The following is a 56,948-nucleotide window of genomic DNA, read 5'->3' on the forward strand; positions in this document are numbered from 1 at the left end:
ACCGTGCTCGCGGTCCTCGATCCTTCCGTTTTCTCCTGGCTCGTAGCGGCGTGGCTGTGGTTCACGCTGTTGTTCGCCAACCTTGCCGAGTCCGTGGCCGAGGGCCGAGGCAAGGCCCAGGCCGCGAGCCTGCGTGCCGTCAAGCGAGACACGGTCGCGCGCCGTCGGACATCGAACGGGACCATCGAAGAGGTTCCCGGCACCGAATTGAAGGTCGGTGACGAGGTCGTCGTCTCGGCCGGCGAGATCATTCCGGGAGACGGCGATGTCATCGAAGGCATTGCGAGCGTGGACGAGTCGGCCATCACCGGCGAATCTGCGCCGGTCGTCCGCGAATCGGGCGGTGACCGTTCCGCAGTGACCGGCGGCACCGGAGTGCTCTCCGACGAGATCGTCGTACGGATCACAGCGGCCCAGGGCCAGACTTTCGTCGACCGCATGATTGCCCTCGTCGAGGGTGCATCGCGCCAGAAGACCCCGAACGAGATCGCGCTGAACATCCTGCTGGCTTCGCTGACGATCATCTTCATGCTGGCCGTCGTTGCGATCGGACCGATGGGCGCATACGGCGGCGAGCAGCAAGACCCGATCAAGCTGATCGCACTGCTGGTATGTCTGATTCCGACCACCATCGGAGCGTTGTTGTCCGCCATCGGAATTGCCGGCATGGACCGACTGGTTCAGCGCAACGTCCTGGCGATGTCCGGCCGCGCCGTCGAGGCAGCGGGCGACATCGACACGCTCTTGATGGACAAGACCGGCACGATCACATTCGGCAACCGTCGCGCCACCGGGCTTCATCCCGCACCCGGCACGACGGCAGGCGAACTCGCCGCAGCAGCACGGTTGTCCTCACTCGCCGACGGCACACCAGAAGGTCGCAGCATCGTCGATCTGTGCGGACTGGAATACTCGTTGCCCCTGCACGCCACGGACACCGAGAAGACCGGCGAGTTCGTCGCCTTCACCGCCCAAACCCGCATGAGCGGAATCGATCTCGACGGCACCCAGGTCCGCAAGGGTGCATCCGATTCGGTGCTGGCATGGGTGCGCAGCAACGGCGGTCCCTCGATCGCCGTCGAGATAGACGACATCTCGAACAGCATCGCCGAGATGGGCGGGACACCCCTGGTGGTCGCCACTGCACCCCAGGGCGGTCCTGCCCGCGCACTGGGTGTCATCGAACTCTCCGATGTCGTCAAGCCCCACATCGCGGAGCGATTCGCTCAGTTGCGGGCCATGGGCATCAGGACCGTCATGGTCACGGGTGACAATCCGCGGACCGCGAAAGCCATTGCAGCCGAGGCAGGTGTCGACGACTTCCTCGCCGAGGCCACACCCGAGGACAAGCTCGCATTGATCCGCAAGGAGCAGGAAGGCGGCCGGCTGGTCGCGATGACGGGCGACGGCACCAACGACGCCCCCGCTCTGGCGCAGGCCGACGTGGGTGTCGCGATGAACACCGGAACGTCGGCAGCAAAGGAGGCCGGCAACATGGTTGATCTCGATTCCGATCCGACCAAGTTGATCGAGGTCGTCGAGATCGGTAAGCAGTTGCTGATCACCCGCGGAGCATTGACGACGTTCTCCCTCGCCAACGACCTCGCGAAGTACTTCGCGATTCTGCCGGCGATGTTCAGCGTCGTCTACCCACAACTCGACGGCCTCAACATCATGCGGCTCGCCACCCCCGAATCGGCGATCCTGTCCGCGGTCATCTTCAACGCTCTGGTGATCATCGGGCTGATTCCGCTGGCGCTCAAGGGTGTTCGTTACGTCCCGTCGAGCGCTTCGACACTGCTGCGCCGCAATCTGCTGCTCTACGGAGTGGGCGGCGTCATCACCCCGTTCATCGGGATCTGGCTCATCGACCTCGTCGTTCGTTTCATCCCAGGGATAGGCTGACATGCGTTTCGTACAGAGATTTCTCGGTCAGATCGTGGCAGGACTGTCGGTGCTGCTGGCGCTGACGGTCATCGTCGGTATCGGGTATCCGGCGGCGGTATGGGCGGTGAGCCGCATCGGATCCAGCTCTGCCGAGGGGTCGCCGCTGCGTGACGCGAACGGGTGCATCGTCGGCAGCAGCCTGATCGGGGTCGACCCGCAGGTCGAAGAGGGAGCGCCGGATCCGTTCTTCCACAACCGAGTTACCGGATCCATCTCCGACGACAATGCCTTTGCCGTGAGCGACCCGGCTGCGTCGTTGCCGACCAACCAGGGCCCCAGTAGCGAAGCACTGGCGGCATTCATCGAGGAACGTCGTGCCGTCATCGCCGAGCGTGAAGGCGTCGACCCGGCCGCTGTGCCGGTGGACGCGGTCACCGGATCCGGCTCGGGTATCGATCCCGATATCAGCCCCGCCTACGCCGCGATTCAGATCCCACGCGTCGCGCAGGTCAACGACATGAGCGTCGACGCGGTGACGGCTCTGGTCGCCGAACACACCGACGGCAGGCAGCTCGGGTTCCTCGGCAACGAGACGGTGAACGTGCCGGAGCTCAATGTCGCTCTGGGACTGACGGCACCGGGGTGCGGAACGAGCTGAACCTCGACGGTCCAGGGCAGCAGGTAGACGACATGGGAAAAAAGGCCGGCAAGCGGGGGTCTGGAGGACTCGATCGCGGTGAATTGCGCATCTATCTCGGGGCGGCGCCGGGGGTCGGTAAGACCTTCGCGATGCTCGGTGAAGCGCACCGCAGGCAAGAACGTGGGTGCGATGTGGTCGCGGGCGTGGTGGAAACCCACGGCCGCGCCCGCACCGCTGCATTACTGGACGGCATCGAACTGGTTCCTCCGCGGATAGTTCACTACCGCGGATCGATCGCTCAGGAACTCGATGTCGCAGCGATCATCGAGCGTGAACCTTCGCTGGTTCTTGTCGACGAACTCGCCCACACCAACACCCCGGGTAGCGCCCACGAGAAGCGTTGGCAGGACGTCGAGGAATTGCTGGCAGCGGGAATCGACGTGGTCTCGACCCTGAATGTGCAGCATCTGGAAAGCCTCAACGATGTCGTCGAGCAGATCACCGGTGTGCCGCAGCGAGAAACCGTCCCGGATTCGGTGGTCCGGGCAGCGGAACAGATCGAATTGGTCGACGTGGCTCCAGAAGCGCTGCGCCGCCGGCTCTCCCACGGAAACATCTACGCAGCCGAGAAGGTCGACGCAGCGCTGAGCAACTATTTCCGTCAGGGCAATCTGACTGCCCTACGCGAACTGTCGTTGTTGTGGATCGCCGATCAGGTCGACGCTGCGTTGGCGAAATACCGCAGTACACACGACATCACCGACACGTGGGAGGCACGCGAGCGTGTTGTCGTCTCGGTGACCGGTGGACCGGAGTCCGAGACCCTGCTGCGTCGCGCAAGTCGGATCGCCTCGCGGTCCAGCGCGGAACTGATGGTGCTCCACGTCATCCGCGGTGACGGCCTCACCGGCGTCTCGGCACCGCAGATGGGGAAAGTCCGCGTACTCGCAGCGAGTCTCGGCGCGAGTATGCACAGTGTCGTCGGTGACGACGTGCCGACCACGCTGCTCGACTTCGCACGGGGGGCCAACGCGACCCAGCTCGTCATCGGAACCTCGCGTCGGTCTCGCTGGGCCCGAATACTGGACGAGGGCATCGGCGCTGCGGTCATTCAGAACTCGGGCAAGATCGACGTGCACATGGTCACCCACAACCAGATCAGTCGAGGTTTTCGGCTCGGGCGGCTGATCCCGCCCAACCCGAAGCACCGACGAATTCTGTCCTGGGTTGCCGCCGTTGTCGTACCCGTCGTCTCGGCCATGGCGATGCTGTTGGTGGATCCATATCTCGATCTCGGCGGCGAGAGTGCCCTGTTCTTCATGGTCGTACTCGCCGTTGCGCTCCTGGGCGGCGTTGCGCCCGCGGCACTGTCGGCGTTGATCGCAGGATTGTTGCTCAACTACTTCTTCGCCGACCCGCGGTACAGCTTCACCATCGCCGAACCCGACAATTTCGTCACCACCGTGGTGCTGCTCATCATGGCAGTGGCAGTGGCATTTCTCGTCGACGCGGCCGCCCGACGCACCCGCGAAGCTCGGCGAGCGTCACAGGAAGCCGAGCTCCTGACACTGTTCGCCGGAACGGTGCTGCGCGGCGGCGACATTCGAACGCTGTTGGAGCGAGTGCGAGAGACGTACTCCCAACGCGCGGTCTCGATCATCAGAGGTGCTGGTGTCATCGTCGAATCTGTCGGTGACTCTCCACCCGCCGTGCCCGATGACGCCGACACCGCAATCGACACCCCCGACGGTTCCTTCACGTTGCTCCTGTCCGGTACCAAAACCGGTGCCCACGATCGACGTGTGCTCAGCGCAGTGGCCAACCAGGCAATGGGTCTGATCAGGCAGACCGAACTCGCTCAGGAGGCCAGCACCGCCGCAGGCCTGAAGGAAGTCGACCGTCTTCGGCGGGCGCTGCTGTCCGCGGTCAGCCACGACCTACGAACACCACTCGCCGCGGTCAAGGCTGCGGTGTCGAGTCTGCGCGCGACCGATGTGGAATTCTCTGCTGAGGACACCGCTGAACTGTTGGCGACCATCGAGGAATCGACCGACCAGCTGACGGGTCTGGTGGGCAACCTGCTCGATTCGTCACGGCTCGCCGCAGGGGTCATTCAGCCGAGTCGGTCCATCGTGTACGTCGAGGACGCCGTGGACGCAGCGCTCGTCGGGACGCACACGGGTCGCGAGCTCGTCGTCGTCGATGTGGACGACGTCGCTGTCTCGGCCGACGCGGGTCTGCTCGAGCGCGTGTTGGCGAATCTGATCGACAATGCGCTGCGACACGCACCCGGATCGCCGGTGCGGGTCGGGGCCGCCTACATCGGCGACCGAGCGGTGATCACCGTTGCCGACAGCGGCCCTGGGATCGCGCCCGGAAGCGAAGAGGCTGTGTTCGAGTCCTTCCAACGATCGGGCGACCGCGACAACACCACGGGCGTCGGGCTCGGACTCTCCGTGGTGCGTGGGTTCGTCGAGGCCATGGGAGGCTCGGTGACGGTGTCCGATACTGCCGGTGGCGGGGTGACCATGACCGTCGAATTGGCCCGAGCGGAATCGACTGCCAGAGGCGACTTCTCCGAGCAGACCCATGGGTGAATCCCGTTCCGCGATCAAGGTTCTGGTTGTCGACGACGAGCCGCAGATCGTGCGCGCATTGCGCATCAACCTCGCCGCCCGCGGTTACAACGTCGTCACCGCGGCCACCGGGACCGGCGCGCTACGCGCCATTGCGTCCGAGCACCCCGATGTCGTCATTCTCGACCTCGGACTGCCCGATATCGGCGGCCTGGACGTGCTCGCCGGTGTGCGAGGATGGAGCGAGATTCCGGTGATCGTGCTGTCCGCGCGCACCGACAGCGGTGACAAGATCGACGCTCTCGACGCCGGTGCCGACGACTACATCACCAAACCGTTCGGGATGGACGAATTCCTGGCCCGGCTACGCGTCGCTGTCCGCAGACGAGCCATCACGACGTCCCCTACGGACCCGCTGGTGACCACCTCGTCCTTCACCGTCGATCTGGCCTCCAAGAGGGTGACCAGGGACGGCGAGATCGTGCATCTCACGCGTACCGAATGGGGAGTCCTCGAGATGTTGGCCCGCAATGCAGGCAAGCTGGTGGGGCAGAAAGAACTACTCAGAACTGTCTGGGGTCCCGGGCACGATCACGGCTCCAACTATCTGAGGATCTACATGTCTCAACTTCGACGCAAGCTCGAAGCCGACCCGGGCAAGCCTCGGCATCTCATCACCGAGACGGGTATGGGGTATCGACTCGTGGAGTGAAGAGGGCCGGAGCAGGCATCTCGGGGAGCAGATCCAGATGGTGGGCTTGTCCGTCGGACAGTGTCAGGACGCTCGGGCAGTCTCCGGGACCGTCGGCGATCGCGAGCACGTCACCGACCCGAACATCTGCCGGGAGCGACACTGCCGAGTCGATCACGCACCGACGCAGAGGGTCACTGCCATCGGCGAGTACGAACACTTCCTCGCCGCCCAGGCTGTGGCGGTTGGCGATGACCGCCGCGGCCGGACCGGCAGGGGCGCAACCGGTTCCACCGTCCACCACCACGACGACTCTGTGTGAATCTGTCCGGTCGATCGACCGGACACGGCACACCGTCACCATGGACGCGTCGGTGATCGACTCCCCGGTCTCGACGGCGAGCTGCGGACGCGGAAAGCGATGCCGGATGCAACCTTCGTCGATGGCGTCTTCGACGACGTCGGACAGGAGCGCAGTATCGAGTCCCGTCGGAGAATCGATCCGTAGATGCAGTCGATTACCGAGCACACCGTGATCTCGGTAGGCCTGAGCCATCACCCCGAGAGACTCAACGATCCGTGCGAACACGCCGTCGAGGGTGGCCGCGCTGCATTCGACACCGTCGAATACCGTTGCAGGGCAATCGACAACCTGAGCGATGACGTTTTCCGCATAATCACGATTGCCGTCGGTGCTGACCAGAGTCGACTGGGCGACGGCTACGGCACGGTCCGCATCCGAAATCCGGTGAAGACCTGCGGCGACGACGATTCGGCCCACTCGCTCACCCACCGGAAGTGACAGAAGCAGATCTGCAGCCTGTGCGCTGTGCGCTCGGCCGACGATGTGGGAGGGATCGACACCGAGCTGCCGGGCGGACGACAACGCTGCCATCGACTCGACGATCAGCGTCAAGTGCTGCTCCCCTATCCAGCGCGCGACAACCGGAGCCAGCACACTGCCTGGCCTGTAGAGCATTTCGGCTGTGAACGACCCGAGCGCGATGCGATTGCACCTACCGCGCAGGCTGGTCTCGTCGATCACGCACACCGGCGTCGAGTAACGATCGGCAATGTCGTCGAGAAACATTCCTGCCACCGTCACTCGACCGTGTCGATAGTGCGTCGTACTCGGCCACACGGCATGATCCAACCGCGACGACAGAGCACCTCTGAGCGACGCAGATAATCCAACAACGTCATCGAACACATCTCCTCGTCGACACCGGACCGAGTGCGGTCCTCCAGTCGATCATCGCCCCGATTGGAGCCGAACAGCCCTGCCTTGACGGGAAATTGACGCTGCGGACGATGACCTTGACACCGCGGTAACAGATGCGCCTCGACCCATCTGCACCCCGTAAGAATCTCGGTACGTCGCGTCAAAACTTCGTCAACGAACCTCCCGAACGGTTCGCGCGGGCGTATATCTGAGTGCATGACACTCTCGCTCGAAGCGCCCGATCACTCGACACAACTACACAATTCGATCCACCTCATGCGTCGGGTCATTCCAGGGGTCGGTTTCGGTGTCCGCGCGAACGCGCTCGGCGATCACGGTCTCGCCACCTGGGTACGGAACTCCGGTGTCACCGTCCTCGCGCACGATGACGACGAGCTCGATCGTGTGCAGCTCAGCGGGATTCGGCCGAACCACATAGTGTTTCGATGCGGAGCCGGCACCGACGGCATCCGCAGTGCCGTGCACCGAGGGGTGTTCCGTTTTGTCGTCGGTTCGGATTCGCAGATCGCTCGATTGACACAGTGCGCGCAACGGACCAAATACGTCTACCTCGACAACGATGCGCCGGCAGCACTCTGCGGTCACCGAGTGCAGGTGGTCGGTCTCCACAACGACGTCGACAACTCCGGTGACCCGGCTGAATGGGCCTCGGCCGCCGAGAAAGCGCTGCGCCGCACGTCCGTGTCCACGACGGGCGAGTCGCCGGTGCACCGCATCATTCTGAGCGGAGGATCGACCGAGGAGTGGATGAACTATTCCGTCCCGTACCTGACGTCCGTCGTGCGCTCTGTGGACGCTGCACTGGATGAGGGGTGCACCCGATGGAATCTGCCACGGCCTGCCGTCTCGGTGATACCGGCGCAGGCGGCGGCCCACTGATGCTCCGGGAGGCGTATACCGTCGAGTGGACAGAACGTCCGTCCCGAGAAGGAGCGTCCACTCGATGGCCGATATCGACTTCTATTTCGATCCGGTGTGCCCGTTCGCCTGGATGACCAGCAAGTGGGTTCGCAAGGTCCAGGCCCAGCGTGACTACACCGTCGACTGGCGGTTCATCTCACTGCGACTGCTCAACTCGCACATCGACTACGACGCGCACTTCCCACCCGAGTACGAGGCCGGGCACACCGCGGGCCTGCGACTGTTGCGGGCCGCTGCCTCTGTTCGTCGTGAGCATGGGTCGGACGCTGTCGGGCCGCTGTATCAGGCCCTCGGAACCCACATCTTCGACACCGAGGTGGTGCCCGACAACGCTGCGAGCCACGGCCATCGTGGTACCGCAGCATTCCTCGGGCCGATCCTCGAAGAACTCGGGTTGCCCACCCATCACACTGCAGCACTGGATGATTCGACGATCGACGACGAGATCCAGGCCGAGACCGATCATGCTCTCTCGCTGACCGGCAAGGATGTCGGCACGCCCATCATCGCCTTCGAGCCGCCGGACGGCGTCGCCTTCTTCGGGCCGGTGATCAGCCGGCTCCCCAGCGACGAAGAGGCAGTAGCGCTGTGGGACAACGTGATCGCACTCGCTCGCTTCCCCGGCTTCGCCGAGATGAAGCGCAGTCTGCGTGAGCTCCCCCAACTGAAGGCCCTTGGGGTCCAAGAGGACGAAGCGGGCGTGCAACAGGACTGGCATGCCGGGAGTCGACGCCAGAAGAAGTGATCGTCTCGGCCGAATCAGCCGCCCTGCACGTCGTCCATGCTGCCGGTTCCCGGGGTTCCGGCATCGAGGCCGTAACGCAGGTAGACGGCGCCTCTGTCACCGACGGCCGGTGGCTCGAGCAACGTCAGGTTGCTGGGTACCGTGCCGTCGGCGAACACTCTCTTTCCCACTCCGAGAAGGATGGGATGCACCCACAGATCGAGTCGATCGAAGAGCTTCTCGCGCAACAGAGTCTGCACCAGGTCGAGGCTTCCGACCACTTTGATGTGGTCGTGTCGATCTCGGATCTCACGCACCGCGCCGACCAGGTCCGGTCCGAGTTGGGTCGAACCGTCCCACCGAAGATCGGGTGTGCCGCGCGAGGCCACGTATTTCGGTATGGCGTTGAACAGCGTTGCGAACGGGCCGTTCTGGCTCGGCCAGTACGCAGCAAAGATGTCGTAGGTGCGCCGCCCGAGCAGGAGCGCGTCCGTGCCCTCGTATGCAGCGTCGACTTGCGCCCCGGAGACCTCGTCGAGCAGAGGAACCTGCCAGCCACCGTAGGGGAAGTTCTCGGGATCTTCCTCAGGGCTTCCGGGCGATTGTGCGACGAGGTCGAGGGTGGCGAACAGCTCCAACGTGATGAGGCCCATGATGTCTCCTGGTTCGGTGGGGTCTTCTTCGGGGCAAACCTTGTTCAGCCCAATACTTTTCGCAGACTCTCGGCAAATTCGGTCGGCTTTCCGGTCTGACCGAATTCGCCGCCGAGGAATCCCGAGTGGCCGCCGGGAAAGACGATCGGCTCCGATCCGAGGAGCGCCGCAGTCGAATACGCTGCGCGAGCCGCGATGTGACCGTCCTCGGGGCCGCCGGATTCTTCCCCTACTCCGATCACCACTGTGGTGGGAGCAGCACGCAATGCATCGACATCCGGCGCGAAATCGACGCCTCCCCCGCGCATGTTGGACATCAAGGCATCGTCGCGGGTCCCGTCGTCCTCGGTCGTGAGGCCGAACTGCGCCGGGTCCGGTGCCGGGCGAGCGAAGAACGCGTCGTCGATGGGGCCTGCATGCATCAGCAGCGACATGAATTCGGCCATTGCCGGGCCGCGGCCGTGCGCGTCGTATGTGGCCACCATGTGTGCGCACACCGTCGCAATGTTCTCGCGGTCAGGAAGCGTGCCTCCGGCGGGTGGTTCGTGGGCCACCAACGTCCGGATGTCGGACGGGTGCTTGCTGACGAGCACCAGCGCATTGACCGCACCCCCGCTCGAGGCGAACACATCCACCGGACCATGACCGACGGCGGTGAGCACTGCATGCAGGTCGTCGGCATGTTCGCCGAAGGTGACTGCGGCGGTCGCGTCGTCTCGTCGACTACGTCCGACATTTCTCGGGTCGTACGTGACGACCACCCGGTCGCGGAAGTGCGATGCCAACGTCACGAACCCGCTCGCATCCATCGGTGAGCCGATGAGCACCAAGGGGGTGGCCCCTGGCTCGAGCTCACCGATCACGTCGTAGGTCAGGGTCGCACCGGGAACGGAAACTGCCTGTGTCGTCATGGTCGTGTGGACCTCGCCGCGAGCGAAAACTCACCGGGAACGCTCGCCCGGTCGTCACGAAGGCGAGCGTCGGCTACGAACTCGGCTCTGCTGGGCGCGAGACGACAGTCCCGACGCGGACCTGGATGTGGCCGCCGCGGACGGAGCGAGTCGACAGATCGCGCAGCAGTGGCGTCATCGCCGTCCACGGATGAGCCTCGATGTCCGCCCCTCCGAGTCGGCACGCAAGTTTCGCCAGCGGGGTCCACACCGCCGCACGTCCGACGGGCCGCTGCATGTCGACGACGGACACGACGCCGCCCACTCGCGTCGCCGCGATCATTGCCTCGAGGGCCGCCCGCCACGGCGTCATCAGCGAGAGTGCGTAGGTGCTCAGGGCCGCATCGAACGGGGCGCGCTTGCCCAGGTCCGCGCGGGTGAGGGCGGTGGCGTCGGCTGCGACGAGCGTGACGTTGTCCCAACCGGCCCGGTCGGCTCGCCGTCGGGCCTGTTCGAGCATCTGCGGGCTGGCGTCGACTCCGGTGATCGACCCGGTCGGTCCGATCATCCGCTGCAGCCCCGCGAAGTTCAGCCCTGTCCCGCAGCCGAGGTCCAGAACATGGCGTCCGGCAGGCAGATTCAGCAACTCGAACGCAGCCTCCCGTCCCGCGCGGTACACCGGCCTCTCGAAGGAGATCAGGTCGTACAGGCGCGCCGACGTCGTGTACTTGGTCGGTCGTCTCATCTCGGGTCTCTCCAGGGCGCGGGCATAGTGGGAGGTATGGGAATCCGTCGTTCGTCTTCGAGTGTGCCCGAGAACCGCGCCGACGTGGTTGTGGTGGGCGGTGGCACCGCCGGCATCGTGGCCGCGAAGACCGCGGCCGGCTTCGGCATTCGCGTCGTATTGATCGAGCGGGACCGCACCGGCGGCGACTGCCTGTGGACCGGATGCGTTCCGTCCAAAGCACTGCTCGCGGCGGCGTCGGTGGCACAGACGGTTCGATCCGCGTCCCGGTTCGGCATCGTCACCCAGCCGCCGAGCGTCGATTTCGGGCGCGTGATGCAGCACGTGCACGGGTCGATCGCCGAGATCGCGCCGATCGATTCGCCGGAGGCCCTGACCGAGGCCGGAGTATGTGTGATCCACGGCGACGCAGTCTTCACCGGGCCGAACACCGTGAGCGTCGGTACGCGGATACTGCATTTCGGTCAGGCGATCGTGACCACCGGTGCGCATCCCACGGTGCCGGCGATCGACGGCATCGAGCACGTGGACTACCTGACCAGCGACACCCTGTGGGATCTGATGGATTTGCCGCAGCGACTGCTGATCGTCGGGGCCGGGTCGGTGGGTTGTGAAATGGCGCAGGCATTTTCGCGCCTCGGATCGGACGTGACTCTGGTTGGGCGGTCGGCGACGATCCTGCCTCGGGAGCACCCTGAGGCCTCGTCGATCATGGCGCAGGCGTTGACCGGCGAGGGTGTGCGCGTCCTGAACTCCACCGCCGTCGTGCGCATCGAGGACGGCTCGGCCGTGACCGATACGGGTGTCGAGATCCAATTCGATCGAGTGCTCATCGCCACCGGACGGACTCCGCGCACCGCGTCCCTCGGCTTGGATACGGCCGGTGTGGAAGTGGACGACAACGGATTCGTTCAGGTCGACGAGCATCTGCGGACCACCAATCCCCGCATCTGGGCAGCAGGAGATCTCACCGGTCACCCTCAGTTCACGCACACCGCCGGTGTGCACGGCAGTCTGGCCGCGAGCAATGCGGCACTCGGCCTGAACCGAACAGTGAGTACGACGGGGACGCCGCGGGTGACGTTCACCGATCCCGAGATCGCCTCGGCCGGAATCGATGTGCGGACCGCGCGGCAGCGTGGATTGCGGCTGCAGACTCTCGACCACCATCACGTCGACCGTGCCGTCACCGAGAATGCAACGAACGGATCGACGACGCTCGTGCTCGACGCCAAGCGTCGCATCGTCGGGGCCTGCGTGGTGGGACCGCGAGCGGGCGAGACGATCGGCGAACTGATTCTGGCCATCGAGCAGGGACTGCGTACCCGCGACCTCGCCGGAGCCACCCACCCGTATCCGACGTACAACGACGGGCCCTGGAACGCGGCGATAGCAGACGTGAAGGCGCAGTTGGGTTCTCCGGTGATCTCCCGAGCGACGGCCGCACTGGCGAAGGTGCGCGGCACGTGGATCAGGAGAGCGCGCGATACCCGGCGATGATTCGTTGGGTGGAGCTCACCGCGACCACCGCTGCCCAGACCACCGCGATCTGCCACGAGATACCGGGCAACAGTAGCCAGAGACTGTGCACCGCAATGGTTTCGGCTCCCTCGGCCAACCCTCCGAGGAACGACAGCGAACGGCCGTCGTCGATGGTGCGACCGGTGCGTTCGGCGATCGAGGAGAACGCAAGAAACGCGGTGCCGTTGATGTAGTACGCCAACAGCACCAGCAGGAACGGCCACCAGGGGGCGTCGTATGCGGCCGAGGCACCCACCGCGACGCCCACCACCGTCGTGCCGTAGACCACAAAATCGGCGGTGATGTCGAAGAATGCGCCTGCCCCGGCTGTTGTCGCCCGCCTGCGCGCCAGAGGCCCGTCCAGGCCGTCGGCGATCCGGGAGACGATCCACAAGAACAAAGCGAGCAACCAGAACTGCAGGCCCGCGGCCAGTGCGCTACCGAGGCCCAGCACCAGTCCCGCGGCAGTGATCCGGTCGGGTGTGATCGCGGGACGGTCGAGGGCGCGGGCACAGCGATCGAGCGGGCTTTCGAGGTGGCGGCGCAGAAAGCTGTCGATCATTCGGCTGCACCGGTGAGTCCCAGGCGGCGGGCCAACAGGGCCGAACCGGCCGCGATCGCCAGCACAGCGAGCAATGCGATGGCGAACGGCCACGACAGCGGCGAGGTCCCGTACGCACCGAGCGCGGTGTAGGCGACGGTCGCGGGCACGATGCCGATCATGGTGCCCACCACGTAGTCACGTTGCCCCACGGCACTGACTCCGGCCGCGTAGTTCACCAAGGAGAACGGCAGCGGCACCAGTCGCACGAGCAGCACCGACAGCAATCCGCGGCGTCCGAGCATGGCGTCGAGCCGGCGGAGCCTGTCCCACTCGGTGCGGGCCACCTGGCCGCGTCCCAGCGCCCGCGCCCCCCAGTACCCGAGATACGCCCCCATCGTGGCGGCGAACACCACGACGGTTGCGCCCACCGCCAATCCGAACAGCAGTCCCGACGCGATGGTCAACGTGCTGGCGGGGAACGGGGTGGCCGACAGGACGGCATAGAGCACGACGAACAGCGCGATGCCCCAGGGCCCGGCCGACGCCACTCGGTCACGGATGAACGACGGATCGGGCAGGTCGACGGTGCCGAGCACGATCACCAGAGCGACGACGACCACGGCAGCCGCGAGCAATTTCAGGGTCGTGCCGCGGCGACTACGCGTCGGGCGGTCCTGCGTCACGGTGTGTGCCTCTCGTCCGGCGGTCAGGATCCATTGTGCACACGACCGGTGTGCCCGCGTGTTCAGCGGTTGTCTCATTCGACCGATTACGGTGGTGAGGGCAGCGTCGACGACGGCTGCTTCGGTTGATCTGGAGGGCCCACGGTGATTCGTTCAGTACGGCGCGCAGTGACGATTGCGGCGAGCGCAGGGCTGCTGCTCACCGCATGCGCGGCACCATCATCGGAGGCTCCGCGCGCCGAGGACTTGTCCTGGAGCGAGATCCAGGAGCAGGCGCAAGGACAGACGGTATCGCTGTGGATGTACGGCGGCGACGAGCAGGGCAATGCCTACGTCGACGACGTGCTCACGCCCGCGGCCGCCGAAGAGGGCGTCACACTGCGGCGCGTGCCGGTGGAATCGACCACCGATGCCGTCAACCGCATCCTGTCCGAGCGGCAGGCCGGGGTCACCGACGGCGAAGTGGATCTGGTGTGGGTCAACGGCGCGAACTTCGGCACCGGTAAGCAGGCCGGCGCGTGGCTGTGCGGGTGGACGCAGAATCTGCCGAACATGGAACTGACCGATCCCGAGGATCCGCTGCTGCTCAACGACTTCGGTACTCCGGTCGAGAACTGCGAATCACCCTGGCACAAAGCTCAATTCACACTGGTCTACAACGCAGCAGCCATCCCCGATCCGCCGACGACATTCGACGGCGTGCTCGACTGGGCCCGCGCGAACCCGGGCCGCTTCACCTACCCCGCTCCCCCGGACTTCACCGGCTCGGTGTTCGTGCGTGAGGCGTTGATCAATGCCTCCGGCGGTGTCGACGAGGTTCCCGCTCAGTTCGATCAGGACTCCTACGATCGCCTGGCCCCGGCACTGTTCGATCGATTGAACGAGCTCGCCCCGTCACTGTGGCGCGAGGGAACGACGTATCCGCAGTCCTCCTCCGAGCTCGACGCCCTCTACGCCGGTGGCCAGGTCGACATGACCATGACGTACGGCCCCGCGACCCTCCCGAAACTCGTCGCCGACGGCACCTTCCCGCCGGAGACCCGCGTCCTGACTCTCGACGAGGGAACCGTCGGGAATGCGAGTTTCCTTGCCATTCCGTCGACATCGGGGAAGTCGGCCGCGGCGCAGGTGGTTGCCAATCTCGCGTTGTCGCCCGAGCAGCAACTTGAGAAGGCGACTCCGGACGTGTGGGGGCAGTTCACCGTGCTCGATATCGACCGATTGCCCGATGACGCCCGCGCCCGGTTCGAGGCGTTGCCGAGTTCGACGGTTCTGCCGTCCTACGAAGAGCTCTCGGCCAATGCGCATCCCGAACTCTCGGCGGAGTGGGTCACCCCGCTCGACGAGGGATGGCGTCGAAGCGTGCTCGCCGGTCAGTGAGCGCGTCCACGAGGAGCTTTCGCGGCACGGCGGCGGTACTGCCTGCCGTCGTGCTGGTCGTTCTCGTCGTCGGCGGCGGTCTCGGAACCGTGGTGCTGCAGAGCCTGGGTCTGATGCCGTTGGTCGGAACCCCCGAACTGTCGGTCGACGCATACTCCGCGCTGGGCGGTGGCCTGTGGCGCTCGGTGTCGTTGACGCTGTCGATCGCCGTCGTCTCGACCGCCTTGGCCACGGTGATCGGGCTTGCCGCGGCGCTGACGGCGTTGTCGGGTGGACGCGCCGCGTTGGTCGCCGCCGGATTGACGGTCACGGTGCCGCACCTGATCGGGGCAGCCGCGATGGCCCTGTTGCTGGCGGATTCGGGAATGCTGCCCCGCATCCTGGGCATGACCGACGTCGGCTGGCCGGAGTTGGTCGGCGGGCGGTGGTGGATTGCCGTTGTCGCCGAATACGCCTGGAAGGAATCGGCTTTCGTGGCCGTCGTCGTGGCCGGGACTCTCGCTACCCGAGTAGCCGCATTCGACGAGACAGCGGCGACTTTGGGCGCAGGCCGGTGGGCTCGGCTGCGACTGGTCACGCTGCCGTTGGCTCGGCCCGCGCTGATCGCGTCGGCGGCCATCGCGTTCGCCTACACGGTCGGATCGTACGAGGTGGCCCGTATTCTGGGTCGCCCGTATCCGGAGCCGCTGTCGGTGATGGCAATTCGCCTGTTCACCTCGATCGATCTTCAGACGCGTCCGCAGGCAGCCGCTGCCGCGACGATCGCCACCGCGCTGACGGTGGTCGTGGCCGCGGTGGCACTGCACTATCTGCGCAGATCGGCAGCGTGGAAATGAACAAGGTTGCTCCCGCTGTCGGCAGGTCCGTTCTGGTCCTGTGGTTCCTGCTGCCGCTGATTCCGGTTGTCTTGTGGGCCATCAGCAATCGATGGTCGTTTCCCGGATCGGTTCCGCAGGAATGGGGATTCGACGGCGTTCGCAGTGCTCTCGACGCCGGGGGCGTCGATGCGTTCGTGCGCTCGACCCTGCTCGCTCTCGCCGTCGCCGCCATCGCAACACCATTGGGCGCGTTGGCTGCTCGCGCCCTGGTGAACGGCACCGTGCGTTTCCCCGCTTTCGTGGCCGGGGTTCTCTTCGCACCACTTGCCCTGCCCCCGTTCGCCGTGGCATTGGGACTCGATGTGCTGGTGCTGCGCTCGCGCATTCCGAGCACGGTGGCGGTGATCGCGCTGCTGACCGTTGCGGCCATTCCGTACACGACGTATCTGATGCGAGTGGCATTCGGCGCGTACGACATCGGTTACGAGGAGGAGGCGCGCACTCTCGGTGCGTCGAGTGCCATGGTGCTGCGGCGGATTCGCATTCCACTGCTGGCTCCGGCGTTGGCGGGGGCGGCGTTACTCGCGTTCCTCGTGGCGTGGAGCGACTACGTGATCACGCTGTTGATCGGTGGAGGCAGACTGGTCACCGTGCCCATTCTCGTCGCCTCGTTCGCTGCAGGCACCGGTAACGATTCGGTGGTGGCTGCGCTATCGGTCGCTGCGGTGGTTCCGCCGTTGTTGCTGGTGCTCATGCTGGCCCGGTTGCGTCGTAGGAGTGCCCGATGAGCGTCGAACTGTCCGTACACGGACTCACCAAAGTCCATGCCGGTCAATCGGTTGCGGCGCTGCATTCGTTGGATCTCACCGTGCCACCGGGTTCGTGCACGGCGATTCTCGGACCGTCGGGCTCAGGCAAGAGCACTGCACTGCGGCTCATCGCGGGACTGGATTCACCCACCGCCGGCACAGTGCGCATCGACAGCCGTGAGGTGAACGGTGTTGCGGCCGAGAACCGCGGAGTCGGGATGGTGTTCCAGCGTCCGATGTTGTTCCCGCACATGTCGGTACTCGACAACATCGGTTTCGCCTACCGCGCGGCCGGGGAGAGTCGCAAGCGGGCGCGCGAACGTGCCCGGGAGTACCTCGACCTGGTGCATCTCGGCGACATCGGGGACCGAGCAGTGTCCGAGGTGTCGGGCGGGCAGGCCCAGCGGGTGGCGTTGGCGCGTTCCCTCGCCGGATCCCCGCAAGTGTTGTTGTTGGACGAGCCCTTCAGTGCTCTGGACCCGGTGTTGCGCACCGAGATGCACGACCTCGTCCGGGAATTGCGCTCGACGTTGGATCAGACTCTGCTGCTCGTCACCCACGATCAGCAGGAAGCGGCGGTACTGGCCGATTCGGTGGCGGTGCTCATCGACGGTCGATTGGAGCATCAATCCGATATCGCGACGGCCTACACGCGGCCGAGCACCCTGGCGGTGTCGCGACTGATGGGTGGGTTGAACGAAATCGAGGGGCAGTGGGATGGGGTTGGGGTGCATCGCTCCGAGCTCGGGGAGTTGGAGGTCGACGGGGTTTCACTTCCCGCTGGACCTGCCGTGTTGCTGGTGCGGCATGAGCTGATCACGCTGAATGACAACGGAATTCGAGGGGTTGTTTCGGGTCTTCGGCCTACCGGATTCCGAAGTATCGCCGATGTGACCGTGGGCTCGACGGTTGTAAAGGTGGAGCTGGCGGCGGGATCTGCGGTCAAGATGGGGGATGCGGTGGGGTTAAAGATTCCGGGTTTGGCGAGATTTGTTGTCATGGTTTGAGGTCGAAGATGTGGCTGTTCGCAATCCCCGTGCTCTGGGATCCGTCGCTAGTGACTAACACCCAAACAACGAAATCCCAGTTACCGCACCGTAATGACACCTTGACGGCGTTGATATCCACGCCTCCCGGCGTATGGAGGAAAATCGCGATAGTCGGACTGTCACCAGGTTTGCCGTTGCAGCACGCGCATACCGACTCGGACTGGCGGCCTTAATAGATACTCCCAGAACGGATTCGGGCTACCAGGTTTTTGGGACCAGTAGAGCTGGGCGAGGTATGAGGTAGCTAGTGCGGAGGTATGGTTGTGCAGCAGGTTCATATCCGCGCGAAAAGCCTCGGTGGCGTCCACTTCAAAAATTGGTGAAGCAGGCCCATGGGCGTCGCGAAATTGCTGGGCGTCGGCGAGGCTGGCTGTCGCGAATATCGACTGCATACGCGAGGGTGCGTCAATGAAGTGCGCCCGTCGTGCATTGTCCCATATCAGCTCGATCGCGGGGCTTGTAACACTAGCGGTTGAGTTCGCACTGACGAAATACTTCTCGCCGTGCATGGTCACCCCATCTGGGAAGAGTCGTCGAGATGCGCTTGCAGTTCTGGCGGTTGAACGTCGTCATACCGAACCAGCCCGATGACTACCCCTTCAGAGAGAGCCGATTGGCGGTCAACCGTGTAGTACCGTGCCATCCAGATCCTCCCGTTGATCCGCTTGCACCCTCGAACCTCTTACCGACAAGCGGCCCGTCCTTCTATTACAGCAGGTACTTATCGGGATCGCACCAACCAGTCCGTGCGCCGAAACACAAATATAGAAGGACTGCGGCGGACAAGGGCTATTTCAGCCAAAGTCGGTATTGGCGGCAAGCAGGTGCGTGACCTGTGGCCAAGACACCAGCCCTTCAGCACCATAACGGGTCCATGGGGGAAGTCCTTCTTAGGCAGGGGACCTCATCGACAAGTCGAACTCCCGCTCGGAAGCGGGTTGTGGTCTAGCCAGCGTCGGAGCATTTCGTCACCGATGTCTTTCTGCTGCCGTTTGGTCATTCCCAGTTCGGTGAGCCTTAGTTTGACCTGGTCGATGAGATCGATTTCGGCCGTCCATGGGATGTTCTGCGACGACGGAGCAGGGCTGCGCGCCGGGGGCTTCAACAGCTCTGACCTCGGGAACATTGTTCTCAGCTCAATCATTCTCTCGGTCGTCAAACCGATGAGCCCATCGTCGGTAGCCCAGTTCAGCACGACGTTGCTAGAGCTGCTTTTGACTCGAGACTTGTTGTGAATGACATCATTTCGAATTTTATTCAGCTCGCCCATGAACGAGCTTTTGATGTCGTTCTTGAGATAGTCCACTCCTAACCTCGTAGAGTAGGCGGCGGCGAGACGTGGCCGGTACCACTCGTCCCAGATCGCGTGGATGTAGGCGAACCACTGACCGTAGCTCATGATTTGTATCGGTGGGAATCTGTCGTAAGACACCATTCCACGTTTCATGCTGATGGAACTAACACCACTATCCATGGCGCTATTGAGGTCGGCGACGTGCACGGTGGCAGGGTCGGGATTTCGAACGAAGACATACCGGCCTACATCAAAATACTCTCCGTCGGCAGACTTTCGGGCCGCTAAGGTGCGTGCGAGTGTGGAGTGCGCCGAAAGGGTCATCGCCAGCGTAGCGAGATAACGTGTCTCAAACTCTTCGATCACCTGCTCGACGTTCTCGCCGTCCGTCATGGAGTCGATAGAGATCTTTGCTTGTCTCGCGAGCTGTGCGATTTTGTCGAGCCCCTCGATGAAGTTCTGAGTGGATGTCATCGCAGAGCCGAGGAAGACCTGAACGGCGTCCAAGACTGGAGTGACGATCAGACGAAGGTGCGCACTGTAGATGGCTTTGCGCTCGTGTTCCTCCAATAGATGATGAAAGACCCCGTCCCGCAGACCTTCTTTCACAGATCGTTCGGCCACGCCCCGCGAGTTGGGCGCGGCTGAAGAGTTGTCCTGTGCCACTTCGACGAAGAAGAGCAGTTGGCTGAAGTTGTGTCGCCACAGTTCAGTCTCGTCGGTCATCATGTTGTCCTTTGCACTACGGATGGCAACTGTTGGCGGTGACCAGCGACTAAACCAGCTAGCGACTAGGGCCACATCTGGTCGGGCACCCCAATGGTTGAGACTATTGGCAAGATCGCTGTATTCGCGCGACCAAGTGTTCTCTGTCGGTCAAGATGTCGAGCAGATAGATCATGGGGACGAGGACGATGTCGGCGGGAAGGGCACCGTTGTGTTCGGCCAGGACCGAAGCGTCAAGGTTGAAGCCGTGTGTTGTATTGCGCCGAGCATTCCAAAGATGCTGAAGACGAGTTGTTTCTGTTGAATTGGGGTCAGGACTCGGAACGAAGAATCCGTTCAACACTTGCTCTGCTGCGCGGAGGCCGCGGTAGGCGGGAGCCATGATTAGCGGTCTGATTCGCGCGGGGACGTGTGTTTCAATGGCGGCGATGCGTTTGCGCAGTCGCTTCGGCGTCATGAGCTGCCCAATGCCGTTGCTACCTGTAAACCGATCCCCGAGCAGGTCCATGGCAGGAAACATGAGCATGAGTTGGGCAGCTTGGTCTCGTGGGTGCCGCGCAATCGCGCTGATGCGCCCCAACAATTGTTCGAAGTTGAGCATCCACCCTTGGTGTGTGGCGGGATCGTATCGTCCAGCGGCGTCGATGTAGGTCATTGGGGAGAATATGTCTAGGAGAGTGTCGTTTAGGCGTCCAGCCCACCAGTCGACTGCTTCTGAGAACGCCGCCTTGTGGAGTTCATCCGGATCGCACGAAATACTGTCAAAGTCTTGGGACGGGTTGTTGTGAGACAGGATTCGCAGTGTGTCGAGCGAATCTCTGCTGGCTCCGTGTCCGAGCCCCGGGAGTTGCCGTCCCAGGGTGTAGAGGATCAGTTGGCCATATCTGGGTGCGGCGAAGCCCCACATCGTGGGAGTAAGATTTCCCAGCAAGGGCGCGAAGTAGATGCCACCGAAGACCGTTCCTTCGAGAAGTCCGCTGGATGCTTGAAATGCAAGACTGTGTGGATCGAGCGCAGATTCGGCGATGATCTCCTCGGCTGTGTTGTATCGCAGTCTCGAAAATATTTGAGGCAGTTTTGACCATCGGTACAAGATTTCGTTGATGCGAATGTCATGGACGGAGTGGCGCGGGAAAAGAGGTTCTCTGCCGCCGTCGGTACTGGTGAGTGGCACAGCCGCCAAAACCTCGCTCCCCCACTGCGTGGTCGCAGGAACCTGTTGGTCCGGGACTGCAATCAGGGTCGCGGTTATTCGGTCAAACAGTGCCGGGAGGGTCTGGGCTTCGTCGAGTGTTTTGACCAGGTCCTCAAATTCTGCGGACAGTTCGGGGCCCATTCCACCGGGTGGGTTCGGTGTGGGAGGGGTGGATACATCGAACCTGCTGCGGGTCAGCGCGGGGCCGTGAAGGACTTGCGACTTAATTACGGTCATCGGCTTCCCGGAAACCTGCCAGGTATCCTGACCAGGGGTTGGACGTTTTTCGATCTGAAGGCCGAAGTGGCTGAGCAGCCCAGCGGGCTGGCGTCCAAACATCTGCGAGGGAAGGCTAATTTTCACTTCGCAGTACGTCCGGCGGCGTTCAGGGACGGATGGCAGATGTTGACGTCGTGGACCACAAGGACACCATACGGTTTGCTACCGACATGGTGACTGGCGGAGTGTCGATATTCAAAGTTGCAGTGTTCGGAAACGGTGACACTTCCTCCCCGGTTTGGCTGTTACAACAGTTTAGGCACCGCTCGCCCAGCCTGGTGACGTCGAGCCGAGGTGGACGCCCCCGTAGCCCAAGCATCTTCAGATCTGCCCGCCGTCTGTCAGCGGGCGCGAAACCGTTCCGTACGAGCCCGTCCATTCGCACCGTCACGTCAATCGGAGGCTCGTTTGCGGCGGTGGACGTGATCGAAGGCGGATGTTGAACCGGCTAGCCATACCGTATTGTGATACGGTATGGCTATGAGCGAAGCCGCAGTGCGCAACCGACGAGCAGGTGGCCCCAAGCGTCTCCTCGTGCTCGATCAGGTGATATCGACTATGGCGGTCCGCGGATACAGCGGCACCAGGTACGCAGATATCTCCGAGGCCTCCGGTATCGCAGTAAGCACCTTGCAGGGCTACTTCGGATCTCGCGAGGACATGTTGATCGAAGCTTTCCAACGCGCCACTTCCGTTGCCGTTGAAGCCATGCGCGAATTCACGGCGCAATTCGATGACCCATGGAAACAACTGGTGGCGATGGTGGACCGTGGCCTTGCAACGGATGTTCCGACCTGGCGGATGCTCATGGAATTCTGGACGGCAGCCGCCCACGACACCGAACTCCGGCAGCACGCCACAGCATTGGCGACCCAGTACCGAGAACCCTTCGCGGACGCTGTTCGTCGAGGAGTGGAGAGCGGTCAATTCGACCCGCGCTTCGATGTCGAGTCCATCGTCGAAGTCGCAGTGGCAAACATCGTCGGCGTGCTGTACCCAACGGTACTCGGCCACCTGCCTCTTCCTGCAACGAATTACCGCGACGTAGTCATCTCCCAGTTGGCGTACGTCCTCCAAGTCGATACCCACGAAACTTCCGGCAACCCGCCGGCGCTCGGCGAACAAGAAGGGTGACACCCATGTCCCACTCAGTCATCAACCCCAGTGAGCTCCACGACCCAATTCCCTACGGCTACAGTCACACTGCGGCAGTGCCAGCCGGTACTGGCCTAGTGTTCGTCTCCGGTCAGTACGGATCCGGAAAGGACGGCATGGTCGTCTCTGCCGACTTCGCCGGCCAAGTGAAACAAGCATTCGCCAACCTCGGCGTGGCCCTGGCTTCGCACGGGCTCGACCACAGCAACATCGTCCAACTCAGAACCTACGTCGTCGGCCCGGATTTCGAGAAGCTCGGAATCATCGGAAGTGTTGTCCATGACAGCTGCGGGGAGCTGCCACCGACACAGACCGTAATCGGTGTGTCGGGTTTGGCCATGCCCGACATCCTGTTCGAGGTCGAAGCAGTCGCTTCCTACCCAAGCGCCGAATCGTAGACGCAACCCCATTTGGGGGCCACCGGCGACGTAACCTGCCCACTCGTCGGTGTATCCGAAAACTGGGACAGGTAGTCGAGACCCGATGCCCGGATCGAACCTGGTCGAAATGCTCGATGGTAGGACCTTGAATGTGTTGTGTAAGTGCACATTCACTGTTTCAGCTTGGCGTTCATGATTCGTCTTGTTGCTCTTCGGAACGAGCGAGCAGGTAGTCGGCCCAGTCTCGTCGTGTTCGACTGGACCATTTGGTGGCTGTAGATATGTTGACGCCGAGTAGGTCAGCGGCGATCGGGGCAGGGATGTCGCGGGCCCAGGCCGAGCGAGCCGAGTGGCGGGCAGGAAGCGGTTCGATCCCGTGGTGGCGGAGTTTGCGTGCGAGGACAGCAGACGCCATTGGCCTGCCCGGGGACCTTCCCGGAAACAGAAATCGGGTTGCGAGTTCGGTCTGGTAGAAGGTTTCGCGACCGACTCTGTTGTCTCGCAGGGTGGTCAGGAGTGCGGCCAGTGCAGGTGGCACCAAGGCGGGGCCTTCGTCGAAACGCAGGTAGGTCTCCTGGTCGACGACGTCGATGCGGCCACAGGTCAGCGTAGCGATGCTGGTGGTTGTGCGGCCGTAAAGCAGGACGAGCGCACCCGTGACTCGGACGTCGAGAGGCAGTTCGTCGTCGTGAAGACACCTGTCGAGCATGTCCCACCGGTCTTCTTCGGTGAGCAAGTTCGACGGGCCGGCGCTCGGCCTTTGGGGCACCGTCAGGTCGGAGCATAGCTTCCTTCCTTTCGACCATTCTATGAATGTGGTTACGAAGTAACGGTATTCGCTGCCACCGTCGAGCCAAACATCGATGTCGGCTTGATCGGTCGTGGGCAGTGTCTTGCCGCGTTCATCGAGCCAGGTCAGGAATTCGAGACTGATTGCGATTTGGCTCCGAACGTAAGTGGCAGCGCTGACCGTGACGGGCCGTCGGTTGGATCGTCGGCGAGCACGCCGCAGAACGTGCCAGGTGGCGAATGGTCGCACGAGTGCGATGTGATGAGCGGGCCGTTCACCGAGGGCATGCTCGAGCCACTGTTCGATTCGCTCGAGCAACTCGTCGCGCTCCGCGAGAATTCCCGCGTGGACGAGCAGATCACGCAGTCGGTGCAAAGCATAGCTCGGCGGGCACTGGTCGAGCAGTTCATGGCTCAGGGACTCGTGGTGGGCTCGTTGAGCGAGCTCGTGAAGCAACTTCGCACCGCCGGCGCGTCGATGAAGCCAGCGCATCGTCGAAGACGGATTGGGGACGTGGGCGAAGACGGCAACTAACGGAACGAGTTGCTCGGCAATGCCGTGTTCCGGGTGACTGAGGACGATGCGGAGCTTTGCCTCGAGTGCGTCGTGGGCGGTTTCGTGTTGTCGCCGGCGTACTCGTGTCGGGGATTCGGTGAGCTGGGGTTCGAGGACATGGCCGTCGTCGCGGCAGCGAAGACATACCGGTTGTTGGGCATCCGGATGTGCTGGATGCGCCGCACCGCAGATCACGCATGGGTGTCGTGGTCGGGTGAGGCAGCGGTTGCAGAGATCAGGTTCGGTGCCTCGGGCGGTGCGGTCGATTCCCCTGACTTCGCCGCACCCACCGCAGCGGCGCTTGGGCCGGGTGTAGCAGCTTTTGCAGATCGGGCCGTCGTCGGTGTGGGCGTATGTGGGCGCGTCCTCCCCGCACCGGATGCAGGTGCAGTGCGGAGTGCGGTAGCAATTCGGACACAATGCGGCGCCGTCGCTCCGCCGCGCCTTGATCGCCAACACTCGCCCACATTGTCCGCATGGCCCCCTCTTGCGGGGGACGCATGAGCTGCACAGTGGTCTGCCGTGGTCGTCGCGTTTGGCGATCGACCGATCCTTGCCGCAGCGACTGCACGGCGCGCAGTGGAAATATCGTCGGCAGTTGTCGCAGACACGACCTCCGTCGACTATGTGGTGCAGGATCTTTGGGGCCTTGCATCGTAGGCAACTGGGAATCGTGACCGTGGTGTGTCCGGCCGCGACGAGTAGCGCGGCCAGTCGCTGCACTGCCACTGGGGTGTTCGATGATCCCGACGTCAGCGCATCGGGATGCCGCGCAAGGTGCGCTTCCAACGGTCTCAGTGTTGAGTCGACTACCGCTTCGGCAACGAATTCCATTGCGGCGCAGAGACTGAGGTCAGGAACACTGTCTCTGACGTGATGGGCGGCTCGCTCGAGCACGATCTGGCGTGGCTCGACTCCCGGCCGTCGGCTCATGTCGTCTCTGGTCGGCGGATGGTGGTGCGTCGTGCCCGTGGCGGGGCTGGGTGCTCACCCGTACTGCCGTTGCTCGTCTTCTTGATAGCAGTGTTGACGACGTCGATCTCGATGAGGTCGTTCGGTGTGCACCCGAGGATGTCGCACAACGCGGCGAGGGTGTCCATCGATAACCGTTGCGGCGGTGCGGTGACGAGCCGGTAGACCTGTTCGCGGGAGAGGTGAATCCCGCGCTCGGCGAGCAGCGGGCCCAGCTCGGTGGTCTGGAACATCTCATGGTCGGCCATCAGGCGTCGCAGGTTCCAGCGGTAGCCCATCTTCTTGATCATGGCGCTCCCTTCCATAAAGTGTCGCGGCTCTGCAGCGCTCGGCGTATTAGTCGGGTTCGGTACTCGTCGGATACACCGGTATAGATCGCGGTCGTCGAGGCGTATCGGTGACCGACCTGTTCGGAGACGAACCGTTCTGGGTAGTCGAACTCCACCAGATGCGTGACGTACGAATGCCGCAGACAGTGCAGGTCGAGTTCGACCGGCAACCCCGCCGCCTGACGCACTTGCTCGAAGGCATCGTTGATGCTGCGCAGTGACATTCGACCGGCGCGCTCGCTGACCCAGAGCGCGGTCAGCGCGCCCGGCTTCATCAATGGCCGAACCTCCTCGACCCAGTGGTCGAGCACATCGACGATCCAATCCATCTCCGGAACCGTCAACACGGTGCGCCGCTTCGGCGGGCTTCCCTTCGATGCCTTCCCCCACCGCACGAACCAAGCACCGTACTGGCCGTACTGCGCTGCTTTCGGTGCGCGGCGTCGGTCGGAGAGATCTAACCCGCGGGCCTCTCGACGGCGCAGTCCGTAGGCGTAGACGGTCTTGAGCAGGGCGGCGTCGCGTAACGCTGTCAACGAACCTTTGCGGCCCAGCTTGCGGATCTGCTCGACGCGGCCGTCCGCGGCATCGAACAAGGTCTGCACTTCGTCGTAGGTCAGCGGCCGCCTCCCCGGTCCGCCCTCGAAATCTGCAGCATGCGCGATCGTGTTTCCCTCGTGAAAAACCTGTTGCGGCACAACCGAAAACCGATCCCAGCACTGCGCAGGCCAACCGTAGCGGCTGTCGGTGACGTACTCCATGAACAAGCAAATCGACATCTCGTACGACCGGGCGGTCGACACCACGATCGGCTTACGCCGGACCGAGGACCGCAGATGCACGATGAAATCTTCACCGTCCGCCGGTTCCCATTGCCACGGATACGAATTGGTGAACTCGGCCATCCGACGCACCAGCGACAAACGCGGCGCGATCGTCCCCTCGTCACTGAGAAACCGCGTTCGTTGCTGACGTTCCCACCCCGCCAGCATCGCTTCGAACACTGCCTGTTCGGGCTCGAGATGCACTACCCCGTCGGTCAACACCAGATGCGCCGCACCCGGAATCTCAGTCTCGCCCATGCGTTGCATTAAACACAACAATGTTGAATCAAGTCTAGTCTGACTGCCGTCGCCGCAGGTCAGGCGAGACGGAGGGCCGGCAACGGATAGGATGACACCGCGGTCAACGTCCAGGTCGCATCAGCTTATGCGGTGTAACGCAGTTGCATCGGACGCAATTCCGCCTACTTGGACCTTTACAACTCGATGTTTGTGACGGCATTGCCAATAAGGGGTGCGGATTCGCGTCGGTACCCCGCTCCCCCGTTTCGGTGCGGGTGTCGGAGCATCAATCAAGCATGCAGCGAAGACTATTGGGTGAGCCAAAAGCGTCAGGCGGCCATTCACTTCACAGCAAGCTAATGACAGTCCCTCATTCCCCAACACACCTGAAACTACGATGTCCCCATGCCCGCCGGACGCTTCGCTCCCAGTCCCTCGGGCGACTTGCATCTCGGCAACCTCCGAACCGCACTGCTGGCCTGGCTCTTCGCCCGCTCCACTGAACGACGTTTCGTGATGCGCGTGGAAGACCTCGATCGCGTCAAGGCCGGCTCGGAGCAACGTCAACTCGACGACCTCGCCGCCATCGGACTCGATTGGGACGGGCCCATCATGCGGCAATCCGAGCGTCGGGAAATCTACGACGCCACGATTCGCACGCTCACCGCCGCCGGGCTGACGTACGAGTGTTTCTGCACGCGTCGGGAAATATTGCAGGCCGCATCCGCGCCCCATGCACCCGACGGCGCATATCCCGGGACCTGCCGCGATCTCACCGCGGACCAGAAAGCAGCGAAGGACCGCCCACCCGCCATCCGATTGCATTCGCAGGTAACACAATTCACCATCGTCGACCAGCTGCACGGCCTGTTCCGAGGCCAGGTGGACGACTTCGTCCTTCGTCGTTCCGACGGCGTCCCCGCCTACAACCTCGCCGTCGTCGTCGACGATGGCGCGCAGGGCGTCGACCAGATCGTGCGCGGCGACGACCTGCTCACCTCCGCCCCTCGGCAGGGATATCTGGCGCAACTTCTCGGCCTCACCCCCGCCACCTACGTCCATGTGCCCCTCGCACTCAATGTCGAGGGCAAGCGCCTGGCCAAGCGGGACGGCGCGGTGACACTGCGCGAACGACCCGACGCGTGGTCGCTCATCACCGCCTCGCTCGGCATGCCCCATGCGAAGAACGCCGAGGAACTGCTCGAACAGTGGAAGCCGACGCGGGTACCGCGCGAACCGTGGGTGTTCGACCCCTCGAATACCTGACCTACCGACCGATCGAGATCACGTTGCAATGCGACAGCACCCAACTCGGGGACGAATCGGACGTACAGTGACCGCGACAACTCTTCCCGAGGGAGAAGGACACGATGACCTCAGGCGGTTACGACCCCGACAAGGATCCACAGAACCCCGGCGGCTATCCCCCGCCCCCGCAGGGCGGTTACCCGCCACCTCCCCAGGGCAACTACCCACCACCTCCGCAGGGCGGCTACCCACCTCCCGGGAACTACCCGCCCCCTCCCGGCGATCACCCCCAGCAAGGCGGCTACCCACCACCCGGTGGCTACCCACCGCCCCCGCAGGGCAACTACCCGCCGCCTCCGGCTTTCGGTGAGTCGCCGATGCCGACGCAGCTGTCCGTGGGAACGGCAATCGGATATGGCTTCGGCAAGTTCAAGGAGAACGCCCTCGTCTGGGTCGGCATCGTCCTCGTCGCCGCGATCATCCAGGGCGTCCTGAACTTCGTGTTGAGCTCCGACAACGTCGTCCTCAGCTTGATCTTCAGTGTCGTCGTCGGAGTCGTCGCGCTCCTCATTCAAGCGGCACTCGTCCGCGGTGCCCTGCACGAGGTGGACGGGATCAAGCCCGGGTTCGGGTCCTTCTTCCAGTTCGGCAATGTTGCCGCCGTCATCATCGCCGGCATCCTCGTCGGCATAGCCACCAGCATCGGCTTCGTCCTGCTGGTCATCCCCGGCATCGTCATCACGTTCTTCACGTGGTGGACCTTCCAGTTCGTCATCGATCGCGGTGACGAGCCGATTCCCGCCATCAAAGCCAGCGCCCAGGCGATCGCGTCCAACGGTGGGACCCTCTTCGTGCTGGCCCTCGCCCTGGTCGGCATCAACATCGTCGGTGCCGTCCTCATCGGCATCGGTCTGCTGGTCTCCATCCCGATCACGATCATCGCCGGAACCTACGCCTACCGCGTCACGGTGCGCGGACGCGTCGCCTGACCTGAGATCTGCCCCGATGGGCGCGTATCCCTCACCCGGGATTCGCGCCCATCGTCGTCTCGGTGCTTGGATCGAGCAGTGACCACTACAGAACACACCGCCGCCAACGGCGGCACCGAGTCTGGGCAGGCCACGTTCGCTCACATCAGCCGGGGCTACTACCCCACCATCGTCGCGCTGTTCGTCGCGACGCTGCTGATCTCGAACGTGGCCGCCAGCAAAGGTGTCGCCTTCTTCGCCTCGTCCGACGTCATGCTCGGACCCTTCCAAATCCTGCCGATCAACACCGACGGGGCATTCTTCCTGTTCCCCCTCGCATACATCCTCGGCGACGTCCTCAGCGAGGTCTACGGCTTCAAGGCCGCACGCCGCGCGATCTACCTCGGCTTCGGATCGTTGCTGCTCACCTCGGTGTGCTTCTGGATCGCCATCGAACTTCCCGCCGCCTCGTTCTACGAGAACCAAGAGGCCCTCGAAACCGTCGTCGGTGTCGTCCCCCGACTCGTCCTCGCCGGTCTCGCCGGCTATACCGTCGGGCAGCTCCTCAACTCCGTCGTCCTGGTCAAGATCAAGGAACGCACCAAGGAAAAGCACCTGTGGGCGCGACTGATCGGCTCGACCATCGTCGGCGAATTCTTCGACACCCTGATCTTCTGCTCCATCGCCGCCGGAGTCATCGGCATCACCACCTGGACCGACTTCATCAACTACGTCATCGTCGGATTCCTGTGGAAGACACTGGCCGAGGTCATCGTCATGCCGATCACGTACCGCGTCATCTCGTACATCAAGAAGCGCGAACCGTCGTACCAGAGCAGTTAGCTCGCGACCCATTCTCGACTGACCTCGAGGTAGCGCTCTCGCGCTGCCTCGAAGGTCGCGACGGCCCGGGTTCCCGGCCAGTCCTTCGGCGTCATGGACGGCGGAAGGCCCGGGTCGACGTAGGGAATGACGCGCCATTCGTCGAGCAACGGCACGAACGTGACGAACGCGTCGCGCGGGTCTCCGGCCGGAACCTCGGAGTCGTAGGTGTCCAAGAATGCCCGATGCCGGTCGGCGATGCCGGCCAGATCCCACCACTGCGCGGCGCTCTCACGCAGCGTGGTCGGCGGCGCGACCTCGGAGGCGACGAACGTCGTCACGTAGGGCGAGAGCTCCAACGCGTCGACGATGGCACCGGCCTCGTCCGCGAGATATTCGGGTGCGATCCACAGACCGGGTGAGACTGTGCCGCATCCTATTCCGGTGAGTCGACGCCTCAGTTGGTGGCGCGCGGCGCGTTGGGTCTCGGGGATGGTGAACGAGATGAGCCGAAACGGATCGCCGTCGGCCATCCGCCGGAACCCGAAGATCCGACCGTCGCCGCGCGCGAACATCGCGTCGGCCTGCTCGGTGATGCGATAGCCGGTGCGGCCGTCACGATTACTCGATTCGACGACGCCCTTCTTCTTCAACCTGGCCACCGCGATGCGCGTGCTCTCCGATGGCACCCCGAGTGCGTCCATCCGGACCACGAAATCGGCGATGGCGAACCACCCTCCCAGAGGGCGAACGTAAGCCCCGAGCACGGTACGCACCAAGGAGGTGGCGCTTCCCGGGCGAGAGTCGAAGTCGTCGAGGATGGCCCCGGCAGTGCTAGGCGCGGAGTTCGTCACGGATCGCCACGATTCCCAGATACACCTCTCGGTACGAGGTACTCAGTGGGCTCAATCCCAGGCGAATACCCTGCGGCGCGCGGTAATCCGGGATGACGCCCTTCTCCCACAGGCGAGCGGTGATCGCCTTGAACTCGGGATGGTCGATGGTGACATGACCGCCGCGTCGAGTCGAGTCCTCGGGTGAGGCGATCTCCACCCCGAGCGGTATCAGCATCTCGCGGACGAGCTCGAGGGCGTATTCGGTGAGTGCGACGGACTTCGCGCGTATCGCGTCCATCCCCACCTCGGCGATCATCTCGATGGTGTCCTGCATCGCGATCATCCCGAACACCGACGGCGTGCCGCTGATGACGCGTCGAATACCCTGTGCGGGAACGTAGCCCTGCGCCATCTCGAATGGATCGGCGCGACCCATCCAGCCCCAGATAGGTTGGACGAAATCGCCCTGCAGATCACTGCGCACGTACGCGAAGGCCGGTGATCCGGGTCCTCCGTTGAGGTACTTGTACGTACATCCGACGGCCAGATCCACTCCCCAGGAATCGAGTTCGAGCGGTACCGACCCGACGGAGTGGCACACATCCAGCAGCATCAGCGCTCCGGCTGCGTGCGTGATGCGCGTCGTCTCGGCCACGTCGACGAGGAAGCCGGACCGGTAGGCGACGTGGGTGATCACCACCAAGGCAGTGTTCTCCCCCACCACCTCGGCGAGTTGTTCGGGCTCGATACCACCGCGGCGGTCCGTCTCGATCCATCGCAGGGTCATATTCAGCTCTGCTGCAATGCCTTCGAGCAAGTATCGGTCGGTCGGGAAGTTGTCGCGGTCGATGACGATCTCGGTGCGGCCCGGCCGCATGGCGATCGCCGCCCGCGCCAGCTTGTACAGCAGTACCGTCGTCGAATCGCCAATCGTGGTCTGACCGGACGCTGCCCCGAGGGTGGCGTGGGCCAGGGCGTCGCCGATGGTGACGGGGAGATCGAACCACTGCTCGTCCCAACCGCGGATGAGGCGTCCACCCCAGGCCTGCGTCATGAAGGTGTTGATCCGTTCGACGCTTGCCTTGGTGGGCCGGCCCAGCGAGTTGCCGTCGAGGTATGCGCTGATCGACGGGTCGTCACTGCCGAGGAATTTGTCGCGATAGCTGCGGAGCGGGTCCTTGTTGTCGAGTTCGAGTGCACGTTCCATCATCGGCCGATTTCCGTTCTCACAGCGAGCAATTCGGGAAAGAAGGTGAGTTCGAGCGCTTTCTGCAGAAATCCGACACCACTCGAGCCTCCTGTCCCGCTCTTCATTCCGATGGTACGGAGCACCGTCCGCATGTGCCGGAAGCGCCACAGCTGGAAGTTCTCCTCGAGATCGACGAACTCCTCGAAGGCTTCGTACACAGCCCAATGTTCGGTGTGATTCTCGTAGACGAACTTGATCAGCGGCATCAGATCCTCGTTGAACGTATATGCCGCGGTGACGTCACGGTCGAGCGCAGATGCCGGTACGTCGTACCCCTGCCGCGCCAACGACTGCCAGAAGGCGTCGTACAGGCTGGGCTCGTGCAGCAGAGTCGAAAGCTGTTCGTGAGCAGCAGGATCGGACTCGAAGACCGTCAGCATGCCCGCATTCTTGTTGCCGAGCACGAACTCCACGGCCCGGTACTGATACGACTGGAAACCCGACGAGTTGCCGAGAAACCCACGGAACTGTGAGTACTCCGTCGGGGTGAGCGTGGCCAGGACGGACCACTGCTCGGTCAGCGTCTTCTGGATGTGCTTGACCCGGGCGACGCATTTGAGGGCGGTGCCGATGTCGTCGGCATCGAGAGCCGCCCGCGCGGCCAGCGTCTCGTGCAGCACCAGCTTGAGCCACAGTTCGGTGGTCTGGTGCTGAATGATGAACAGCAGTTCGTCGTGATGCTCGGGGGTGCTCACCGGCTTCTGGGCGCTGAGCAACGTGTCGAGGTCCAGGTATGCGCCGTAGCTCATCCGGTCGCTGAAGTCGGTGACGACAGTCTTTTCTATCGCGCGTGTATTCGCTTCGACACTCATGGCTGGTCCTCGAGGTAATGGGCTGATACCGACAGCGTATTACAGCATTGTGCCGTCCGCCAGTAATACGACATACACCGGTTTCGTGAAAGCCACCCGTCGCCTATCCTCGAAGTAACCGACCCGAGTGAGGAATCGCAGTGCGTAGAGCGTCCGGACAGTTGGAGGAGTCGATCCTCGAGTTGCTCGGCGAGCACACGGAACTCTCGGTGGCCCAGGCCCGCGAGCATCTGGACTCCGATCTCGCCCACACCACTGTCATGACCGCGCTGGTGCGCCTGCACGGCAAAGGCCTGGTCGATCGCGAACGGCGCGGGCGATCCTTCGTCTACACCCTCAACGCCCCGGTCGACGAGATCCCCGCACTTCGGGCCGCGATGCGGATGCGGACCGAACTCGGTGCCCGAGCCGAACGCGCCGATGTGCTGGCCAGCTTCGTGGCAGCACTCGACCCCGAGGACGAGGCAACGCTGCGAGAACTGCTGGCCAAGTCGGACGCAGCCGAGCAACACCCATGACCCTGCTCCTGGTCGTGGCAGTGCTGCCGTGGGTGCTGTCGCTGCTGCTGGGATTCGGAGCCGAACAACTCGACCGTCGACTCAACCCGTCGACTGCCGTCGTCCTGTTGCCCATCCTGTCGATGGTCACCGCGTTTGCAGTCGCCGCATCCCTGGCCGCGGTTGCCGCGGTGCTGCTGGCGTCAGGTGAGCTTGCCTGGATGACGGTGGGAATCATCATCTCCGCGTGGATGTTCTGGCGCGTGGTCGAGGTCGCCCGCCATGCTCGACGCGTCGCCGTCGGCGCGTCGATCGCATCCGAGTTCGGCGACGAAGCGCGGGCGACGGGCGGCATCGTCGTGGTGGACTCCGACGTTCCCGACGCTTTCGCCGTCCCCTCCGGCGGAGGTGCAGTCGTGATCACCACCGCCCTCGCGGAGGCTCTGTCGGACAACGAATTACGCGCCGTCGTCGAACACGAGCGCGCGCACCTACGGCATCGCCACAGCGTGTGGATTCAGATGTGTGAAATCGCGGCTCGGCTGGATCCGATTCTTCGGCCGGTGCCCTCGAAGGTCCGGCACGCAGCCGAGCGCCAGGCCGACGAGAGCGCAGCGACACTCGGCCGTCGAGATACGTTGTCCGCCATCGCCAGAACCGCCTTGCTGCGCAAACACCTCGACCATGGAACCCGCACTCTCGCCAGTACCGGCGGCGACGTCGTTCGCCGCGTGCAGGCCCTCAGCGAACCACCACGACGCCGTCAGGATCGCGGAATCCTTGCGGCCGGACTGATCCTCGTCCTCGCCTTCACCGTGATCTCGGTGGCGTTGTTCGATGTCGTCCAAGATGTGGTGGCCCCCGAAACCGGAGAAGTCGCCACCTCGATCTTTCGCTGATCTCAAATACCCGCGACGCCCGCCAGTTGGCCGATCGCGTAGGTGACCGCCATCGCGATCGCGCCACCGATCACGATTCGAGTCACCGCCGGGCGACTCGGCGCTCCACCGAGGCGCGCGCTGATGGTTCCGGTCAACGCCAGAGCGAGCAACACGACGACGAAGGTGACCGGAATACGTTGCGAAGCAGGCAGAAGCAGGATCGAGAGCAACGGCAGGAGCGCACCACTGATGAACGACACGGCCGACGACGCGGCTGCTTGCCACGGATTGGTCAACGCATCGGGGTCGATCCCCAACTCGATGTCCACGTGTGCGGCAAACGGATCGTGTTCGGTGAGTTCGCGAGCGACGGTCTGCGCGGTGTCGGCCGATAAGCCCTTGGCCTCGTAGAGTGCCGCGAGCTCGGCCAATTCCTGCTCGGGCTGCTCGTCGAGTTCTCGACGTTCCTTGATCAACAGCGAACGCTCGGCGTCACGTTGTGTGCTCACCGAGACGTACTCACCGAGTGCCATGGATACCGCTCCCGCGACAAGCCCCGCAACGCCTGCGGTCAGAAGCGACCCACGGTCGGTGGTGGCGGCAGCAACACCGACGACCAGACCGGCGGTGGACACGATGCCGTCGTTCGCACCGAGCACCCCGGCCCGCAACCAGTTCAGCCGACCGGACAGATCTCCGTGCGGTTCGTGCTCGTGCAGGCTCGGCTCGGGCTCACTCATCGCCGGCCGTCACCGATACGTCGTCCCACGCGGCGCGCGCGCCGGACTCTCCGATTCTGTACACCTGGACGATTGTGGTCGCTCCGATCACCACTGCCAAGACCACCACCGCGATCGACTGCCACCGCACGGGCGCGCTGCCCCGACGCTCACGCAGATGCAGGAACACGAGCGCCGCGGCGACGACGACAAGACCGACGGAAAAGAAGATCATCCAGTCGCCGATTTCGGCGTGCTGTTCGACCGCAGCGGTCTCGGGGACGCGCTTCTCGAGCCACTCGCCTGCCTCGGTCGTCAACGGCGTCAACACCAACGTGAACACCGCCAGGGCTGCAATGAGCCACACGAGCCTGCTGCGCACCCCGGACCAGATACTCGCCGCGATGGCGAGCAGCGCGGTCAACGGTGCCAGCACCACGATGAAGTGAACGAGCAGAATGTGGGCCGGTAGGCCGTTGAAGGTGGACATGCGTTCTCCCGCTGGCTTCGAAGTCGCGTGCACCTCACGCACCGCACATGCTACACACCATGTAGTAGTTGCGCCGACGGTTCGAGTGCTGCCAGGGATCGCCACGTCGAGTCGGGTTGTGCGACCATCGCATGCACGATCTGCTCGAGACGCTCCCCCAGCGCGACAACGGTATTCGCGTCGAACAATGCTGTGGGATAGACGATATCGACCGCAGTCTCGATCGACTTACCTTCGCTGTCTCGATGTTCGGTGACGTGAAAATGGAGATCGCACTTGGCGATGTCGATCGGCCGCGGCGTGGTCTCGAAGCGAACATTCCCGACGTCGACGGTCGCGGCGCTGAAGACGTCCCACGACAGTGCCACCTGAAAGATCGGGTGCCGCGCCTCTACCGACTCGGCAGCGAGATCGGCGACGACGTCCTCGAACGGCACCGACGCATGGTCGAAGGCCCGTAATTCGCTGAACCGAGAGGCCTGCACGACGTCGTAGACGGTCGTTGCGGCTGCGATGTCCGTCCGGATCGCGACGGTGTTGGTGAAGGTACCGACCACCTGCTCGAGCCTCGGATCGTCGCGTCCGGCAACCGGGGTTCCGATAACGAGGTCGGTGCATTCCGTGGCCTCTACGAGCAGAATCAACAGCGCCGCACGAAGCACGGTGAATCGTCCTGTCCCACACCGCTGCGCCAAATCGGACATCCTCTCCGTCGCGTGTGCATCGAAACCAAGCGACGTGCGTGCGCCGGAGAAGTCCCACTCCCGTGCCCGCGGGCGGTCCAACGGCAACTCGGCGCGGCTGGGGACACCCGCCAGTTCCTCGCGCCAGAACTCGATGTCGGCCGACACGTCGCGGTCGGCGGCCCAGACGCTGTAATCGGCGTACTGCAGGGGTAGTTCGGGCCACGACGGTGCGGTGCCGGCGATCCTGGCGTGATACGCCGCTACGAAGTCCGACGCCAACAACCCCAGCGACCAACCGTCCGCTGCACTGTGGTGAACAGCGCACGCGAGTACATGGCGATCGGGCGCTACCGCGAACAGGCGAGCCCGGATGGGGAACTCGGTGCGCATGTCGAACGGTCTCTCGAGGGTGTACGTCACTGCGGCGGCATCGAAGTCGACAACGTCGAGATTCGGTGCCACCGCAGCAGAATCCGGCTCGACGACCTGAGCCGGAGCCCCATCGACATCCGGATAGCGCGTACGCAGCGTGCTGTGCCGATCGATCAGATCGGTCAACGCCTGCGAGGCTGCCGCTGGATCGAACTCCCCTGTTATCGACACCGTGAACGGCAGATTGGACAGCGGCAGCGCTGCACTGCGATCGATGTGGCGTTGCTGCGGTGCCAGTGGAATTGCAATCACGCCCTGCGACATACCTTGTTCAGGTCGCGAATTATGTTGTAGCCCAACACGACGGCGTGCATCGATCCGTGCCGCGAAGGTCTGTACGGACGGGGCCTCGGCAAGGTCTCGTACACCGATGTCCACCGATTCCTCGGCCCGCACCGCCGACACGACTCTGGTCGCCGCCAGCGAGTCACCTCCGAGATCGAAGAACGACGCAGCGCAATCGATACCGTCCCTGCCGAGGACGCGTGCGAACGCTGCCGCCACCATCTCCTCGGTGGCACCGGACGGCTCGGTTGGAGCACCGGTCGTCGACGTGGTGAGGTCCGGCGCAGGAAGTGCGCCGCGATCGACCTTCCGATTGATAGTCAACGGAATCTCGTCGAGAATCGAGATGGTCGCCGGCACCATGTGGGCAGGCAATCGCCCGGTGAGATCCTTGCGCATGCGCTCGGTGTCGAGCACGTGTTCGCTGTGCGCGGCCACGACGTAGCCGTCGATACGCATGTCGCCAGTGTGGCTGCGACGCAATGCCGATGACGCCGCGGCAACCTCCGGGAGCGCCCGCAGCGCTGCGTCGATCTCGCCCAGTTCGACGCGATTTCCCCGGATCTTGATCTGATCGTCGGTGCGGCCGAGGAACTCCAGCGTCCCGTCGCCGCGCAGACGCGCCCGATCTCCACTGCGGAACATCCGACTCCCGACGCTGCCGAACGGGTTCGCGACGAAGCGCGCCGCTGCGTCCGGGGTGCGGCCGAGATATCCGCGCGCAACGCCGGGCGTCTCGATGTAGATCTCGCCGACCGCACCCGACGGAACAGGCCGCAGCGTGTGATCGAGGAGGTGAACTACCGACCCGACCATGGCTCGACCGATTCCGTCCGTGCTGCCCGGGTGCAGTGGCGCGGTCATCGTGACACTGCAGGTCGTCTCGGTGGGGCCGTAGGCGTTGAGCAGTCGTCGACCCATCGACCAGCGGTCGACCGTATCCTGAGGAGCCGCTTCGCCGCCGATGATGATCGTCCCGACGCCCGCCAGCGCTGCGGGATCCAACGTGGCCAGAGCCGAGGGTGTGATCAGCAGATGTGTAATCGTCTGCCGAGCAATCAGTTCCGACAGTTCTGCGCCGCCGTAGCTGTCCGGCGGCGCGATGACCACTGCCGCACCTGCTGTCGCTGCGGCCAACACTTCGACGATGGCCGTGTCGAATCCGGGTGAGGCGAGGTGACAGACTCGGGACTCGACGTTCAGGTCGTAGCTGCTCCGAATCTGTTGCACCAGAGCGGCGATGCCATCGTGGGTCACGACGACACCCTTGGGTGTGCCGGTGGAACCGGAGGTGTAGATGACGTACGCCGCCTGGTGCGGTGCTGTCGTCGCGGCAACGTTGCCCGAGTCTCCCTCTGCGATAACGGTATCGAGGTCCAACCATTCGACCTCACCGAACTCGCTACCGCCCGTGCACAGGCCCAACACCGCCCCGCTGTCGCGCAGTACGAACTGCGCCCGCTCGCGGGGGTGATTCGGGTCGACCGGAACGTACACCGCGCCCACTCGTGCTATCGCCCAGAACGCGACGACCCCCTCGACGGATCGGCCGACGCGAACGGCGACCCGGTCCTCTGCGCCGATACCTCGGGCAATCAAGATGGGTGCGAGTGCTGCGACTCTCGAGCCCAATTCTCCGTAGGTGATGCAGACTTCGGCGTCCTGGATTGCAATTCGATTGCCGTGCTGCGTGATTGCCGTCGAGAACACATCGTTCAGTGATCCCTGCTCCGTCACGGCCACGCCCACCGACGCGGGGTTCGTACGCGGTTCCTCCGGCAAGAACAGGTCGAGGTCTGCTACCGCGGTGTCCCCGCAACCGGACTCGGCAAAACGGTCGAGAAAGTGCAGGAACCGTCGGTGGTGGCGAGCGAGGTCGCTCGGCGTGTACGCGGCGGGGTTGGCCTCGAAGTCGATGCGCGGCCGCTCTCCACCTCGACCGGGGTAGATGTTGACGGCGAGGTCCGACACCGGGCCCGTGGTCAGAATGTCGATCTCACCGTCGAAGTCGCCGATGGCCACGGTGTTCGCGAACATCATCACGTTGATCGTCGGCCCGAAACGCCCATCGCGCAGGGCATGTCCACTCTCGGCCGCCGGCGGTCTGCTGCGCTGATGCCGCAGCACGGCCCCGATCGCCACCTCGGCCGACTTGACCACGCTGTTCACCGTCGCCGATCCGACGCCCGGCAACCGCAACGGCACCACATGCGACAACGACGATCCGGCCCGGCGCAGCAATGCTGTCGGCCGCGCAGAGACCGGCAACGACAGATCCACGTCGTCGGTGTCGTTCATGCGCGCCAGGTACGCGGCGAACGCTGCGATCACCACTGTCGAGGTCGCATGACCGGGACCGGCGAGGGAGATCGATCGATCCTCCCCGACGACGATCGGCACCGACGCAGGCTGAGCACTTCGGCCCCAGGGTGCGGCATGGCCCAGATCGGCGGATTCCCAATGCGCCCGATCGCGTCGCGCGCGGGCGGATGCGCGGTAGCGCTCGTCCTCGGCAAGGAGGGCAGCCGGTGAAGTGGGACTCATCGGCTCGGGCGCGACGCCACAAGACTCGGCCGCATACAGAGCCGCCGCCCGTTCGAGCACCTTCATCGAGGCATAGCCGTCGAGCGCGATGTGGTGGGCTCGGGTGTACCAGAAGACGCGATCGTCCCCGACGCGCAGAACCCGCAAGCGCACCAGCTGTCCGTCCATCGAGAAAGGCGTGCGGCAATCGTCGTCCATCCACCTCGTGGCGGCATCGGCCGGACGGTCGTGTCCGCGGAAATCGAGGATCTCTACCGCCTCGGTCTCCCGAGGCTCGAACCGCTGCATCGGAGTGCCGTCGACCTCGATGATGCGCATCGTCGACGACGAGAACTCTCGATGTGCCCTGCCGCCACAGCGGGCCAACGCGTCGACGTCGACGGCACCGACGATGTCGACGTAGTAGGCAATGGTGAGGGGCACGTCGGGCATGAACTGTTGGGCAATCCAGATGTCGGCCTGGGACGAACTCACAGGTAAGGCGTCGTCGAACATGCTGGTCCCCCCAGAGCGATTCTATTACTACACAGTCGGTAGTAATAGGCTACCTCGCCGGTTCGGTGAGGCGCCGTCGCGAACGTGATCCACCACCGTGGGGCCGGGAAACGCGCGGATTGACCTATGGTGAACCCCGTGCCGCAGAGCAATCACTATCACCATCTGATGTTCGGTCCTGCTGCGATTGCACGGCAGAAGGTCGACGGCAGTTACACCGCCTACGGCTCACAGACCGAACGACCCGACGACGGCCCGACGCCTCTAGACACTCGCGAGAAGGCCATGATTCGCGCGCTGGATCAGTTCCAGATCGCCACTGTCGCCGAGACCGGTTGGCCCTACATCCAGTATCGAAGTGGACCGAAAGGCTTCCTGCAGGTTCTCGACGATCGCACGGTGGGCTTCGCCGACTTCGCCGGAAACCACCAGTACGTGACGGCGGCCAATCTCGATCACGACGATCGCGTCGCGCTGCTTCTGGTGAATTACCCTCTGCGCCAACGGCTCAAGCTCTACGGACGGGCACGTACCGTCGAGAAGGCCGACGACCCCGAGCTGCTGGACCGACTGAGGAAGATCGGCGACATGACCGTCGCGGCCACGTGCGAACGCAGCGTCGTCATCGACGTCGAGGCATTCGACTGGAACTGCACTCGCAGCATCATCCCCCGCTACGACGCGGCCTACCTCGCAGAGCTGTCCGAGGTCTACCAGCGCAAGGCCGCCGAGCGGGAACAGGAACTGCTACAGCGCATTTCGGAGCTCGAAGATCAGCTCACGCAGTCTTCGACGCATAGAAACGCCCCAGGAACTCCGTCTTGAATTCCGCGAAGCGTCCCTGATCGATGGCGGCGCGAATGTCGTCGACGAGTTTGACGGTGAAGCGCTCGTTGTGGATGGTGCACAATGTCGAGGCGAGCATCTCCTTGGCCTTGAACAGGTGATGGATGTACGCGCGGGTGTAGTGCGCGCAGGTGTAGCAGTCGCAGTTCTCGTCGATCGGGGTGAAGTCGCGCCGATGCTTGGCGGTGTTGATGTTGAAGCGTCCCGTCGGCACGTAGATCGCCGCATTGCGTGCCACGCGTGAGGGATTGACGCAGTCGAATGTGTCGGCACCGTTCTCGATGGCGGTGAAGAAGTCGTCCGGTTCACTGATGCCGAGCATGTGCCGCGGCTTGTGTTCGGGCAGTTCCTCGTTCACCCACCGGGTGATGGTGCCCAGGTTCTGCTTCTCGAGTGCACCGCCGATGCCGTAGCCGTCGAACCCGCGACCCGTCTCTCCGGTGATGGTCTCGAGATCGTGTGCGGCCTTGCGTCGCAGATCCTCGTACTGCGCGCCCTGCACCACCCCGAACAGCGCTTGATACGGCTTGTCCGCGCGCTCGATCGTGAGACGCTCGTGCTCGAGGACGCACCGCTTCGCCCACGCCTGCGTCCGATCGACCGACTTCTCCTGGTAGCCGCGGGTATTCATCAGCGTGGTCAGCTCGTCGAACGCGAACATGATGTCTGCTCCGAGGCGATGCTGAATCTGCATCGACACCTCGGGAGTGAACCGATGCTTGGAGCCGTCGAGATGGGACTTGAACGTCACCCCGTCGTCGTCGACGTGAGCCAGCCGTTCCTTGCCCTCGGCGATGACGTCGTCGGACTGCACGCGCGTGGCGTCCATCGAGATGACCTTCTTGAACCCCACACCGAGCGACATCACCTGGAATCCGCCGCTGTCGGTGAACGTCGGCCCGTCCCAGTTCATGAACTTGCCCAGCCCACCTGCCTCGTCGACGATGTCCGAGCCCGGCTGCAGATACAGGTGATACGCGTTGGCGAGCACAGCCTGCGCGCCGAGCTCTTTCATCGCCTCGGGCAGCACCGCTTTGACGGTCGCCTTGGTTCCCACCGCGATGAACGCGGGGGTGGCGATGTCACCGTGTGGGGTGTGGATGGTGCCGGTGCGGCCCAGCTCACCGTCGAGCCGGGTGCCGATATCGAAGCCGAAACTGGAGGAACTCACCGCGTCAGTATGCGGCTTCGCTGCTTGTGAGTGGAAATTCGTAGCCCACTACGAAGCAGGAGTGGAGCCTGCGGAACGACCGGTGACTCAGCCGTGCACCTGCGGCGGAGCCGCTCCAGCCGCATTCAAGCGGAAGTACGCACCCCTGGCCGCGAGCAGTTCCTCGTGATTGCCCTGCTCGACGATGCTGCCGTTCTCCATCACCACGATTGTGTCCGCGTCGCGGATGGTCGAAAGCCTGTGCGCGATAACGAAGCTGGTGCGATCGGTGCGCAGCTTCGCGGTGGCCTTCTGCACCAGTAGCTCGGTTCGGGTGTCGACCGAGCTCGTGGCCTCGTCGAGGATGAGGATCAGCGGCTTGGCCAGGAAGGCACGGGCGATGGTGATGAGCTGCTTCTCACCGGCGCTGACGTTGTTGCCCTCCTCGTCGATGATCGTGTCGTAGCCGTCGGGCAACGAGTGCACGAAGCGGTCGACGTAACTGACGCGCGCGGCCTCGAGGATTTCTTCCTCGCTGGCACTCGGGTCGCCGTAGGCGATGTTGTCGCGAATGGTTCCGCCGAACAGCCAGGTGTCCTGCAGCACCATTCCGGTGCGAGCGCGTAGCTCTTCGCGGGTCATCTTCCTGGTGTCGACGCCGTCGAGGGTGATTCGGCCGGAATCGATCTCGTAGAACCGCATGATGAGGTTCACCAGGGTGGTCTTGCCCGCGCCGGTCGGTCCGACGATCGCGACCAGATGGCCGGGATCGGCAACCAGCGAGAGGTTCTCGATCAGCGGACGGTCGGCCGAGTAGCCGAACGAGACGTCCTCGAATTCGACGCGTCCTCGGCGCTCGGTGGGCCGCACCGCATCGGCCGGGTCGGCGTCTTCTTCCTCGGCGTCGAGGACCTCGAAGATGCGCTCGGCCGACGCGACACCCGACTGCACCAGGTTCACCATCGAACCCACCTGGGTGAGCGGCTGCGTGAACTGACGCGAGTACTGGATGAACGCCTGCACTTCACCCAGCGTGAGCGTGCCCGACGCGACCCGCAGCCCGCCGACCACGGCGATGACCACGTAGTTGATGTTCCCGAGGAACATGATGACGGGCATGATCATGCCCGAGATGAACTGCGCCCGGAAGCTCGACTGGAACAGCTTCTCGTTGCGCTCGCCGAATTCGCGTTCCACCTCTGCCTGACGGCCGAAGGCCTTGACGATCTCGTGGCCCGTGTACGTCTCTTCGATCTGCGCGTTGAGCTTGCCGGTGTGCTTCCACTGCGCCACGAAGTGCGGCTGTGAACGTTTGGCGATGACGGCGGTGACCGCGAACGACGCCGGAATGGTCAGCACCGCAACGAGAGCGAGCAACGGCGAGATCCAGATCATGACGCCGAGGATGCCCAGCACGGTGAGAATGCCGGTGATCAACTGGCTGAGCGTCTGCTGCAGGCTCGTGGAGACGTTGTCGATGTCGTTGGTGACGCGGCTCAGTGTCTCCCCGCGAGCATGATTGTCGAAGTACTTGAGCGGCAGGCGATGCACCTTCGCTTCGACGCTGCCGCGCAGCAACAGGATTCGCCGTTGCAGCGCGATGTTGAGGATGTATCCCTGCGCCCAGGCCAGCACCGCAGAGAGCACATACAGAACCAGCACCCACAACAGCACGGTTCCCACTGCACCGAAGTCGATTCCGGCTCCGGGGGTCAGGTTCGTCCCGGACACCAGATCTGCGATGGAATCGTTCCCCTCCGCCCGGAGCTGGTCGATGGACTGATCTCTGGTCTGACCCGGATCGAGCTCGCGGCCGACGACGCCGTTGAAGATCAGGTCCGTCGCGTGTCCGAGGACGCTGGGTGCTGCGACGGTCAGCACGGTGCTGGCGATACCGAACGCCAGCATCACCGACAGGAGCATTCGCTCGGGAGCGAGCAGGCCCACCAGACGCTTGAACGAACCCTTGAAGTTGCGGGCCTTGGTTCCCGGCTTCACAGTCTTGGAGACGGGGGCGATGTCCTCCTCTTCCGCCTTCTCCACCTGCGCGGTCACAGTGCACCCACTGCGTGCTGCGAGTCGACGATCTCCGCGTAGGTGGGGCAATCGGCCATCAATTGGTCGTGGGTACCCACACCTACCGGCTTTCCGTCGTCGAGTACGAGTATCTGATCGGCGTCGATGATCGTCGAGACGCGCTGGGCGACAACGATCATGCACGCATCTCGCGTCACTGCCTTCAGAGCCGCGCGTAGATTGGCGTCGGTGGTGAGGTCCAGCGCGGAGAACGAGTCGTCGAACAGATAGATGCTGGGTTTGCGCACCAGCGCGCGAGCGATGGCGAGGCGTTGCCGCTGACCGCCGGAGACCGTCGTACCGCCCTGTGCGACGGGCGTCTCCAATCCCTCGGGCATGGCGCGAACGAAGTCGGCTCCCTGGGCGATCTCGAGTGCCTCCCACAGTTCGTCGTCGGTGGCATCGGATTTGCCGTAGCGCAGGTTGCTCGCGATGGTGCCCGAGAACAGGTACGGCTTCTGCGGGATCAGACCGATCTCGGAACGCAGCAGGTCCAGATCCAGTTCGCGGATATCGACTCCGCCGACGCGTACCTCACCGCCGGTGACGTCGATGAGTCGCGGAATCAGGTTGACGAGAGTGGACTTTCCCGAGCCGGTGCCGCCGATGATGGCGGTGATCTTGCCTGCCTCGGCTGTGAGGTTCACCCCACACAGCACCGGATATTCGGCTCCGGGGAAAGAGAATTCGGCGTTCACGAGCTCGACGGTTCCCGGCGACGACGCGAACCTCTTGGGCTCGCGGGGCAACACGACCGAGGATTCGGTGGCGAGCACCTCGCTGATGCGATCGGCGCACACCGACGCGCGGGGAACCATCATCGCGATGAACGAGGCCATCATCACCGACATGAGGATGAGCATGATGTAGCTCAGAAGTGCTGTGAGCGAGCCGATCTGCATCGTGCCCTCGTCGATCGCATGGCCGCCGAACCAGATGACGGCGACGCTGGTGACGTTGCTGATGAGCATGACCGTCGGGAACATCAGGGCCATGAGCCGTCCGACGCGCAGGGCGGTACCGGTGAGCGCGGCGTTGGCCGATCCGAAACGGTCGATCTCGAAATCCTCGCGAACGAACGCTCGCACCACGCGAATTCCGGTGATCTGCTCACGCAGAACACGATTGACGGCATCGATCCGCTTCTGCATCGAGCGGAACGCCGGCACCATCTTGATGATGATCAGGCCCATGGAGATCGCGAGCCCCGGCACCGCGATCATCAGGATCCAGGACAACCCGAGATCCTCGCGCAGCGACATCACGATGCCGCCGACGCACATGATCGGGGCCATCACCACGATGGTGAACCCCATGACGATCACCAACTGCACCTGCTGAACGTCGTTGGTGTTCCGGGTGATCAGCGACGGCGCGCCGAACTGGCCGACCTCACGGGCGGAGAACGTGCCGACGCGATGCAGGATGGCCCCACGCAGGTCGCGTCCGACACCCATGGCCGCGCGCGCACCGATGAACACCGCCGACACCGAGCTGATGATCTGCACTGCAGACACCAGCAACATCACTCCGCCTGCAGAGAGGATGTAGCCCGTGTCGCCGGTGGTGACGCCCTTGTCGATGATGTCGGCGTTGAGACTGGGCAGGAACAGTGCCGCCAGCGTGGCGACCAGTTGGAGCAGAATCAGCGCGACGATCGGCATCTTGTACGGAGCCAGATACGTGCGCAGCAGGGGGATCAGCATGATGGCCGAAGATTACTCGTACACATGGATAACAGTCTCTCCGTTTTTCGAGTGTTGCGGGCAATCTTCGGCCGACCGGCTGCAGTCGAGAACTACGCGGACTTCTCCGGTGCAGTCTTCAGTTTGGCACCTTCGATGTCGACGTCCGGCAGAACCTTGTCCAGCCACTTCGGCAGCCACCAGGCCTTGTCGCCGAGCAGCGCCATCACGGACGGAATCAGCACCATGCGCACGACGAACGCGTCGAAGAACACGGCGGCGGCGAGCGCGAATCCGATGGACTTGATGAACGAGTCCGGCTCGGCGATGAATGCGGCGAACACCGAGATCATGATGATCGCTGCCGAGGTGACCACGCGTGCGCCGTACTTGAAGCCGTTGACGACGGCATCCTTGGCGGCGGCTCCGTGGACGAACTCCTCACGCATTCGCGAGACGAGGAACACCTGGTAGTCCATCGCCAGGCCGAACACGACACCGATCAGGAAGATCGGCATGAAGCTGACGATCGGCTGCGGGTTGGAGATCAGGCCGAGTCCACCCTCTTGGAAGATGAACACCGTGGCACCGAACGTGGCCAGCACGCTGAGCAGGAAGCCGAGTGTTGCGGTCAGCGGCACCAGGATGGAACGGAACACCAGCATCAGCAGCACGAATGCCAGGCCGACGACCACTGCCAGGTACGGAATCAACGCATCCTGCAGTCGCTCGGAGACGTCCAGCTCGAGCGCCGTCTGGCCGGTGACGCCGTAGGAGACGCCGTCGCTGGCCACCACGCCCGGTTCGGCGTCACGCAGGTTCGCCACCAGGTTCTTGGTCTGCTCACTGTTCGGCGAGGACGACGGGGTGACGAGGATCTGTGCGGTGTCACCGGCCGGGTTGACGGCGATGATCTGCGCGTTCGTGACGTCCGACTGCCCGGTGATGGCCTCGACGACCTTGCCGAAAGAGGCAGTCCGATCGGCCTCGGCCACGTTCGACGCGTCGGCGATGACCAGCAGCGGTCCGTTGCGTCCCGGTCCGAAGCCGTCGTCGACGATGTCGTAGGCCTGACGCGCGGGTGTCGACGGGTCGGCCGTGGCAGTGGACGGCAGTGCCAACGACAGTCCTGTGGTCGGGCCTGCGATGACGCCGAGGAGAACGATGCCGCCGATGAGTCCGAGAGCGGGCTTCTTGACCAGGAAGCGGGCCCACCGGAGTCCGTTGGTGGGCTTGGCGTTCGGGTCTTCCGGGTCGGTGGTGTTGACGCCCTTGATCTTGCCCGCGAAGGCCTTGCCCTTGTAGAGGCCGAGCATGGCGGGCAGGAACGTCAGTGCGATGAGTACCGCGATGAACACCGCGAACCCGGCTGCCGCACCCATCTGGGACAGGAACGGGATGCCGACGACGCGCAGTGCGACGAGGGCGATGAGCACGGTCGCGCCGGCGAACACGACGGCCGAGCCTGCGGTTCCCACGGACCGCCCGACGGCCTCCTCGCGGTCGTCGGTGAGCGTCAACTCGTGTCGATAGCGGGCGAGGATGAACAGCGAGTAGTCGATGGCGACGGCCAGGCCGATCATGATGGCGAGAACCGGCGTGAACGACGACAGGTCGGCGAAGCCGGTTGCCGTGGTGATCGCCAGACTCGAGATACCGATGCCGACGATGGCGGTGATGAGCGGCAGGCTCGCGGCTGCTGCGGAGCCGAACATGATGAGCAGCACAACGGCGGCGACGGCCAGACCGACGAGCTCCGAGGTTCCGCCGGGCGAGACGTTCTCCTGCGCGACGGTACCGCCGAGCAGGACGGTCAGGCCGGCGTCACGGGCGGGCTGCGCGGCCTCGTCGAGTTCGGTGCGGATCTGGTCGGTGACGTCGGCGAGTTCGACGTTGATCGGCACGGTGACCGTGCCGACGTTGCCGTTGGGGCTCAGCGGTGACGTGGCAGCGGCGTCGGCGGCTACCTGGTCGGCCGGAGTGCCCGCCTCCGTTGCCGCTTCGGTGTACCGCTCGACGATCGACTGGTTGGCCGCGACCGGGTTGGCCAGTGCCGGAGCGCCGTCTGCAGGCTTGGCTGCGTCGATCTTCTGGATCTCGGCAATGCTGGCATCGATGGCCGAGGTGTACTGCGGGGTGTCCAGCGTCTGCCCGTCGGGTGCCTGGAACACGTATTCCGCGCTGACTGCGGTCAGCGGATCCTCTGCGGAGCCGAAGCGCTCGGACTGCAGGTCCAGTGCGGCCTGCGCGGGCGTGCCCGGGATGGAGAACGAGTTGACCGTCGGGCCGGACAGCGTCGCAGCGCCCACTCCGGCGAGAACCAGAATCGCCAGCCACAGTCCGAGGACGATGCCCTTGCGTCGGTACGCGAATCTTCCGATTCGGTAGAGATAGGTGGCCACTGTCAAGCTCCTCGGTTGGGTTCGGACGTGGGGGTGTTGGGTTCGGGAGTGGAGCCTGCGGAAAGACCCTTGGGCTCGGGCAACCCGGCTCGGAGTTGATCGAAGGCGTCCTCGATGAGGGCCCTCGGTGTCGATGCGCCGGCGGAGTCGGTGACCCAGATGTTCAGTGCTGCCGTGACGGCACCTCCGACGGCCATCTGGAGCAGGTTGGGGTAGAGGTCGGTGTCGATATCGGTGCCGGTTCGCTCGGCGATGGCTTCGCCGAGTTTGCGGGTCAGCGATTGGTGCATCTCGAGCTTGCGGGCCATCAGGGCGGGGTTTGCTTCGATCAGCCGCGCCGCCGCGAAGGTGTCGTCCAGATCCCGACCGGGGTCCGCGACGAGGTTGATTGCGATGTGCCGCAACGAGTCCCAGATGGGCTCGGTAGACGGCCTGGCGCGCAGGAGCTCGAACCATTCGAGGGCAGACACTTCGATGTGATGAAGAACTGCTTCTTCCTTGTTAAAGAAGTAGTTGTGGAACGTGCGGGTGGAGACTCCCGCTTCGTGCGCGATGGCGTCGGCGGTGACCGCGTCGAAGCCGTGTTCCTTACCCAGACGCACGGCGGCCATGCCGAGGGCGTCGCGGGTGGCGGCCTTCTTCAGATCGCGAAGGCCCGTCGGAGAGGTCACGCATACCAACCTACGGAACTTGCACGATCCTGCAAGTTTGCAGTGACGTGCAATTTTGACGATCGCGCCACACCGACCAGCAGATGTGACTCACGTCATCGGCGCGCCCATGCGGTCGGCTCGCTGATCAGCTCCCCGACGAAGTCCGGCAAGTCGTCCTCGACGATGTCCGCAAGCGACACCGATTCGAGTACCGCACGCAGATTGGCGCGTACCGCGAGCCACACTCTGGTGAGCGGCTCGGCCGGACCGGAATACTCCGCATCCTCGGGCCGCTGACCGCGCACCGACGCCAGCGGGCCCTCCACGGCCCTCATCACGTCGGCAACAGAAATGTCCGACGCCTCCCGCGCCAGCCAGTAGCCGCCGTCGGGCCCCCTTCTACTGCACACCAGATCTGCACGACGCAGATCCGAGAGCACCGATTCGAGGAACTTGTGCGGTATGCCCTGCGCGGTGGCCAGCGCCTCGGCTTTCGCGGGCTGCTGCCCACCAACAGCAGCGAGTTCGACGAGCGTCCGAACCGCATAGTCCGCCTTGGCCGTGATGTGCACGCTAAATTCCTATCATTTCGGTAGGAAATTAGCGAGCAGTTGCCGGAATACCCGGGCGCGTCAGGACCCTTCCGGTACCGCCACGACCACCTCGTTGCGTCGGAACGGCGCCAAGGTCCACGGAGGATCGTAGAACCAGGTCATCGGCTCACCCAGCATCTCGATGCCGTGTGCGCGCAGCGCTTCGGTCAACGATGCCATCTGCGGTTCGACGTCGCCCCGGCCGCGGCCACCGCTGAAACGCAGCACGGCCACCGTCTCGGCGGGAACCTCCGTCAACATCACACGGTCGTCGTCGGGCGTGGGCAGCGTGTCCATCGTCCACTCGGCCGGCATGAAGAACCGGACGACCCAGCCGTCGCTGCCGGGCGTGCTCGACACCGGCGCAGACATCGCAATCTTCTGCGAGCCTGCGGACGACTGACTGACGGGAGCGGTCATCGCGACCTTCTGCTTGCCCCCGTTTCCACCGAAGATGTATCCGGCCAGGCGACGGAAACCCTCCTGGCGGGCCTCTTCCTCGTCGGCGTCGACCGTGGTCTGCGCCGCGATGCGTGGTTCGTACCGACGGATCTCCACCGCATCGGTCAGTCGCCGGCTCGTGTGCTGCGGTTCCTCGGTACCGACACGAATCCCGACGACACCCAACACCGACGAGCCCACCTCTCCAGCCGTGGACGCGATCTTCTGCAACAAGTCCGACTCCGATCACTTGGTCGATAGGTGCGTCCTCCACGGTACGAGCCGTAGGAAAGCCGGCCAGGCAGCGTTACACTTGGCCTCTCACTGTCACGCGGGAGGTTCGATGAGCGACTGGATCGGTTCGGCGTGGAACGCTCTACCCGAACCGCTGCGCGATCCCGTGGCGTTGGCCATCCCCGCGTTCGCGCTGCTGCTGGCAATCGAGTGGATTGCGGCCGCGAAGCTCGAAGACGGTGAACGCGGTAGCTACTCCGCCCGGGATGCGCGCTCCAGCCTGAGCATGGGCCTGGTGTCCATCGCGACCACCACGGCCTGGAAGGCGCTGGCCCTCGTCGGCTACACGGCCATCTATGTCTACGTCGCGCCGTGGCATCTCCCGGCCGACGCCTGGTACACGTGGGTGATCCTGATCCTGGGCGTGGACCTGCTGTTCTACGGCTATCACCGCATCGCGCATCGAACCCGACTGATCTGGGCGACGCATCAGGCCCATCATTCGAGCGAGTACTTCAACTTCGCGGCGGCGCTACGACAGAAGTGGAACAACAGCGGCGAGGTCATCATGTGGCTACCGCTCCCCCTGCTGGGCATGCCGCCGTGGATGGTGTTCGTCGGCTTCTCCATCAACCTCGTCTACCAATTCTGGGTCCACACCGAACGCATCGACCGGTTGCCGCGTCCGTTCGAGTTCGTCTTCAACACGCCCTCGCATCATCGCGTCCATCACGGTCGCGATCCGCAGTATCTCGACAAGAACTACGGCGGCATCCTCATCATCTGGGACCGCTTGTTCGGCACCTACGCCGAGGAGGTCGAGCGGCCGAACTACGGCCTCACCAAGCCCGTCGACACGTTCAACATCTGGACCCTCCAAACACACGAATACCGCAACATCGCGCGGGATGTTGCGGCATCGCGGTCATGGAAGGAACGCGTCGGGTATCTCGTCGGACCGCCGGGATGGACGCCCGGGGCCGCGAGAGAACGCGCTACTGCTGACTCAGATTGATCAGGAAGTCGACGGTTCCCGATCCCTCCACGGTGACGAAGCCGAGCGACGGCGGTTCGATTCCGTAATCGGCCCACGTGGTCGGAATTGCGCCCGACGCGATGAGCGTGTCACCGGACTGCAGTACCTCCATCTGCACCGAGACCGGACGCGTCTGATCCTTGAGCGTCAATGTGCCCTCGGCAGTGACGGTTTCGGTGGTGCCGTCCTTGGGCAGCGAGGACAGGTCGATCGGCGAGTCGATGTTGAACGTCGCCGTCGGGTACGTGGCGGTGTCGAAGATGTTGCCGCGGAACTGGCTGTCACGACGATCACTGTCGGTACTGATCGAGTTGGTCATGACGACCACCTGGCCCTCGGTGAGGGTGTCGTCGGCGATGACGACGTTGCCCGCGACCTCGGTCGTCGACCCGACGACCGTGACATCGGATCCGTTGAGCACCTCGTCGACGGTGTAGCCCGCAGCGGTCGCGTTGGCAGCGTCACCTGCGGTGACGATCCACCGCCCGTCGATGCTCTCGGTACTGGCGGCCTGCGCGCCCGAGGTGGACACCGATGCTGCCGGTGCGTCGTCTCCTTGCAGCGATGCATAGATCTTGGGGCCGAAGTACAGCCCGAGCGCCGCCACGACGACGACAACTACTCCTACGATCCACCATTTCTTGGTCATGACTGCCGATGATAGTTGCAGCTTCAAGCCTATGGGTAGTGAGCGACCTGGTAACTCCCTGAGAGTTTTGTCCGTTTACCCCGTGAACACGTGTCGGTATCGCCAGGCACAATGGAACCCATGGATCCGGTGGACGCACTTCGAGAGATCGGGTATTGGCTCGAACGCTCACGCTCGGACACCCATCGAGTCAAGGCCTACCGCCGGGCCGCCGATGTCGTCGAATCCCTCACTCCCGCACAACGATCCGAGCACGAGAAGGCAGACAGCTGGTCCTCGCTCGCCGGCATCGGGGCCAAGACCTCGCTGATCATTCGCCAGGCTCTGACCCAGGACGTCCCGGACTATCTCCGCGAGCAACGTGACGCGGCAGAACCCATCGGCGACAACGAACTTCGCGGCGCACTGAAGGGCGATCTGCACACCCATTCCAACTGGTCCGACGGCGGCAGCCCCATCGAGGAGATGATGCGCACCGCCGCGCGGCTCGGCCACGAATACTGCGCTCTCACCGATCATTCCCCTCGCCTCAAGGTCGCCAACGGCCTCACCGCCGAGCGCCTGCGAGCACAGCTCGACGTCATCGCCGAGCTCAACGAGCGGCTCGCACCGTTCCGCATCCTCACCGGAATCGAAGTCGACATTCTCGACGACGGATCACTCGACCAGGACGAAGGTCTGCTCGCCGAGCTGGACGTGGTGGTGGCGAGCGTGCACTCCAATCTGCGCGCCGACTCCAAGACCATGACCAAACGCATGGTCACCGCCATCGCCAACCCGCACGTCGACGTCCTCGGTCACTGCACCGGACGGCTCGTCGAAGGCGGCCGCGGCACCAGGCCCGAATCGACGTTCGACGCTCCCGTGGTGTTCGAGGGCTGCCGCCAGTTCGGCACAGCAGTGGAGATCAACGCCAGGCCCGAGCGTCAGGATCCCCCCGAGCGACTGATCGACATCGCCCTCGAACGCGACTGTCTGTTCTCCATCGACACCGACGCGCATGCACCCGGGCAGCTCGACTGGCAGGGCTACGGCTGCATCCGCGCCGAAGCGCGTGGCGTCCCCACCGAGCGTGTGATCAACACCTGGCCGCTCGCCGAACTGCTCGAGTGGACGGCGCAGCGCGCGTGAATCGTCGTCATTTCCTCTCCGGCCTGCTCGCGGTGACTCTGGTCGGCTGCAGCTCCGCCGACACCGACTCCTCACCGAGTACCGCCGAGACGTATTCGGCTGCGCTGCAACCGGTATCGGCCCCAGCCGGTGATCCCATCAGACTGAAGTACGGATACGACTCGGACAACATCGGCGATCTGTACCTACCCGAGAACACCGCCAGTTCGCTCCCGGTGGTGGTGATGATTCACGGCGGCGGGTGGCAGGAGGACCTCGACCTGTCGTACTTCCAACAGATGTCGAAGGCCATCGCAGATCAAGGCATCGCCGTGTGGAACGTCGAGTACCGGCGCGGCCCGAACAACTGGGCCAACACCCTCTCCGACGTCGACGACGCCACCGAGGCACTGGCAACCGTCGTGCAGGGTGCGGCGGACGGGCGACTCGACCTCGATCGCGTCCACGTCGCCGGACATTCCGCCGGTGGACAGCTGGCCGCATGGGTTGCCGCTCGACACCTGATGCCGGTCGATGCGCCCGGAGCGGAACCGAAGATCAAGCCCCGCAGCGCCACCATCATGGCCGGCGTTTTCGACATGAAACGAGCGGCCGACATCGGCGGCGACAAGTTCGTCCCTGCCTTCCTCGGCGGCATGCCCAACGAAGTACCCGGACGCTACAAGATCGCCTCCCCCATCGAATATCTCCCGCTCGACGTCCCACTGACCGCGCTGCACGGTGATGCCGACCAAACCGTCTCGGTGAACCAGAGCCGCGTCTACGTCGATGCCGCGAACAAGGCAGGCAGCACCGACACCGAGCTCGTCGTGCTGCCGGGAGCCGGGCACGGCGCGTTCCTCGACCCTAAGAACAGGGCCTGGTCGACGGCTCTGAGCACCATCACCGGACGTGCGCAGACACTGCTCTGACGTCGGTGATTTCGCCGGGGTGGTACACAGTGGCGATGAACGGAAAAATCGCGACCGGATTGCTCGGGCTGATCGTGGCCGTCTCGATTGCCGGATGTAGCAGCGACCCGTCGAGCGAGGAAGCGTCGACCACTTCCGCCGCAGCCACGACGACGTCTGCGGCTTCCACGACAGTGCCCGCCAGCACCACGGTCGATTCGCCCGCTCCGGCTCCTGCCCCTGCTCCTGCTGCCGAGGCACCGGAGGCACCGCCCGCCGCCGAGCCCGCGGCCCCGAGCGACGCGACCTCCGGCGTCACCGGTGAAGCGCTCTACCAGCAGACCTGCACGCAGTTCATGACGTCGATCGATGCACTGGAGCAGACCGGAATCTCCGATCGCGCCACGTCGGTCGAGGGTCTGCGCAACGAAATGACCACCGCACCCAGCTGGAACGACGTCCCGCCCAGCGATCAGAACGAAATTCTGCGGGGACTCGACGCCGCGGGTGCGGGACAGTGCTGAGGGTCTGAGTCGCTGGGGTCCCCGGTGATCCCCCGCCGTGATCCCGCCCCGTGATCCCGCAAACGCGCGCGCATTTGCCAGGTGCGCGCGAAATAGACCCCGAACCGGTAGCAAATCCGCGCGCGTACAACGAATGCGCGCGCGTTTGCGACAGACTCAGCCGCAGAGGACCGAACCCCAGCACCCGCGAACCAGCACCCGCGAACTCCTGAGTGCGCCCACGTCCGCCCCGTAATCCCGCCCCCGTAATCCCGCAAACGCGCGCGCATTTGCCAAGTGCGCGCGAAATAGACCCCGAACCGGTAGCAAATCCGCGCGCGTACAACGAATGCGCGCGCGTTTGCGACAGACCTCGCCCCAGAGGACCGAACCCCAGCACCCGCGAACTCCTGAGTGCGCCCACGTCCGCCCCGTAATCCCGCCCCCGTAATCCCGCAAACGCGCGCGCATTTGCCAAGTGCGCGCGAAATAGACCCCGAATCGGTAGCAAATCCGCGCGCGTACGACGAATGCGCGCGCGTTTGCGACGGCACCCAACCTGCCGGCCCCACCCCAGACCGCGCACACAAAAAAACTCCCCACCCGACGGATCGGGTGGGGAGTTCTTGGCGGTGGCGGAGGGATTTGAACCCTCGGACGGGGATTACCCGTCACACGCTTTCGAGGCGTGCTCCTTAGGCCGCTCGGACACGCCACCGCAGAAGACTGTACCGGAATGACGGCCTGAGGCTAAATCGCCTGCTCAGCACGCGAATCCATCGGTCATTCCGCAGGCTCCACTCCGGCGACTAGTTGCCGGTGAGCTTGTCCTTGATGTTCGAGGCTGCGTCCTTGACCTTCTCGACGCCGTCTTTGACTGCTGCCGAGGTCTGGTCGCCCTTGCCCTCTGCTTCGAGGTCCTTGTCTCCGGTGGCCGAACCAGCGGCTTCCTTTGCCTTGCCGCCGAGGTCTTCGGTCTTGTTCGAGATCTTGTCGCCGATTCCCATAGTGCTCTCCTTCGCAGAGGTTGGAGCGCGTCGTCGCACCCCTGCTCTCCACACTCCTGAAAACCGACGGACCCGGCCACCTCGCCCCTCACCTCGAGACGGGATCGTTATCTCTGACGAGCGAAGAATCGCGTCAGCATTTCGGCGCACTCGGCTTCCAACACACCACCGCGAACCTGTGGCCTGTGGGTGAGTCGACGGTCTCGCACGACGTCCCACAGCGAGCCGACGGCTCCGGTTTTGGGTTCCCACGCTCCGAACACCACCGCTCCGACGCGGGCCAGCACGAGCGCCCCAGCGCACATCGTGCAGGGTTCCAACGTCACGGCCAGGGTGCAGCCTTCGAGTCGCCAGCCGTCACCGTGGACAGCCGCTGCTCGACGCAACGCGATCACTTCCGCGTGTCCGGTGGGGTCGCCCGACGCCTCCCGCGCATTGCAGGCCCGGGATATCTCACGTCCCGAGGCGTCGAACACGACGGCTCCGACGGGGACGTCGGCATCCGATGCCTCGGCCGCAGCCGACAGGGCTGCTCGGATCATGTCCGCGGCGGACACCGGCATCGATTACCGCCGCAGCTTGTTCACCGCTGCGGCGAACTCGTCCTCGAAGCCCAGGCGTTCGGCGATGGACTGCAACTGTTCGTCGGGGTAGTCGTCGGTCTCGGCGACGATGATGCCGAGGACGGCTTCGGGTAGTCCGAGGTCCGCCAGCAGGGCGAGGTCGCCTTCCTCGTAGGGCTCGATGTCGTCGAGTTCATCGGGGTCGACGTCGGGAATCTCGATGTTCAGCGCATCGAGAACGTCCGCGGCGATTTCGTAGTCCACTGCGGCAACCGCGTCGGACAGCAGCAGTCGGGTGCCGTTCGGTGCGGGACGCAGGATGACGAAGAATTCCTCGTCCACATCGAGCAGTCCGAACACAGCTCCCGAGCTGCGAAGTTCACGCAGTTCGGTCTCTGCCGCCGACAGACTGGTCAGTGCGTCGTCGGACAGCGGCGTGACGGTCCACTTGCCTTCCTCTCGGACAACTGCAACGCCGAATCCCTCGAGGTCGTCGTATTCCGGTGCGGATGCGCGGTTGTTGTTCGCGCGCTGTGCGGCCATGCGCGCAACGGTAGTCCGGTTGGGGCCGGTATTCGAAGTCCACCTCCTGTCGACGTCACCCACCTGTGCCAATCTGATCGGGTGACTTCTTCCTCGGTGTGCGTTCTGGGTCTCGGACTGATCGGCGGGTCGATCCTGCGGGCTGCACACGACGCGGGGCGTCCGGTGTGGGGATGGAACCGATCGGCCGACGCGATCGCCGGTGCTGTCGCCGACGGTTACGACGTCGGTACCGACCTGGAAGCCGCGCTGAGCAGGGCCGCAGCGCAGGACGCGTTGATCGTCATCGCCGTTCCGATGCCTGCCGTGGACTCGGTTCTGGCGGCAATCGCCGAGCACGCGCCCGCTGCTCCGATCACCGATGTCGTCAGCGTCAAAGCCGAGGTCGCCGCAGCCGTGGCCACTCGCGGACTGCAGGCGCGCTACGTCGGTGGGCATCCGATGGCCGGCACCAACCAGTCGGGGTGGTCGGCCACCGATCCGACGCTCTTCACCGACGCGGTGTGGGTGGTGGCCACGGACCCGGGAGTCGACGCCGATGTGTGGGTGCGGGTGGCCCGGCTCGCCCTCGACTGCGGTTCGGTGGTGGTACCGGCCGAGAGCGTCGAGCACGATCGCGCGGTCGCCAGAATCTCGCACCTACCGCACCTGCTGGCCGAGGCGCTGGCAATGGTGGGGGCGGCAGGCGGACCGCTGGCGTTGGGCCTGGCTGCGGGCTCGTTTCGCGACGGGACGCGGGTGGCGTCGTCATCGCCGAATCTCGTCCGCGCGATGACCGAGGGCAACGCGGCCGCCCTGCGCACCGCGCTCGACGAGGCGCTGGATGCACTCACCGCAGCGCGCGAGGAACTGGACGAGGGCTCGACGAAAACGCTGGTCGACGCCGGCAACAGCGCGCGCCTGCAGTACGAGCAGCATCGACGCTTCGAGATCACCGACATCACCCCGGGCGAACCGGGCTGGCGGGAAGGCCTACAGAACGCGGGTCGACGCGGTGGCGTCGTGCGTCAGATCCGCTCGGCCAGTCCCGGGTAGTCGACAACGAAGCCGTCGGCATCGACCGTGACGG

The 56,948-nt window shown here is 64.2% G+C and carries 55 protein-coding genes and 1 tRNA gene (2 of these 56 running past the window's edge); 25 read left to right on the forward strand and 31 right to left on the reverse strand.

What is annotated here, in order from left to right; all coding sequences use genetic code 11:
• The 4 genes in view from kdpB to ABZ677_RS13375 are tightly spaced (at most 32 nt apart) and all read left to right on the forward strand, a layout consistent with a single transcriptional unit that may run on beyond the window.
• A protein-coding gene (gene kdpB / locus ABZ677_RS13360) for a potassium-transporting ATPase subunit KdpB (RefSeq protein ID WP_358369984.1) crosses the window boundary here: on the forward strand, positions 1-1,905 show its 3' portion. The gene continues 192 nt to the left of window position 1, outside the view; the window shows 1,905 of its 2,097 coding nt (coding positions 193-2,097); its start codon lies beyond the left edge, outside the window; its stop codon occupies positions 1,903-1,905.
• 1 nt (position 1,906) lies between these two features.
• Positions 1,907-2,545 carry a potassium-transporting ATPase subunit C gene (locus tag ABZ677_RS13365; RefSeq protein ID WP_358369987.1) on the forward strand — a complete coding sequence of 213 codons (639 nt, stop codon included), beginning with the start codon at positions 1,907-1,909 and terminating at the stop codon, positions 2,543-2,545.
• A 32-nt stretch (positions 2,546-2,577) separates the two neighbouring features.
• Positions 2,578-5,124, forward strand: coding sequence for a sensor histidine kinase KdpD (locus ABZ677_RS13370; protein ID WP_358369989.1), 2,547 nt, complete (start codon positions 2,578-2,580; stop codon positions 5,122-5,124).
• Positions 5,117-5,815: a response regulator gene (locus tag ABZ677_RS13375; protein ID WP_358369991.1), complete on the forward strand. Its 699-nt coding sequence runs from the start codon at positions 5,117-5,119 to the stop codon at positions 5,813-5,815. Before ABZ677_RS13370 ends, ABZ677_RS13375 begins: the two co-directional genes overlap by 8 nt.
• Here the strand turns inward: ABZ677_RS13375 and ABZ677_RS13380 are convergent.
• The gene (locus tag ABZ677_RS13380; protein WP_358369994.1) at positions 5,778-6,884 is read right to left on the reverse strand and encodes a hypothetical protein; all 1,107 of its coding nucleotides are present in this window, start codon (positions 6,882-6,884) and stop codon (positions 5,778-5,780) included. The two genes, ABZ677_RS13375 and ABZ677_RS13380, sit on opposite strands and share 38 nt — an antisense overlap.
• Positions 6,885-7,232: 348 nt before the next feature.
• Between ABZ677_RS13380 and ABZ677_RS13385 the strand changes: the two genes are divergently transcribed.
• Positions 7,233-7,916: a hypothetical protein gene (locus tag ABZ677_RS13385; protein ID WP_358369997.1), complete on the forward strand. Its 684-nt coding sequence runs from the start codon at positions 7,233-7,235 to the stop codon at positions 7,914-7,916.
• Between the two features lie 64 nt (positions 7,917-7,980).
• Positions 7,981-8,703, forward strand: coding sequence for a hypothetical protein (locus ABZ677_RS13390; RefSeq protein WP_358370000.1), 723 nt, complete (start codon positions 7,981-7,983; stop codon positions 8,701-8,703).
• 14 nt (positions 8,704-8,717) lie between these two features.
• Here ABZ677_RS13390 and ABZ677_RS13395 read toward each other — a convergent pair whose 3' ends face one another.
• The 3 genes from ABZ677_RS13395 to ABZ677_RS13405 all read right to left on the reverse strand — a co-directional run bounded on the left by ABZ677_RS13395 (position 8,718) and on the right by ABZ677_RS13405 (position 10,970).
• Positions 8,718-9,335, reverse strand: a complete 618-nt coding sequence (locus ABZ677_RS13395) for a dihydrofolate reductase family protein (protein WP_358370003.1) — start codon at positions 9,333-9,335, stop codon at positions 8,718-8,720.
• A gap of 44 nt (positions 9,336-9,379) precedes the next feature.
• Positions 9,380-10,246: an alpha/beta hydrolase gene (locus ABZ677_RS13400; protein WP_358370006.1), complete on the reverse strand. Its 867-nt coding sequence runs from the start codon at positions 10,244-10,246 to the stop codon at positions 9,380-9,382.
• Positions 10,247-10,319: 73 nt separating this feature from the next.
• Positions 10,320-10,970 carry a methyltransferase domain-containing protein gene (locus tag ABZ677_RS13405; protein WP_358370008.1) on the reverse strand — a complete coding sequence of 217 codons (651 nt, stop codon included), beginning with the start codon at positions 10,968-10,970 and terminating at the stop codon, positions 10,320-10,322.
• Between the two features lie 36 nt (positions 10,971-11,006).
• On the opposite strand from ABZ677_RS13405, the gene ABZ677_RS13410 reads away from it, so the two are divergent.
• Positions 11,007-12,470, forward strand: coding sequence for an FAD-dependent oxidoreductase (locus tag ABZ677_RS13410; RefSeq protein ID WP_358370011.1), 1,464 nt, complete (start codon positions 11,007-11,009; stop codon positions 12,468-12,470).
• Here the strand turns inward: ABZ677_RS13410 and ABZ677_RS13415 are convergent.
• A complete protein-coding gene (locus ABZ677_RS13415) occupies positions 12,442-13,053 on the reverse strand; it encodes a CDP-alcohol phosphatidyltransferase family protein (RefSeq protein ID WP_358370014.1) in 612 nt (203 codons plus the stop codon). The genes ABZ677_RS13410 and ABZ677_RS13415 overlap by 29 nt on opposite strands.
• Entirely contained in the window at positions 13,050-13,718 is a 669-nt protein-coding gene (locus ABZ677_RS13420) for a VTT domain-containing protein (RefSeq protein ID WP_230596149.1), read from the reverse strand. Before ABZ677_RS13420 ends, ABZ677_RS13415 begins: the two co-directional genes overlap by 4 nt.
• A gap of 144 nt (positions 13,719-13,862) precedes the next feature.
• On the opposite strand from ABZ677_RS13420, the gene ABZ677_RS13425 reads away from it, so the two are divergent.
• The 4 genes from ABZ677_RS13425 to ABZ677_RS13440 are packed head-to-tail and all read left to right on the forward strand — an operon-like array spanning position 13,863 to position 17,732.
• Entirely contained in the window at positions 13,863-15,098 is a 1,236-nt protein-coding gene (locus tag ABZ677_RS13425) for an ABC transporter substrate-binding protein (protein WP_358370017.1), read from the forward strand.
• Positions 15,095-15,934: an ABC transporter permease subunit gene (locus tag ABZ677_RS13430; RefSeq protein WP_358370020.1), complete on the forward strand. Its 840-nt coding sequence runs from the start codon at positions 15,095-15,097 to the stop codon at positions 15,932-15,934. Before ABZ677_RS13425 ends, ABZ677_RS13430 begins: the two co-directional genes overlap by 4 nt.
• Entirely contained in the window at positions 15,931-16,704 is a 774-nt protein-coding gene (locus tag ABZ677_RS13435; protein WP_358370023.1) for an ABC transporter permease subunit, read from the forward strand. Before ABZ677_RS13430 ends, ABZ677_RS13435 begins: the two co-directional genes overlap by 4 nt.
• Positions 16,701-17,732: an ABC transporter ATP-binding protein gene (locus ABZ677_RS13440; RefSeq protein ID WP_358370025.1), complete on the forward strand. Its 1,032-nt coding sequence runs from the start codon at positions 16,701-16,703 to the stop codon at positions 17,730-17,732. Before ABZ677_RS13435 ends, ABZ677_RS13440 begins: the two co-directional genes overlap by 4 nt.
• A gap of 161 nt (positions 17,733-17,893) precedes the next feature.
• Here the strand turns inward: ABZ677_RS13440 and ABZ677_RS13445 are convergent, their stop codons facing one another.
• The 3 genes from ABZ677_RS13445 to ABZ677_RS13455 form a co-directional block, all read right to left on the reverse strand.
• Complete coding sequence (locus ABZ677_RS13445) at positions 17,894-18,283, reverse strand: hypothetical protein (RefSeq protein ID WP_358370028.1); 390 nt, start codon at positions 18,281-18,283, stop codon at positions 17,894-17,896.
• 395 nt (positions 18,284-18,678) lie between these two features.
• Positions 18,679-19,794, reverse strand: a complete 1,116-nt coding sequence (locus ABZ677_RS13450) for a hypothetical protein (RefSeq protein ID WP_358370031.1) — start codon at positions 19,792-19,794, stop codon at positions 18,679-18,681.
• Between the two features lie 103 nt (positions 19,795-19,897).
• Complete coding sequence (locus ABZ677_RS13455) at positions 19,898-21,352, reverse strand: hypothetical protein (RefSeq protein WP_358370034.1); 1,455 nt, start codon at positions 21,350-21,352, stop codon at positions 19,898-19,900.
• A gap of 396 nt (positions 21,353-21,748) precedes the next feature.
• On the opposite strand from ABZ677_RS13455, the gene ABZ677_RS13460 reads away from it, so the two are divergent.
• Both ABZ677_RS13460 and ABZ677_RS13465 read left to right on the forward strand, forming a co-directional pair.
• The gene (locus ABZ677_RS13460) at positions 21,749-22,402 is read left to right on the forward strand and encodes a TetR/AcrR family transcriptional regulator (protein ID WP_101841652.1); all 654 of its coding nucleotides are present in this window, start codon (positions 21,749-21,751) and stop codon (positions 22,400-22,402) included.
• A gap of 5 nt (positions 22,403-22,407) precedes the next feature.
• Complete coding sequence (locus ABZ677_RS13465) at positions 22,408-22,821, forward strand: Rid family hydrolase (RefSeq protein ID WP_006898173.1); 414 nt, start codon at positions 22,408-22,410, stop codon at positions 22,819-22,821.
• A 172-nt stretch (positions 22,822-22,993) separates the two neighbouring features.
• On the opposite strand, the gene ABZ677_RS13470 is transcribed toward ABZ677_RS13465, so the two are convergent.
• Complete coding sequence (locus ABZ677_RS13470; protein WP_143544392.1) at positions 22,994-23,512, reverse strand: hypothetical protein; 519 nt, start codon at positions 23,510-23,512, stop codon at positions 22,994-22,996.
• Positions 23,513-23,674: 162 nt separating this feature from the next.
• Here ABZ677_RS13470 and ABZ677_RS13475 point away from each other — a divergent pair, with 162 nt between their 5' ends.
• Positions 23,675-24,127, forward strand: coding sequence for a hypothetical protein (locus ABZ677_RS13475; protein WP_143544395.1), 453 nt, complete (start codon positions 23,675-23,677; stop codon positions 24,125-24,127).
• A gap of 950 nt (positions 24,128-25,077) precedes the next feature.
• Here ABZ677_RS13475 and ABZ677_RS13480 read toward each other — a convergent pair.
• On the reverse strand, positions 25,078-25,410 hold the full coding sequence (locus tag ABZ677_RS13480; RefSeq protein WP_006898170.1) for a helix-turn-helix transcriptional regulator: 333 nt from the start codon (positions 25,408-25,410) through the stop codon (positions 25,078-25,080).
• Complete coding sequence (locus ABZ677_RS13485) at positions 25,407-26,531, reverse strand: tyrosine-type recombinase/integrase (RefSeq protein WP_006898169.1); 1,125 nt, start codon at positions 26,529-26,531, stop codon at positions 25,407-25,409. Before ABZ677_RS13485 ends, ABZ677_RS13480 begins: the two co-directional genes overlap by 4 nt.
• A 387-nt stretch (positions 26,532-26,918) precedes the next feature.
• Here ABZ677_RS13485 and gluQRS point away from each other — a divergent pair, with 387 nt between their 5' ends.
• The 3 genes from gluQRS (at position 26,919) to ABZ677_RS13500 (ending at position 29,572) form a co-directional block, all read left to right on the forward strand.
• A complete protein-coding gene (gluQRS, locus tag ABZ677_RS13490) occupies positions 26,919-27,779 on the forward strand; it encodes a tRNA glutamyl-Q(34) synthetase GluQRS (RefSeq protein WP_358370041.1) in 861 nt (286 codons plus the stop codon).
• Between the two features lie 104 nt (positions 27,780-27,883).
• On the forward strand, positions 27,884-28,750 hold the full coding sequence (locus ABZ677_RS13495) for a hypothetical protein (RefSeq protein ID WP_358370044.1): 867 nt from the start codon (positions 27,884-27,886) through the stop codon (positions 28,748-28,750).
• A 78-nt stretch (positions 28,751-28,828) separates the two neighbouring features.
• Positions 28,829-29,572 carry a queuosine precursor transporter gene (locus tag ABZ677_RS13500; protein WP_037187689.1) on the forward strand — a complete coding sequence of 248 codons (744 nt, stop codon included), beginning with the start codon at positions 28,829-28,831 and terminating at the stop codon, positions 29,570-29,572.
• Here ABZ677_RS13500 and ABZ677_RS13505 read toward each other — a convergent pair.
• Genes ABZ677_RS13505 through ABZ677_RS13515 form a run of 3 tightly spaced genes read right to left on the reverse strand, consistent with a single transcriptional unit; the run spans position 29,569 to position 32,448 of the window.
• On the reverse strand, positions 29,569-30,405 hold the full coding sequence (locus ABZ677_RS13505) for a PaaX family transcriptional regulator C-terminal domain-containing protein (protein WP_358370047.1): 837 nt from the start codon (positions 30,403-30,405) through the stop codon (positions 29,569-29,571). The genes ABZ677_RS13500 and ABZ677_RS13505 overlap by 4 nt on opposite strands.
• Positions 30,386-31,594 carry a kynureninase gene (gene kynU / locus ABZ677_RS13510; protein WP_358370270.1) on the reverse strand — a complete coding sequence of 403 codons (1,209 nt, stop codon included), beginning with the start codon at positions 31,592-31,594 and terminating at the stop codon, positions 30,386-30,388. Before kynU ends, ABZ677_RS13505 begins: the two co-directional genes overlap by 20 nt.
• On the reverse strand, positions 31,594-32,448 hold the full coding sequence (locus tag ABZ677_RS13515; protein ID WP_358370050.1) for a tryptophan 2,3-dioxygenase family protein: 855 nt from the start codon (positions 32,446-32,448) through the stop codon (positions 31,594-31,596). Before ABZ677_RS13515 ends, kynU begins: the two co-directional genes overlap by 1 nt.
• A gap of 140 nt (positions 32,449-32,588) precedes the next feature.
• Here ABZ677_RS13515 and ABZ677_RS13520 point away from each other — a divergent pair, with 140 nt between their 5' ends.
• Both ABZ677_RS13520 and ABZ677_RS13525 read left to right on the forward strand, forming a co-directional pair.
• Positions 32,589-32,966, forward strand: coding sequence for a BlaI/MecI/CopY family transcriptional regulator (locus ABZ677_RS13520; RefSeq protein WP_317810930.1), 378 nt, complete (start codon positions 32,589-32,591; stop codon positions 32,964-32,966).
• The gene (locus ABZ677_RS13525; RefSeq protein ID WP_358370054.1) at positions 32,963-33,844 is read left to right on the forward strand and encodes a M56 family metallopeptidase; all 882 of its coding nucleotides are present in this window, start codon (positions 32,963-32,965) and stop codon (positions 33,842-33,844) included. The genes ABZ677_RS13520 and ABZ677_RS13525 overlap by 4 nt, the downstream gene beginning before the upstream one ends.
• Before the next feature lie 2 nt (positions 33,845-33,846).
• Here ABZ677_RS13525 and ABZ677_RS13530 read toward each other — a convergent pair whose 3' ends face one another.
• The 3 genes from ABZ677_RS13530 to ABZ677_RS13540 are packed head-to-tail and all read right to left on the reverse strand — an operon-like array spanning position 33,847 to position 39,456.
• The gene (locus tag ABZ677_RS13530; RefSeq protein WP_037187678.1) at positions 33,847-34,566 is read right to left on the reverse strand and encodes a VIT family protein; all 720 of its coding nucleotides are present in this window, start codon (positions 34,564-34,566) and stop codon (positions 33,847-33,849) included.
• Positions 34,559-35,035, reverse strand: coding sequence for a DUF2231 domain-containing protein (locus ABZ677_RS13535; RefSeq protein WP_037187676.1), 477 nt, complete (start codon positions 35,033-35,035; stop codon positions 34,559-34,561). Before ABZ677_RS13535 ends, ABZ677_RS13530 begins: the two co-directional genes overlap by 8 nt.
• A 50-nt stretch (positions 35,036-35,085) precedes the next feature.
• Positions 35,086-39,456 (reverse strand): amino acid adenylation domain-containing protein, encoded by a 4,371-nt coding sequence (locus tag ABZ677_RS13540; RefSeq protein ID WP_358370059.1) that lies wholly within the window; start codon positions 39,454-39,456, stop codon positions 35,086-35,088.
• Positions 39,457-39,615: 159 nt separating this feature from the next.
• On the opposite strand from ABZ677_RS13540, the gene ABZ677_RS13545 reads away from it, so the two are divergent.
• Positions 39,616-40,302 (forward strand): pyridoxamine 5'-phosphate oxidase family protein, encoded by a 687-nt coding sequence (locus tag ABZ677_RS13545; RefSeq protein ID WP_358370062.1) that lies wholly within the window; start codon positions 39,616-39,618, stop codon positions 40,300-40,302.
• On the opposite strand, the gene tgt is transcribed toward ABZ677_RS13545, so the two are convergent.
• The 7 genes from tgt to ABZ677_RS13580 form a co-directional block, all read right to left on the reverse strand.
• Complete coding sequence (gene tgt, locus ABZ677_RS13550; protein WP_037187671.1) at positions 40,256-41,494, reverse strand: tRNA guanosine(34) transglycosylase Tgt; 1,239 nt, start codon at positions 41,492-41,494, stop codon at positions 40,256-40,258. The genes ABZ677_RS13545 and tgt overlap by 47 nt on opposite strands.
• 87 nt (positions 41,495-41,581) lie before the next feature.
• Positions 41,582-43,516, reverse strand: coding sequence for an ABC transporter ATP-binding protein (locus ABZ677_RS13555; protein WP_358370273.1), 1,935 nt, complete (start codon positions 43,514-43,516; stop codon positions 41,582-41,584).
• A gap of 8 nt (positions 43,517-43,524) precedes the next feature.
• Positions 43,525-45,255, reverse strand: coding sequence for an ABC transporter ATP-binding protein (locus tag ABZ677_RS13560; protein WP_358370065.1), 1,731 nt, complete (start codon positions 45,253-45,255; stop codon positions 43,525-43,527).
• Positions 45,256-45,347: 92 nt separating this feature from the next.
• Complete coding sequence (locus ABZ677_RS13565; protein WP_358370068.1) at positions 45,348-47,636, reverse strand: MMPL family transporter; 2,289 nt, start codon at positions 47,634-47,636, stop codon at positions 45,348-45,350.
• 2 nt (positions 47,637-47,638) lie between these two features.
• The gene (locus ABZ677_RS13570) at positions 47,639-48,316 is read right to left on the reverse strand and encodes a TetR family transcriptional regulator (protein WP_358370071.1); all 678 of its coding nucleotides are present in this window, start codon (positions 48,314-48,316) and stop codon (positions 47,639-47,641) included.
• A gap of 86 nt (positions 48,317-48,402) precedes the next feature.
• On the reverse strand, positions 48,403-48,861 hold the full coding sequence (locus tag ABZ677_RS13575) for an Rrf2 family transcriptional regulator (protein ID WP_037187662.1): 459 nt from the start codon (positions 48,859-48,861) through the stop codon (positions 48,403-48,405).
• A gap of 60 nt (positions 48,862-48,921) precedes the next feature.
• Entirely contained in the window at positions 48,922-49,557 is a 636-nt protein-coding gene (locus ABZ677_RS13580) for a heme-binding protein (protein WP_358370073.1), read from the reverse strand.
• Positions 49,558-49,666: 109 nt separating this feature from the next.
• On the opposite strand from ABZ677_RS13580, the gene ABZ677_RS13585 reads away from it, so the two are divergent.
• Entirely contained in the window at positions 49,667-50,572 is a 906-nt protein-coding gene (locus ABZ677_RS13585; RefSeq protein WP_358370076.1) for a sterol desaturase family protein, read from the forward strand.
• On the opposite strand, the gene ABZ677_RS13590 is transcribed toward ABZ677_RS13585, so the two are convergent.
• Positions 50,553-51,242: a YceI family protein gene (locus ABZ677_RS13590; RefSeq protein WP_037187657.1), complete on the reverse strand. Its 690-nt coding sequence runs from the start codon at positions 51,240-51,242 to the stop codon at positions 50,553-50,555. The genes ABZ677_RS13585 and ABZ677_RS13590 overlap by 20 nt on opposite strands.
• A gap of 120 nt (positions 51,243-51,362) precedes the next feature.
• Here ABZ677_RS13590 and ABZ677_RS13595 point away from each other — a divergent pair, with 120 nt between their 5' ends.
• The 3 genes from ABZ677_RS13595 to ABZ677_RS13605 are packed head-to-tail and all read left to right on the forward strand — an operon-like array spanning position 51,363 to position 53,787.
• Positions 51,363-52,373: a PHP domain-containing protein gene (locus ABZ677_RS13595; RefSeq protein WP_358370079.1), complete on the forward strand. Its 1,011-nt coding sequence runs from the start codon at positions 51,363-51,365 to the stop codon at positions 52,371-52,373.
• Entirely contained in the window at positions 52,370-53,284 is a 915-nt protein-coding gene (locus ABZ677_RS13600) for an alpha/beta fold hydrolase (protein WP_358370082.1), read from the forward strand. Before ABZ677_RS13595 ends, ABZ677_RS13600 begins: the two co-directional genes overlap by 4 nt.
• Positions 53,285-53,319: 35 nt before the next feature.
• Positions 53,320-53,787 (forward strand): hypothetical protein, encoded by a 468-nt coding sequence (locus ABZ677_RS13605; protein ID WP_358370084.1) that lies wholly within the window; start codon positions 53,320-53,322, stop codon positions 53,785-53,787.
• 606 nt (positions 53,788-54,393) lie between these two features.
• Here ABZ677_RS13605 and ABZ677_RS13610 read toward each other — a convergent pair.
• From ABZ677_RS13610 to ABZ677_RS13625, 4 genes are all read right to left on the reverse strand, one after another.
• Positions 54,394-54,484 (reverse strand) — tRNA-Ser (locus ABZ677_RS13610).
• A gap of 91 nt (positions 54,485-54,575) precedes the next feature.
• Positions 54,576-54,773 (reverse strand): CsbD family protein, encoded by a 198-nt coding sequence (locus ABZ677_RS13615; protein WP_032395366.1) that lies wholly within the window; start codon positions 54,771-54,773, stop codon positions 54,576-54,578.
• Between the two features lie 107 nt (positions 54,774-54,880).
• Positions 54,881-55,336, reverse strand: a complete 456-nt coding sequence (locus ABZ677_RS13620) for a nucleoside deaminase (RefSeq protein ID WP_358370087.1) — start codon at positions 55,334-55,336, stop codon at positions 54,881-54,883.
• 3 nt (positions 55,337-55,339) lie between these two features.
• Entirely contained in the window at positions 55,340-55,879 is a 540-nt protein-coding gene (locus ABZ677_RS13625) for a tRNA adenosine deaminase-associated protein (protein WP_094635770.1), read from the reverse strand.
• Positions 55,880-55,960: 81 nt separating this feature from the next.
• Between ABZ677_RS13625 and ABZ677_RS13630 the strand changes: the two genes are divergently transcribed.
• Entirely contained in the window at positions 55,961-56,914 is a 954-nt protein-coding gene (locus ABZ677_RS13630; protein ID WP_358370091.1) for a prephenate dehydrogenase, read from the forward strand.
• On the opposite strand, the gene ABZ677_RS13635 is transcribed toward ABZ677_RS13630, so the two are convergent.
• On the reverse strand, positions 56,887-56,948 hold the 3' portion of the coding sequence (locus tag ABZ677_RS13635; RefSeq protein WP_230596146.1) for a putative glycolipid-binding domain-containing protein. 565 nt of this gene lie beyond the right edge of the window; the window shows 62 of its 627 coding nt (coding positions 566-627); its start codon lies beyond the right edge, outside the window; it ends in the stop codon at positions 56,887-56,889. The genes ABZ677_RS13630 and ABZ677_RS13635 overlap by 28 nt on opposite strands.

Source organism: Rhodococcus sp. NPDC006774 (assembly GCF_040636045.1).
Taxonomy (GTDB): domain Bacteria; phylum Actinomycetota; class Actinomycetes; order Mycobacteriales; family Mycobacteriaceae; genus Rhodococcoides.

Bases quoted from the DNA above. Each gene is read 5' to 3' on its own strand.
- ABZ677_RS13365 (WP_358369987.1), top strand. From the start codon at position 1,907: ATGCGTTTCGTACAGAGATTTCTCGGTCAGATCGTGGCAGGACTGTCG.
- ABZ677_RS13370 (WP_358369989.1), top strand. From the start codon at position 2,578: ATGGGAAAAAAGGCCGGCAAGCGGGGGTCTGGAGGACTCGATCGCGGT.
- ABZ677_RS13375 (WP_358369991.1), top strand. From the start codon at position 5,117: ATGGGTGAATCCCGTTCCGCGATCAAGGTTCTGGTTGTCGACGACGAG.
- ABZ677_RS13380 (WP_358369994.1), bottom strand. From the start codon at position 6,884: ATGTTTCTCGACGACATTGCCGATCGTTACTCGACGCCGGTGTGCGTG.
- ABZ677_RS13385 (WP_358369997.1), top strand. From the start codon at position 7,233: ATGACACTCTCGCTCGAAGCGCCCGATCACTCGACACAACTACACAAT.
- ABZ677_RS13390 (WP_358370000.1), top strand. From the start codon at position 7,981: ATGGCCGATATCGACTTCTATTTCGATCCGGTGTGCCCGTTCGCCTGG.
- ABZ677_RS13395 (WP_358370003.1), bottom strand. From the start codon at position 9,335: ATGGGCCTCATCACGTTGGAGCTGTTCGCCACCCTCGACCTCGTCGCA.
- ABZ677_RS13400 (WP_358370006.1), bottom strand. From the start codon at position 10,246: ATGACGACACAGGCAGTTTCCGTTCCCGGTGCGACCCTGACCTACGAC.
- ABZ677_RS13405 (WP_358370008.1), bottom strand. From the start codon at position 10,970: ATGAGACGACCGACCAAGTACACGACGTCGGCGCGCCTGTACGACCTG.
- ABZ677_RS13410 (WP_358370011.1), top strand. From the start codon at position 11,007: ATGGGAATCCGTCGTTCGTCTTCGAGTGTGCCCGAGAACCGCGCCGAC.
- ABZ677_RS13415 (WP_358370014.1), bottom strand. From the start codon at position 13,053: ATGATCGACAGCTTTCTGCGCCGCCACCTCGAAAGCCCGCTCGATCGC.
- ABZ677_RS13435 (WP_358370023.1), top strand. From the start codon at position 15,931: ATGAACAAGGTTGCTCCCGCTGTCGGCAGGTCCGTTCTGGTCCTGTGG.
- ABZ677_RS13440 (WP_358370025.1), top strand. From the start codon at position 16,701: ATGAGCGTCGAACTGTCCGTACACGGACTCACCAAAGTCCATGCCGGT.
- ABZ677_RS13445 (WP_358370028.1), bottom strand. From the start codon at position 18,283: ATGCACGGCGAGAAGTATTTCGTCAGTGCGAACTCAACCGCTAGTGTT.
- ABZ677_RS13450 (WP_358370031.1), bottom strand. From the start codon at position 19,794: ATGACCGACGAGACTGAACTGTGGCGACACAACTTCAGCCAACTGCTC.
- ABZ677_RS13460 (WP_101841652.1), top strand. From the start codon at position 21,749: ATGAGCGAAGCCGCAGTGCGCAACCGACGAGCAGGTGGCCCCAAGCGT.
- ABZ677_RS13465 (WP_006898173.1), top strand. From the start codon at position 22,408: ATGTCCCACTCAGTCATCAACCCCAGTGAGCTCCACGACCCAATTCCC.
- ABZ677_RS13470 (WP_143544392.1), bottom strand. From the start codon at position 23,512: ATGCTCGACAGGTGTCTTCACGACGACGAACTGCCTCTCGACGTCCGA.
- ABZ677_RS13480 (WP_006898170.1), bottom strand. From the start codon at position 25,410: ATGATCAAGAAGATGGGCTACCGCTGGAACCTGCGACGCCTGATGGCC.
- ABZ677_RS13485 (WP_006898169.1), bottom strand. From the start codon at position 26,531: ATGGGCGAGACTGAGATTCCGGGTGCGGCGCATCTGGTGTTGACCGAC.
- gluQRS (WP_358370041.1), top strand. From the start codon at position 26,919: ATGCCCGCCGGACGCTTCGCTCCCAGTCCCTCGGGCGACTTGCATCTC.
- ABZ677_RS13495 (WP_358370044.1), top strand. From the start codon at position 27,884: ATGACCTCAGGCGGTTACGACCCCGACAAGGATCCACAGAACCCCGGC.
- kynU (WP_358370270.1), bottom strand. From the start codon at position 31,594: ATGGAACGTGCACTCGAACTCGACAACAAGGACCCGCTCCGCAGCTAT.
- ABZ677_RS13515 (WP_358370050.1), bottom strand. From the start codon at position 32,448: ATGAGTGTCGAAGCGAATACACGCGCGATAGAAAAGACTGTCGTCACC.
- ABZ677_RS13525 (WP_358370054.1), top strand. From the start codon at position 32,963: ATGACCCTGCTCCTGGTCGTGGCAGTGCTGCCGTGGGTGCTGTCGCTG.
- ABZ677_RS13530 (WP_037187678.1), bottom strand. From the start codon at position 34,566: ATGAGTGAGCCCGAGCCGAGCCTGCACGAGCACGAACCGCACGGAGAT.
- ABZ677_RS13535 (WP_037187676.1), bottom strand. From the start codon at position 35,035: ATGTCCACCTTCAACGGCCTACCGGCCCACATTCTGCTCGTTCACTTC.
- ABZ677_RS13560 (WP_358370065.1), bottom strand. From the start codon at position 45,255: ATGCTGATCCCCCTGCTGCGCACGTATCTGGCTCCGTACAAGATGCCG.
- ABZ677_RS13585 (WP_358370076.1), top strand. From the start codon at position 49,667: ATGAGCGACTGGATCGGTTCGGCGTGGAACGCTCTACCCGAACCGCTG.
- ABZ677_RS13590 (WP_037187657.1), bottom strand. From the start codon at position 51,242: ATGACCAAGAAATGGTGGATCGTAGGAGTAGTTGTCGTCGTCGTGGCG.
- ABZ677_RS13595 (WP_358370079.1), top strand. From the start codon at position 51,363: ATGGATCCGGTGGACGCACTTCGAGAGATCGGGTATTGGCTCGAACGC.
- ABZ677_RS13605 (WP_358370084.1), top strand. From the start codon at position 53,320: ATGAACGGAAAAATCGCGACCGGATTGCTCGGGCTGATCGTGGCCGTC.
- ABZ677_RS13615 (WP_032395366.1), bottom strand. From the start codon at position 54,773: ATGGGAATCGGCGACAAGATCTCGAACAAGACCGAAGACCTCGGCGGC.
- ABZ677_RS13620 (WP_358370087.1), bottom strand. From the start codon at position 55,336: ATGCCGGTGTCCGCCGCGGACATGATCCGAGCAGCCCTGTCGGCTGCG.
- ABZ677_RS13625 (WP_094635770.1), bottom strand. From the start codon at position 55,879: ATGGCCGCACAGCGCGCGAACAACAACCGCGCATCCGCACCGGAATAC.